This window comes from Prevotella sp. 20925_1_30 (genome assembly GCF_041433025.1).
In the GTDB taxonomy this organism is placed as follows: domain Bacteria; phylum Bacteroidota; class Bacteroidia; order Bacteroidales; family Bacteroidaceae; genus Prevotella; species Prevotella vespertina.
In genome coordinates this window covers 57,672-102,488 of the sequence record NZ_JAPWAR010000010.1, presented here as the reverse complement: position 1 = coordinate 102,488, position 44,817 = coordinate 57,672, and the positions used below count along the sequence as shown (strand labels likewise).

Sequence of the window (44,817 nt, the reverse complement as noted above, 5' to 3'; positions counted from 1 at the left end):
AATTGAGGGGAACAGGAGGATAATTTTGCAGGATTTGTCGAGGGTTGCTGAAAAAGGGAAAATGCCTTTTTCTTTCATCGTTCGCAAGCGTCTGATGATATGTTGATGAACTTGCAATCGCTTGATATTCAATCATATTATATCAATATTCATCAATTCATCAAAATAAAAGAAGTTGTGTTCGGTATGTTTTTCTTTTCTCGGCAGTCCTATACGACTCGTCCCTAACTGTTATCCCTGCCCTTCAACCACCCAAAAAGAAAAAGGTTTATTTCCCCCATCGACACAAGGGGATAAACCTCTATAAACCTCTGTCAAGGCGTTTCAGCAGGGACTGCCTGCCCGTGCAGGAAGGAGCATGACAAACCTTTCGTGCCGTTCGTTCAGCATTGCGATGACATGCTCCCAAAGCCTTTTTGCCCTTTGCGACCTGATACGGAACGCAAGGGCTATGACCATTTCAAGGCTGTACGCATCAAGCCAGCGACCCTCCGCCACCCTGATGTTCCTCTCTGCCGTGCAGGGGTGCAGCAGTCCATCCCTGTATATCTTCTTGACCAGCGTGTGGATGGTATGTCCGAACACGCCAAACAGGTCGGCAATCTCAAACTCGCCCATCCATATTTCGCCGTTGGGTATGACGATGTTCCCGTGCTCGTCTATCGTGATTATTCGACGGGCATTGCTGCTTATGTCTTTCCCTTTCATTGTCATGCCATCTTAATATTGCCAAATGAGGCGTTGAGCTTGCTGCCGAGCATGGAGAGGTCGGTGTCGAGTTTCTCGGTGGTTATCTTCGCATAGAGTTGTGTGGTTACGATGTTCGTGTGTCCGAGTACACGGCTCACGCTCTCAATCGGCATGCCCTTGCTCAGAGCCAATGTCGCAAAGCCGTGCCTTGCGCAATGGAAGGAGATGTCCTTTGTTATCCCGCACTCGCTGATGACTTTTTTGAGCTTCTTGCAGACCGTCCAGTAGTTGATGTCCCCGAATATGGAGTTGTCCTTCTGGAACGGTCGGTATCTGTCGATGATTTGCAAGGGTATATCGAGCAGTTTCACTTGGTACGGCACCTGTGTCTTGTGCCTTTTTGCAAGTATCCACTTCTCGCCGTTCACCTCCACAATCTCATCGGTGGTGAGTTCCTTCAAGTCCACGAAGGAAAGGGCGGTGAAGGAGGCGAAGACAAACAAATCACGCACGAAGGCGGAATGGCTGTCCTTGAACTCGTGCGAAACCAGTGTCTTCAACTCGTCCTCCGTGAGGAACGCACGCTCCTTCGTGTTCGGGCTGATATGAAACTGCGCGAACGGGTTTCTCGGTATCTTGCCGTTGAAGTGCGCACGCATCACCACGCCTTTGAGCCACATGCAGTTTATCCATATCGTGGCGTTCCTGTTTCCTTTCACCGTGCTGAGGTACACGGCGAAGTCCCTGATGAAGTCGGGGGTGAGTTCCAGCATCGACATGTCGCTGCGGTTGTACTTGTGGCGGATAAACCTCGCCGTGTTGTTCCTCGCCCTGAGCATCACCTTGTATGTTCCCATGCTCCTGTCCTTACCCACACGCTTGAACAGAGAGGCGCAGTCCCTGTCGAACGCTTTCATCAGGGTGTCGTACTCGCTGCCCAGCCCCTGATAGGCGTTGCGCACCATCTCCGCCGTGACGAACGCCTCACGGTCGGAAAGACGCTGATAGTGCTTGATGATTTGCGCCTTGATGTTGTCGAGCGAGAGGTTGGTGGCGATGGCTTCCCTGCTCTTGCCTTTCGCCCTGTTGCCTTTCACATCCCACAACTCCTTTGGGATGGTGCGCTTGCAGCTGAACTGAGCCACCGTGCCGTTGATTGTAACCCGTCCCATGATGGGGACGATGCCGTCTTTCTCCTTGCTGCCGTTCACATAGAACAGCACCTTGAATGTGCTTCTTGCCATTGTCTTTTCTTTTTGGTTGCAAAATTAAACATGAAAGAGCCTAACCCTGCTATGCAAAATATAGAGCAATAGAGCAACAGCAACGGATGCACGGAAAACCGCTGTTTTTCTCCTCTTTAGCGGAGGTAATTATCCTGCTTTCGGGTAACGATTTGAAAACATTTCTGTTTCAATAATCCGCATTTTCCTGCCTCGTGGCAGGTGGCGGATTTGCTGCGATTTACACCGTATAGCCCTAATAATCAAGCCGAATTGCGTTAAACTTCCGATTTCCTGCAAATATTACAGCGATTTTCTGTAAGTTTGCACTATCATTAAAACATATAACCTAATATGAAGAAACTCTTTATACTAGTTGTTGGACTGCTCTTAGCGGTTTCTACAAACGCACAAATTCAACGACCTAAATTGGTAGTAGGCCTTGTTGTCGATCAAATGAGGTGGGATTACCTTTACTATTACTATAATGAGTATGGCACAGGTGGTCTACGACGTCTACTCAATGAGGGCTTCTCTTTTGAGAATACTCACATCAATTACGCCCCTACAGTGACGGCAATTGGACATAGTTCTATATATACTGGTTCAGTCCCAGCTATCACTGGTATCGCTGGAAACTACTTCTATCAGAATGATAAGAGTGTCTATTGTTGTGCTGATCCATCGGTGAAGAGCGTTGGTTCCGATAGTAAAGAGGGGCAGATGAGTCCGCATCGTATGTTGGCATCTACCATCGGTGATGAGTTACAAATTGCTACTGACTTCCGCTCCAAGGTAATTGGTGTTGCATTGAAAGACCGTGCTTCAATCCTTCCAGCAGGTCATGCGGCTGACGGAGCATACTGGTGGGATACCTCTGCAGGGCACTTCGTCACATCTACATTCTATATGAATAGTTTGCCAAAGTGGGTGGAGGACTTCAATAAAGAGAACCATACTGCACCTAACTTCGACATTAAAAGCACCCCAGAAGGTGTAACGATGACCTTCAAGATGGCGGCTGCAGCAGTGAAAAATGAGCAGTTAGGTAAGGGGAAGGAGACCGATATGCTTGCAGTGAGTATATCGCCAACTGACATTATTGGACATAGATTTTCAACACGTGGAGAGGAGAATCATGCAGTCTATATGCAGCTTGACAAGGATCTAGCAGAGTTCCTTAACATGCTTGACAAGGAGGTTGGTAAGGGCAACTATTTGCTTTTCTTATCTGCTGACCATGGTGCTGCTCATAACTACAACTATATGCGGGAACATCGCATACCAGCTGGTGCTTGGGACTACAAGGAGACTGTTAAAGGTTTAAATGACCACTTGCAACAGAAGTTCGGCATAGCTCCTGTGATGGGAGAAGATAACTATCAACTGTTCTTAAATGACTCTACAATCAATGCAGCTGGTCTAAAGAAACAGGACGTGATAGACGCTTCTATCGATTTTCTAAAGCAAGATCCACAGTTCTTATACGTATTTGATGAAGAAAAGGTAACCAATGTCACCATGCCAGAATGGATAAAGGAACGCATGGAGAATGGCTACTTCCGTGGTCGTTCAGGTGAGATTGGAGTGGTGACAAGACCGCAGTTTTTTGGTGGCTCAGGCTCTCCTCAGTTCCGTGGAACACAACATGGTCAACCTTTCCCATACGATACACATATTCCTTTCCTACTCTATGGTTGGAACGTAAAGCATGGTTCTTCAAATGTAGAAGCGCATATCGTGGACATTGCACCGACGATTTGTGCTATGTTACATATACAAATGCCGAATGGTTGTGTGGGTACTGCTAGGTACTAACTGACCATCTTCTTTTAATGACAATATAAACATATTAATTACATCCGCATGCTTATCAGGCTTCTATATAATAAGGAGTAAGAATATAGCTGATGAGTATGTGGATAGCAAGTTATGCACATCGCAATTGCAGGAAACATCGGGAGTGGTAAGACAACACTAACGACAATGCTCGCCAAACGCTATGGTTGGAAGCCAAGATTCGAGTCCGTCGATTACAACCCGTACCTAGAAGATTACTACAAGAACATCAAACGGTGGTCATTCGCTATGGAGGTGTTCTTCTTGAAAGAGCGTTTTAGAGACTTATTAGAGATTAGTCGCAGTGAAGAGGCAGTCGTTCAAGACCGCTCGATATACGAGGGTGTATATGTATTCACGCAGAATAACTATGCAATGGGGAATCTTGACGACCGCGACTATGAGACTTATATGGAGTTATTCGAGGACATGACGGATGCAGTTAGGTTCCCCGACCTTATGATTTATCTGCGTTCTTCGGTCAGCCACTTGGTTTCGAATATCGAAAAGAGGGGTCGTGAGTATGAGCAGAAAATGCCTTTAGATTATTTGGAGAACCTTAATAAAAGGTATGAGGACTTCATTTCTAATAAGTATAAAGGGCGAGTTCTAACCATTGATGTCGATCATCTCGACTATCAACACAAGCCGAAAGACTTCGGACTGATTACTGATAAGATCGATAGAGAACTATTTGGTCTGTTCTGATAAAGCACTCTTATTATATAAGGTGGTAATCTTCTTCTTCCTCAAAGAGTATTATCTGTTTACGAGAAAGACGATTTTAAGTGGACAATTAATCAATTAACTGAAACAATAAAAACGCTCTTTAAAGCATGAAACTCCATGTATGTGGGGCCTTGCCAAGGGTTTATACATTCATTATGCACATCGCAATTGCTGGAAACATAGGTGCTGGTAAGACCACACTAACCAAGATGCTCGCTAAACGTTACGGCTGGAAAGCCCATTTCGAGCCTGTTGATAACAATCCATACTTGGAAGATTACTATGCAGATATGGCTCGTTGGTCATTCAATCTACAAGTGTATTTCCTCAACAAGAGGTTTCGCGACGTCGTAGATATATCCCGATCGAATGACACAATCATACAAGATCGAACCATATTCGAGGATGCTTGCATCTTTGCTCCTAATCTTTTCAACATGGGACTGATGTCTGAAAGGGACTTCAAGAACTATACTGACTTATTCGAGTTGATGTTATCTCTGGTCAAGTTACCCGATCTTCTTATATATATAAGGTGTTCAATTCCACGCTTGATTGACCATATTCAGCAACGCGGAAGAGACTATGAACAAACCATGCGAATTGATTACTTGCGTGGACTTAACCAACGTTACGAGGATTGGATAAAGACTTATAAGGGTCATCTAATGATTGTTGATGGTGACACAACGGACTTTCTTGGCAACCAACAGGACTTCAAACGTGTCACAGATATGATTGATGACCGACTTTTTGGCTTGTTTCCTATGGAATAAACAGGCGTTTGCTTTTGGCATACTATTTGATGTTGTAATTATTACAAAGTATTAACTTGAGTCTTCGTAAGCCTTTACTCCAATGCAGAAGACTCCTTTTATAATAATAAAGAGAATGGAAAAAGTAAAGACACTGATAATCGGTAGCGGTCCAGCTGGTTATACTGCTGCTATCTATGCAGGCCGTGCTAATCTACAACCAGTTCTATATTCTGGTATGCAACCAGGCGGTCAGTTGACTACAACAACTATCGTTGAGAACTTCCCGGGGTTCCATGATGGGATCGACGCAAACCAGTTGATGATGGAAATGCGCCAACAGGCAGAGACTTATGGGGCTGATGTTCGAGACGGATCTATCGTTAAAGCCGACCTTAGTAGTCGTCCTTTTCATATTGAGGATGAGCGTGGCAACGTGATAGAAGCTGACACTTTGATTATTGCAACAGGTGCTAGTGCGAAGTACTTAGGGCTACCTGATGAAGAAAAGTATCGTGGTCAAGGTGTAAGCGCATGTGCCACATGCGACGGTTTCTTCTATCGTAAGCGTGTAGTAGCCGTAGTTGGCGGTGGTGACACAGCTTGTGAGGAGGCTATGTATTTGTCTGGTCTGGCAAAGAAGGTCTATATGATCGTTCGCAAACCATACCTTCGTGCAGCGGAGATCATGCGTAAGCGTGTCACAGAAAAGGACAATATTGAGATCCTCTACAATACAAATACCCTTGGACTCTATGGTGAGAATGGTGTTGAGGGAGCACATCTTGTACGCTTCAAAGGCGAAGAGAACGAAGAGAAGTTTGATGTTGCTATCGATGGATTCTTCCTTGCTATCGGTCATACTCCTAATACAGAACTATTCAAGGGACAGCTTGACTTAGATGATCATGGCTTCATTCTCACTCAGCCGAAGTCTACTGCAACTAGCGTTGAAGGTGTCTATGCAGCTGGTGATGTGGCTGATCCTACCTACCGCCAGGGCGTTGTTGCCGCTGCAACAGGTGCAATGGCTGCTATTGAGGTAGACCGTTTCTTACAGAAACAATAAAGTATTCATAGATTAATAAGGGTGTATCAGATAGGCTAACTGATTGTTGGCAATCTAATACACCCAGCTTTTAATCAAGTTTCCATATACTCACTTAATTTTATCCCAACCATGTGTAAATTTCTTTCTACTCTATCTACTCTGTTATTTCCATTGCTTGTCAACGCCGCAACTTGTGGTTTTCTTGTGACAGGCTCATCATCATGTACGAATAAAACAAAGACTTCTATGGCACAATCTGACTCTACTCTCCTTCCCCAAAAGAAGTATGCTAAACCCGACGATGCCACCTTGCGCCGCACACTAACTGCCGAGCAATATGCCGTCACACAACATGCTGCCACCGAGCGACCCTTTACCAATGAGTATGACCACGAGTTCCGAGAGGGCATATACGTTGATGTAACAACGGGCGAACCGCTCTTCTCCTCTACAGATAAGTATGATTCAGGTTGTGGGTGGCCTGCTTTTTCAAAGCCAATAAGCGATAAGCTCATCACAAAACATACCGACCACTCACACGGGATGACCCGTATTGAGGTGAAAAGTAAGACTGGCAACGCTCATTTAGGGCATGTTTTTGATGATGGTCCAGCGTCAACTGGTGGTAAGAGATATTGTATAAATAGTGCTTCCCTGCGCTTTATTCCAATCGAAGAGATGAAGGCGAAAGGCTATGGGGAGTACATCAAACTATTAAGACCGATGAAAGAAATATACTTAGCAGGTGGTTGTTTCTGGGGAACAGAGCATTACCTCAAGCAGATAGAAGGTGTAGTTGCAACGGAAGTAGGCTATGCCAATGGACGAACAAAGAACCCCACGTATGAGGATGTATGCACTGATGCAACCCAATATGCCGAAGCTGTACATATAACTTACGACCCCAAGGTTATTAGTTTGCCGTTCCTATTAAACTTATACTTTAAGTCTATTGATCCAACAAGCATCAACAAGCAGGGCAACGACCGTGGTACTCAATACCGAACAGGCGTTTATTATGTTGATCCAAAGGACAAGGAAGTTATTAAAAAGGTGTTTGATGAACAGCAGAAGCACGTAAATGGCAAACTAGCTGTTGAGTTGGAACCCCTCAAGAACTTCTATAAAGCGGAGGAATATCACCAAGATTATCTTGATAAACACCCCACTGGCTATTGCCATCTACCGCAGGCTCTGTTCGAGTATGCCCGTAAAGCAAAGATGAAGAAGTGACAGTTTTAATCCTTAGTGGTCGTCATATCGCATAGTGACATTGCTTAAAAATAGGGACAGACGTACTCGCCTGTCCCTATTTCTTTGCTCTTTTTTCCTCCTCCTAACACATTATTACTAACCACTCCTCGCTTATCAGTGCAAGAGGAAGCAGTTGGATAAAAGCCATTAGTATCCTAACAGCTTACTTACTCGTAGCCAATCCACTACGCTTAGGGCGTTTATAAGAACGATAATCATCAAGTTCTATCTCCACCTCAGGCTCTTGCAATTCGCCTACTGATGGTAGTTGAAACTTCATATACTTAATGTTCAAGCCTCTTTCAATCCATTGATTCTCATAGTAAGTATGAATACCTAGAATCTCACGAGTCTTCTCATCCATCTCATTCTCAGCTGATTTCGAGTCTTCGCTCAACTCATTTCCATATAAATCTTCCGTTCGGAAGAGTACAGGAAGGCTATTCACGTTTACCATATAAGTAGTGTAAGTAAACAAGAAATTCGAGTCTGTCTTCAAGTGAACGATACCTCCATCTATCAAGAAGTGGCGATAACGATTCATAAAGAACGTCGATGTCAAACGCTTATGATAGTTCTTCATCTGTGGATCAGAGAAGGTTAACCATATTTCTTGCACCTCGTTCGTATCGAAAAAACGATCAATAATCTCGATACTTGTGCGTAGGAACGCCACATTCGATAGTCCCTCCTCTAGTGCCTGTTTAGCTCCTGTATAGATGCGAGCGCCTTTGATGTCAACACCAATGAAGTTGATATTAGGATAAACACGTGCTAGTCCGACAGTATATTCGCCCTTTCCGCATCCTAACTCAAGCACTATGGGGTTGTCATTATGGAAGTATTGCTCCCTCCAATGCCCCTTCATCTCAAAAGGAACCTCACTCATCACACTGAAGGGATACTGAAAGACGTTCTTAAACGTCTCCATCTCTGCAAATTTCTGTAGTTTACCTTTACTCATGCTGCAAAGTTACAACAAAAATAAAGAATGTCATCTCTGTTCCAATAAATTCTTCTTTCCATAGCTATCATTCTACTTTCTCTTATCTTCAACAGTCCCATTTCTTTCCGCTCTAACCCTTAGAACTTGTGGTGCCTATCCTTCTCAAGAGTGCAAGTTAGGCTCTCTCACTTTTGATAAAATTCACTTAGTGTAATCAAGGAAACGCCTTTCTTCAATGGAGAAGGGCGTTTCTTTGCCATGAAGAGAGCCTCCCGTCAACTGCAAAAGGGCGTCTCTTTGATTGAAGTAATTTTCTTTATCAATATAAGTGGGGCACATTCCTAATATTTTTTGTACCTTTGCTGTTCAAAAGATAATATGCGTATGGCAATCAAAGCAGCATTCTTCGATATTGATGGGACGTTGGTTTCATTTACAACTCACCAAATCCCTCCATCCACTATAAGGGCTATTGAACAGGCAAAGGAGCATGGCGTAAAGATATTCATATCAACAGGTCGCCCTGTCGCCATCATCAATAACATAGATGCAATACGTCATCTCGTCGATGGATACATCACTTTTAATGGTGCAAGAACCTTCATTGGCGACGAAGATATTACTTTGATGCCCATTCCAGAGGCTGAAGTTCGACTCATGATAGCCGATGCCAAGGAGCGTGACTATGCTGTTGTGGTGTGCGGGAGAGAAGAGATTGGAGTCTATAACCACTCTAAGATTTACGAAGATGTGTTTGTTAAAGGACTGAAAGTGACGAATATTGACGTACATAAATCGATAGAGCCAATGCTTGACAAACCTGTTTTGCAGTTGACCCCATTCTTCAGTACAGAAGACGAAGAACTGATTATGCCTGCAATGAAACATTGTATATCAGCGCGATGGAACCCTCTTTTCACTGATATCACCCTTCAGGGTGCTGATAAGGGGAGTGCCTTGTTGAAGATGGCAGCATATATAGGAATCGAACCGAGTGAGTGTATCGCCTTTGGAGACGGCGGAAACGATATGAGCATACTACGTGCTGCAGGTATAGGAGTGGCTATGGGCAATGCAAATGAGGATGTTCAGGCGGTTGCCGACTATGTCACAACGAGCGTTGATGAGGATGGTATTCGTAACGCCTTCATACACTTTAATATAATAGAAAAGTAATGTCAAATAAGATAGAACGTACTTCGCAGGAGAAGAGAACAGCCTTTGTTGTTGTCTTCACCTTCGTTATGATGTTAGTAGAAGTTGTCGTTGGACTACTCTCCCACTCGATGGCTCTCTTTGCAGATGGCGTTCACATGGGATCACATGTACTCGTCATCGGATTGAACTGGGCTGCATACGTATTGGTGAGACGCCTTGAGAGCAAGGGAACAACGCAATATGACTCGGATAAAATACTGAATTTATCGGCTTTTACAAGTGGTATATTCCTTATTCTCATGGCTGTCTTTATTATCGTAGAAGCCATTGAACGCCTAACATCCAACGAAGGATTTCTTAATTACGGGTTCGCTCTTAGCACTGCAATAGTGGGCTTGATCGCTAATACCATCAGTGCTTCTGTGCTTCACGGGCACCATGGAACGACCGATTACAATAGTCATGCTGCCTATCTGCATGTGCTTTCTGATGCTTTAACAGAGATTGGTGCAATCATTGGCTTACTATGTGCAATGTTCTGGAACATCACTTGGATTGATTCATTGGTAGCCGTTGTGAGTACGATAGTAGTGCTCCGTTGGGCAAAGCGATTGCTTTGGGACACGGGAAGAGCACTCACAAAGCGATAGGTGAAAGCGCTGAATAACCAAAGAGCTAAGCCTTACAAAGACTTAACGAGCATAATAAACAAGACGCCCCTCACTGGTTACTCCCTCTATAATAAGGTGGTAACCTGAATTTAAAAGAGCAGGAAGAGCAATCTTAAAAGAGGTTCCACGCATCACTGGTTGCCAATAAGCTGTAAGCTGATTAGGCGTGAATGGCTGTGGTATTTGATAACCAAGAGTGGTGAAAGACTTGGTATTTGTGAGTGGAACCGACGTCACATTATAGTTCCCTTTCTTAGTAGTTATAGAGATAACTCCCATCCCTCCGGCTGTTCCCCATAGCACAGTTGAACCCGTCTTGAATACATCTACGCGTTCAACATCAGCCATCTGGATATTGTCTAAATCATAGTCTTCATTGGCAAAGATACCATCGATGGCAATAGCCGCAGGATGTCTGCCCTCGATAGTCATTGCTCCACGAACGTAACACTTGCCAAATTCAACCGTTACACCAGGTATTCTCCGCAACAACTCATGCAGACATGTGGCTCCAACATCCTCTATGTCACGTAGACCAAACGAATAGTCGGCAGTACGCGCATAGGCATCTGAACGCGAAGCATAGCTTGGTCGGTGACTAAAGACGTGCACTTCATCCATTTTTATACTCCCATCTATTACATTCAAAGGCTCCTCCTCGACAAGAGAATCACTATTATGAAGCCATTTGAATGGCGGTAATGAAGCGGTAAAAGAGGGATAGCTGTCTTCGTCCAAATAGAGTTTTACCCATGCTTTATCCGCTTTTGTGAAAGCATTTAGGACGTATTGTGTACCATCAGGATAGTCCATTCCATCGAAGACGAATTGCCCTTTTTCGTCGGTTTTAACGGCTGCGCAAAATCCTCGATTAGGTGAGATGAGATTGACCATACCCCCTTTTATCGGTCTGTGACCTATGAGTGTCTCTACTTTCCCACGTATTTCTGCATTTGTTTCCACCTTTATTAAAGGTTGTTGGTATTGTTCCTTCAAGACATCCGATAGGTTATATCGTTGCCAGGAGTGATATTTTACGAAGTTATCTAGCCTTGGGTCTTGCAATAAAGAGGCTGGTTGCTCTAAGGCGTAACGCATATCTTCATCAATGAGGAGGTGAGAAAGGATGTTAGAATATCCATCTCTATTCTCCTCAGGCAGGCCTTTCACAAAGCGAATAGCAACATCCATCGTCTCATCGGGGTGGAGTTCTGGAGCAGTGATAGTGCATGGTAGGGTGCCATTTGAAGTCTGTGAAGTAGTGTCAAGACTTACACTAAGGTTGCAAAACTCCCTCTTCTGATTAATAAAACATTGTTGCTCATCTATTTTATTAAGGTCTGAATCCAATAGTAAAAACGAATGAATCCCATCTTGAATAAAGTCCTTTATTGGAAAGACAAGTACTTTCTGCGGACTTACTTTTGCAAAGTAAAAAGGAACAGAACGGCAATGTCCCAGCAACCAAAGTCCTCCTTTGGTTGCAAGAAGACTATCTTTGATGGTTACTTTAATATTATCTTTTTGTTTATTGATTGTTAGATAGTTATTAGATGTTGCTTTTATACTATCTTGAAGGTTATTATTAAATGCAGAAAGAAGTTCTCCCACTCCTCCAACGAAGATACTCTTCGTACTCTCATAGCCCTTTACATTCCTCATATTACGGGTGTAGGCGCGCAGGAGATAACGCCCTTTGGCAGCATTATCGGGTATATCAATATAACCAGTAAATGTTTGTTGATCTTGTAGAAGGCGGATACGTTTGATGACAACACGCTCTGGGTTGAGCAGTTCCACGTACACATATTGGCTCATGTCAGTAGGTTGATGCGAGATAGCATTCACTACGAAGACGCGTAAAGAGACCCGTTGCCCTGCTTGATAACAGCTAGCATCAGTGCAGACATAGGTTTTCTCTTGTGGAAACACATTCGCTTGATGAATGATATGGTCGTAGAAAGGATTGCCAGTCTGCGCTGACAAGGTAAGAGAAACTAGCAATATAAGGTATGAGAATATTATTCTTTTCATCATTCAAGTACTTTGTTTGTAGTTGACAGGACAAATATAAGAAATAAAAATGGATTCCTTTTGCTCTTCAAGAGATTTATGTCTTTGTTACAAGTAAATTTTAGTACTTTTGCAGATAGATATGTGTAGAAGGCAAAAAGAGAGCCTTCTCAGGTTGATAAGAAAGTAAAAAGAAACAATGATATACCCAAAGAACTTTGAACAAAAGATTGGTTTCAGTGAGGTGAGAGCTTTACTTCGTGCTCGTTGCTTGTCTCCTTTAGGCAAAGAACGTGTAGATGCAATGTCGTTCTCAACGGATGTTAAGGAGGTAAACAGGTGGTTGGAAGAGATAAGAGAGTTCCGTCGTGTACAGGAAGGACAGGATGATTTCCCATTAGATAACTTCTTTGATGTACGTGAGAGTGTGGCTCGTATTCGTTTGGAGGGTACCCACATGGAGGTAGAGGAGCTTTTCGACTTAAAGAGATCACTAGAAACAATCATTGCTATTGTTGCTTTCTTGAGTCGTGGTGAAGCGACGGAACAAGGAGAGATAAAGCATTTTTATCCTGCTCTCTATGACTTATCAGATGGTATTGCGACCTTCCCACTATTGGTACAACGCATTTCGCAGATTATTGATAAGTTCGGTAAGATGCGTGACAATGCGTCACCTGAATTGCTTCAAATACGTCGGGAGTTGGCAAGAACAGAGGGAAGTATATCTCGAACACTATACAGTATCTTGCGTTCAGCACAAGGAGAAGGACTCGTAGAAAAGGACGTTACACCTACAATTCGTGATGGTCGTCTGGTCATACCAGTTGCTCCTGGATTGAAACGGAGGATATCTGGTATTGTTCATGACGAGAGTGCAACAGGAAGAACGGTGTATATTGAACCGACAGAGGTGGTTGAAGCCAATAACAGAGTGCGTGAGTTGGAGAGCGAGGAACGACGTGAAATGATTCGTATTCTTACTGACTTCGCAAAGAAGGTGCGCCCTAATGTGCGTGAGATTATCGATTCCTATAGTCTCATGGCAGCGATTGACTTCATCAGAGCGAAAGCCGAGTTAGCACGTTACTTTAAAGCTTTTGAGCCAGAGGTAAAGGCAGAACCACATATAGACTGGATTCGTGCGATACATCCACTACTACAACTCTCATTGGAAAGAAAGTGTAAAGAGCGATTAAACACCTCATTATCAATAGAAGAAGAGGTATCCTCTAAAGATACAGATGATAGCCTGCCTGTACAAGAAATAGAACTAGTTTCTGAGGAAGACAATACATCTACAAGTGTACCTAAGAGCGTTGTTCCACTTGATATTCAGCTGACGAAAGACAAGTATCTATTGATTATCTCGGGACCAAACGCAGGTGGTAAGTCTGTGTGTTTGAAGACAGTTGGCTTGTTACAATATATGCTTCAATGTGGGCTATCTATACCTGTTGGAGATCGTTCCACTACTGGTCTCTTCTCCGATATAATGATAGATATAGGCGATGAACAGAGCATAGAGAATGATTTAAGTACGTATTCTTCGCACCTGATGAACATGAAGGTGATGATGAGACAAGCGTCTGATAGTACCTTAATACTCATTGATGAGTTCGGCACGGGGACGGAACCTCAGATTGGAGGAGCCATTGCGGAAGCAGTGTTAAAGCAGCTTTGGGAGAAGCACGCATGGGCAGTTATCACCACACACTATCAAAACCTAAAGCACTTCGCAGAGGCACATCCAGGTACAGCGAATGGTGCCATGCTGTATGATAGGCATGAGATGCGCCCTTTATTCCAGCTTGCCATCGGTAGACCTGGTAGTTCGTTTGCAATAGAGATAGCGCGTAAAACTGGTATTCCAGAGGCTGTTATCAAGGATGCCTCATCGATAGTTGGCAGTGATTATATCCAAAGTGATAAGTACTTACAAGACATAGTTAGGGACAAAAGATATTGGGAAGGTAAGAGGCAGACTATACATAGTCAGGAGAAAGAACTGTCGAAGAGTATTGCGCGATATGAGCGTGAGATCGATGCTTTGGAACAGAGTAGGAAGGATATTCTTAATCGTGCGAAACGACAGGCGGAAGAGCTTATCAAAGAGAGTAACAAGCGTATTGAGAATGCCATCAAAGAGATAAGAGAGAAGCAAGCAGAGAAGGAGGAAACAAAGAGAATACGACAGGAACTAGCCCAATATGAGGCTGGCTTGATGGATGAAGATAAGTTGAAACCATCTGACAAGTCGAATAAGAATAAACTGAAAAACGGCGGTTTGCTTTCTGATGAGGACTTCCAAAAGAAGGTAGATAAGATTAAGAATCGTAAAGAGAAGCATGAGCAACACCTCAAGACAAAGGCTGAAAAGCAGCAAGCAGCTGCTGAAGCCCTAAAGAATGCAGTACGGAAACAGCAAAGCGGAGGCGTTATCATGGTTGGTGATAACGTGCGCATCAAAGGCTTGACATCGGTAGGGAAAGTTGAATCAATCGATGGAAAACAGGCTACAGTCATCTTTGGTGGTATGCGAACAAAGATGTCTATCAGTCGATTGGAGCGTGCTGATGGCTCTACCCTACAACAGGAACAGAAGCAATTTCAGGCTTTTAACTATAGTAGGGAGACTCGTGAAACCATCGATAAGCACCGTAATCAATTCCATCAGGAGCTTGATGTGCGTGGTATGAGGGCTGATGAAGCATTGAATCAAGTGCAACATTTCATAGATGATGCTATCCTCGTCGGAGCAAGTCAAGTGCGTATCTTACATGGAAAAGGTAATGGAATCTTGCGTCAACTCATACGTCAATACCTCGGAACAGTGCCTAATGTGACGAATTATCGTGATGAACACGTACAATTTGGAGGTGCTGGTATCACCATGGTAGAGCTTTAACGCAGGATAGTCCACCTTATATAATAATACAACTCATCGGTATTCACAATGTCACCGAGTACCAAGCAATAATAAAAACAGATGTACGTTTATATGATAATATGGGTTATCTAGGGCTTTTACATATCTTTGGTACACGACGAAAAAGCGTTGTCATGGCAATCAGTATTCTATTGATTCTTAGCTCATGTGGCGCTGATCGCAATATAAAGAAAGGTGATAAGTACCTTTCCATGGGTGAGTATTATAATGCAGCAACGCAGTTCAAGACTGCTTACCAGCGTACCCCACCTAAGGAGAGACGGCAACGTGGACTCATCGCAACGAAGTTAGCAGAATGTTATGACCGCATTTCGTCATATCAAAGTGCAATAGCTGCCTACCGAAATATCATCCGTTATAAATTAGATAATGGTGAAACGCATAAGAAGCTGGCTGACAATCTAATGAAGAATGGTAGTTACAAGGATGCTATAAAGGAGTATCAAATAGCTTTGGATTCGTTACCTGGCAACCAACTCATCATTCAGAGCCTTGAAGCAGCTACTTTGGCAACACAAGCGAAGGAGTTGGGTTCAAAGTACATAGTCAAGCGGATGGATGTATTTAACTCTCGTCGACAGGATTACTCACCAATGCTTTATGGTGATAAATTCGATCAGCTCTATTTCACCTCGACCCGTAATGATGCGCAAGGAGACGATATTAGTGGTATTACTGGTGCCAAGGCGGGTGACATCTTCGTAAGTGAAAAGGACGACAAAGGCAAGTGGAGTGTGCCTCGAGATATAGCTTCTGGACTCAACACAGACGCTGATGAGGGTACACCAGCATTCTCCGCAGATGGTAGAGAGATGTATATTACGCAATGCTTAACGGATCCCACTTATCCTCGCTATGCCCAGATCGCTGTGAGCAACCGCACGGATGCAGTGTGGAGTAAGGCTACTAAGCTCGAAATAAGCCGTGACTCGCTGTCGAGTTTCGCACATCCTGCCCTTTCACCAGATGGTAATTGGCTTTATTTCACTAGTGATATGCCAGGCGGAAAAGGTGGTCTTGACATCTGGAGAGTGCGCCTTAGCGGTGGAACTACTGGTGGTGTTGAGAACCTCGGAGAGCCTATCAACACACCAGGAGACGAGGAGTTCCCAACCTTCCGCCCCAATGGTGACCTCTACTTCTCTAGTAATGGACATGGAGGAATGGGCGGTTTAGATATCTATATAGCAAAGGTTGGTAACGATCACCACTATCATCTAGAGCATCCGGGATATCCTCTTAATTCACAGGGAGACGACTTTGGTATGACATTCGAGGGTCGATACAACCGCGGATACTTCTCTTCTAATCGTAACGATGGGCGCGGTTGGGATCATATCTATAGTTTTGAACTTCCCGAAGTGATACAGACTATCAAGGGATGGGTGTATGAGATGGATGGTTACGAACTGCCCGCTGCACAAGTATTCATGGTTGGTGACGATGGTACTAACAAAAAGTTGGCTGTCAAGGGAGATGGTTCTTTTGAACAGGAGATACGTCCGGGCGTCAATTACGTGCTACTTGCGACCTGCAAAGGATACTTAAATCATAAGGAAGAGATACATGTTTCACCTGTTGGGGAGTCCAAGGAGTACACGCTCCAGTTCCCTCTTGCTGGCATTAATGTACCTGTCTTGATTGATAACATCTTCTATGACTTTGACAAAGCGACGCTTCGTCCAGAGTCCGAAAAGGCTTTGGACGATCTAGTTAAGCTCCTTAATGAGAATCCCAACGTAACGATTGAGCTCTCAGCACACACTGATTACATCGGATCTGCCGATTACAACAAACGCTTGTCACAGCGTCGTGCGGATGCAGTAGTGGCTTATCTCACCGCACATGGGATTGCGCAAGACCGCTTGACACCTGTTGGTTATGGTAAGGAGCGTCCTAAGAAGATTCGAAAGAAGCTCACGGAGAAGTACAACTGGCTGAAGGAAAACGATGTTCTAACCGAGGATTTCATCAAGAAACTACCAAAGGATAAACAAGAGATATGCAATCAGCTCAATCGTAGAACAGAGTTCATTGTTCTTCGAACGACCTATGGTATGTTTGATGACAAGGGTAATTTAAAACAGAAACCAAAGCCGAAAACAACGCAGAAGAGCGTTGATGAAGATGAAATTATCGTTGAGTAGACTATGTGTTATCCGATAGTCTCGAAGTGAAATGATATGATAAAAGATAAGAACCAGCAGCAAACAACGGAACAGGCAGGCGTTCGCTCTAATATAAATAAGGTGAACGAGGTACCCACATTGCCTCCTTCTTTTGTTGATTACACCTATAAACTTTTTGGAAAGGAATTATTTGAAGTATTCCTCAAAGGGCTTACCGAACCTGCACCAAGCAGTATTCGACTGAACAACTATAAGTTATCTGCCATGGAGATAGTAAACCCTAATCTTCATCCCGAGCCCATTCCATGGTGCAAAGAAGGCTTTTGGCTGGCAGAGAGACCGAACTTCACCTTCGATCCCAAGCTCCATGCAGGTGTTTACTATGTACAGGAAGCATCATCAATGTTCCTCTCTCACGTACTTCGTCATTATGTGAAACACCCCGTAATGGCACTTGATCTCTGCGCAGCACCTGGTGGGAAGACCACTTGTGCACGCTCTTCTCTACCACAAGGGGCGTTCCTCTTTAGTAATGAACCTATCCCCAAGCGTGCTCAAATACTTGCAGAAAACGTGCAGAAGTACGGTCATTTGGGTGTAGTAGTTACCAATAACTACCCAAGGGAATACCAGAAAACGAAGCTGACATTCGATGTTATCATTGCAGATGTACCTTGTTCGGGGGAAGGGATGTTCCGTAAAGACCCTCAAACAATTGCAGAATGGAGCCCAGCAAACGTTGAGAACTGTTGGAAACTACAGCGTAGTATTATCTCAGATATATGGGATAACCTCAAACCAGGTGGTCTCCTCATTTACTCTACATGTACTTTCAATGCCCATGAAGACGAAGAGAATGTAGCATGGATACTTGAGGAATATGGTGCGGAGTTGCTTCCTGTACCCACGGAAGAGGCTTGGAACATAACAGGGTCACTGATTGGTAATCCTTTAAAAACGGCTTCTGACTTCCCTGTTTATCGTTTTATACCTGGTAAAACACGTGGTGAAGGACTCTTCATGGCGGTCATTCGCAAACGAGGAGAGGATGAAAACTTGCAAAAAGAGATAGCTCTTGACCCCTCAAAAGCCGTTGCTGAAGCAAAAAAACGGCTTCGCATCCTTAGTTACGGAGTAAAAGAAGGAATGCAGAAGGGCAAGACCATCATCCCTGATCATACATTGGCTCTTTCGATAACAGGCGACACTTCTATTTATCCTAACATAGAGGTTGACTACCCCACTGCCATTAGCTATCTTCGACATGAAGCCATCACACTCAGCAGTGAAGCCCCTCGTGGCATTGTTCTCCTTACTTATAAGCACCACAAACTAGGCTTTGCAAAGAACTTAGGGAATCGTGCCAACAACCTTTACCCACAAGAGTGGAGGATTAAAAGTGGGTATATTCCAAACGAGGTAGTGGTTATAACAGAAACAGATAAACAATAACACATCCATAATTATGCAACAGTATTTAGACTTACTAAGCCGCATTCTCAATGAAGGAGTGCATAAAGGCGACCGCACAGGGACGGGTACTCTATCCGTATTTGGTAATCAGATGCGCTTCGATCTACGTGATGGTTTCCCATTACTAACCACTAAGAAGCTCCATTTGAAGAGTATTATTTATGAGTTACTATGGTTCCTTCGCGGTGATACTAATGTACATTATCTACAAGAGCATGGCGTTCGGATATGGAATGAATGGGCTGATGAAAATGGCGAGCTAGGTCCCGTTTATGGTCATCAGTGGCGCTCTTGGCCTGATTACAAAGGCGGAACTATCGACCAGATAACTAATGTTCTCGAACAGATAAAGCATAATCCTAACTCTCGCCGTATGCTTGTTACGGCATGGAACCCAGCTGAGGTTGATGAGATGGCATTACCCCCTTGCCATTGTCTCTTTCAGTTTTATGTGGCAGACGGACACCTTTCTTTGCATCTTTATCAGCGATCGGCAGATACCTTCCTCGGCGTTCCGTTTAATATTGCCTCTTATGCTCTTCTCTTGCAGATGATGGCTCAAGTAACAGGATTAGAGGCTGGGGAATTTATCCACACAACGGGTGATACGCATCTATACAGCAATCATCTTGAGCAGGCAAAACTACAACTCACACGTACACCTCGCCCTCTTCCGAAGATGAAGATCAACCCTGATGTGAAAGATCTGTTTGCCTTTAAGTACGAAGACTTCGAACTCGTAGATTATAACCCATACCCACATATATCAGCAGAAGTGGCTGTCTAACGCTTATGGAACTAAATATTATAGCAGCAGTAGCGGCTAATCGCGCTATTGGATATCGAAATGATGTGGTCTATTTCATACGTGAGGACCTCAAGAGATTCAAGCAGTTAACAACGGGACATGTCGTTATCATGGGGCGTAAAACATTCCATTCTCTACCCAAGGGAGCACTCCCCAACAGAAGAAACATTGTATTGAGTCGAACGGAGAAGGACTTTAAGGGTTGTGAGGTCTATCCTTCTTTAGATGAGGCAATGCGCCATATTCATGCTGACGAACAGGCCTTTATCATTGGTGGTGCTAGCTTATATAAGGAGGCATTAGGCATTGCCAACCGTCTATACCTTACTGAGATTGCAGACAGCCCAGCACAGGCTGATGTATTCTTCCCACCTTATAATGATGGTACTTGGCGTATTGAATCCCGTGAGGAACATCCAGCTGCGGATGGTAACCCACCCTATTCATTTGTAAACTACATTCGAAAGTGAGTTAAGAAAGCTCTTCCTTGATACGAAGAAGGTGCGAAGGTTTGGACTAATAGTAGTCCTAACCAACGCACCAACAAATCTATTATTATGGAAATGGGTATCTTTTAATGTCTTAGATACTTATCGTATTGAGCCTTAGTAAGAATCTTCTTCAACTCAGCGTTGTATGCTGTACGCTTCTCACAAGGCTGATTTCTCTTGCATTCCTTAGCCTCAGACTGACATTCTTTATTGTCTTTCTTGCATGTTGATGAGCTGTTCTTGCAATCAGACTTAGCCTCCTTATTGCACTCATTTGTACATTCCTTCTTGCAACCAGACGTACAATTTCCCTTTCCAGCAGCACTGCAACAAGTCTTATTCTCGGTTTTCTCACATTTTTGTTCAGCCTTGTTACATTCTTTCTTACAACTTCCCTTTGTCTCACAAGTCTGCTTCTCAGCCTTATGACAATCTTCGCTTTGTACAAAGAGATCAGCATATTTCTCATTAAGTTGCAATAGTTTCTTTGCCTGTTTGGCGTTAAGTCCCAACTTGCTAACCATCTTGTCTGTCACATGCTGTGGTGTTGCTGTGCGCTTATGACAGTCACCTTTTTGTTGAACCAATGCTATTTCGTTAGCATTGATAACGTTTACATCCTTTGCAGATAACGCCATTGATGACATTAAGCAAACTGCAATCAGTGATAATGTTATACGTTTCATATAAATCTTTTATTTGTTATTACTATATCGCTCAAGCCTCACCAACAACGTTATTAAGTTGTTTATGCGTTTGAACAAATGCAAAGATACAATACAAAAGGGGTTTGTACAAATTACAGATAAGTATTATTAGTCGTGAAAGAGGCTTTTTAATAATTATTAATGAAAGCCCTTTTCTTATGTATGATATATATGTTGTATCTTTGCGCTCACAATCAAGTATGATTGTACTTATTATCTTTTAATACAGAGAAGGGTAATTTTATGAAAGAAGAAAATAGATTGAAAGCGCAAGAGCGGATGAATGATAGCAGTGTTTATAAGGCTATGGAACAAACACAAAGGGTTATGGATGACTATTATCTAGATGGTATTCTCGGTCTTCTTCCCTATGGTATTGGCGACATTCTTTCGGCTCTCTTCGCTTTACTCTATGTATGGTTTGCTTTTGTAAAGATACGTAGTATTCCCCTTGCATTAGCCATTATCAATAATAGTTTGCGTGACGTTCTCTTTGGAATGATACCTTTTTATATAGGAGATGTCATCGACTTCTTCCATAAGGCGAACCGAGAAAATATGCAACTTGTGCGTGGCTTCGTTGAAGGAGACAAGGAGGTGATACGCGATGTGAACCGCAAAGCTGTTCAAAGTGCCATTCTCATTGTATTAATGATCGTCCTCATCATTGCGATGATAATCCTCCTTGTAAGCTTGACCACGTGGCTTATTCATCTTATCGGCTCTTTGTTTTAGCCGATAAGACGAATGATTGTAGCGGAATCAATCACGATGTATCACACTACCACTGCCTTGGTGTGTGGCAAGAACTAATACTTCTGCCACTTGCACATGTGCCGGAGCCGATGCAGCATAGTATGCCACATCAGCAATATCAGCCCCTGTTAGGGGTTGAATACCTCTATATACCCCCTCCGCACGAGCGTCATCTCCATGGAAACGAACATTTGAGAAGTGGGTCTCCACAAGCCCCGGTTTCACATTCGTAACACGTATGTTGGTTGAAGCAAGGTCTATCCTTAAACCATCAGTGAAGGTTTTCACAGCTGCTTTCGTTGCACAATAAACATTCCCATTGGCGTAGGCTGCATCACCAGCAACCGACCCTATATTAATAATGTGTCCACTGTTACGTTGCACCATACGTGGTGTAACGAGGCGAGTCATTGTTAGGAGTCCTTTAATATTCGTATCTATCATTGTCTCCCAATCGTCCCAATGACCTTCATAAGCTGGTTCTAAGCCAAGAGCTAAGCCTGCATTATTAATCAGGACATCTATATCTTGCCATTCAACCGTTAAACTCTCGATCGCTTTCGTGGCTGCTGCTCGGTTCCTAACATCAAATGCTAAGGCAAGAACCTTTGCTCCTTCAGCCTCAAGTTTCTTCCTTAGTTCTGCAAGAAGTTGCACTCTTCTACCTGTGATAATCACGTTATATCCACCTTGAGCAAATCGATGTGCACAAGCCTCACCGATACCACTTGTAGCTCCAGTTACTAGTACTGTTTTCTTCATATATTTGATTTTTAAGATGTTACTCTTCAGTTATTTGTTAGATACAATGACACCAATTAAAATCAAGGCACTGCCTATGTAGGCAATAGCTGTCATAGGTTCACTCAGCCAAATAGCACTTGCCACGACTGTTGTAATTGGGTTTAGATATTGATAGTTAGACGCTGTCATCACTCCAAGTCGTTCAATGACAACCGTCCACAAAGCGAAGCATAAGAAGGAAGCAACTAGTCCTAAGAGCAAGAGATTGAATGCTACTTTAGGTGTAAGGAGCGTTGCAAGGCTCACTGTCCATGGATCAATAAGGAACATCGGGAGCACTGTCAACAATCCATAAAAGAATAGCTTACGTGTGATAAACACGGCTGAATATCTCTCAGACACCCTCTTCATTAACAATGTATAGACCGCCCAGCAAACTGCAGTTAGTAATGCCAATAAGTCGCCCCAAGGGTTCAAATGCAGGATAAAGCTACCATTGAAGATGACTAGTCCTACACCCACAAGGGCTATCAAAGAGCCAACTATCAACGTCCATGTTGCCTTTATACTCTTCACAAAGACGATTCCGAGAATAACTGTCACTAGTGGAGATGTAGACGTGATAAAGCTCACGTTATTCACATAAGTTAGTGCGACGGCTGAGTTCTCAGCGACAAAGAAGAGGGAACCACCCGTTATCCCGAGCAATAGCATGGTACCTTCATCACGCCAACTATTGGCGAATAGCTTTCGAGGAGAGATAAACCAAATAGCGACATAAGCGATAAGGAATCGCAGAAAGAATATCTCCGAAGGGGTGAGACCACTATTATACAATATCTTTGTATTTACAAAGGTTGTCCCCCAAACAGCGACGACTCCCACTGCTAATAGGTGCCATAATAACTTTTGATTCATGATGATGTCTATTCTACGTAGTGAAGTATTTGCGCAAAGGATTAGCTATCTTGCGCCCTTTGGTGATAAGTATTAGCACAGAAGCTATGATTAACACCGACCCTATTAAGGCTGTCATTGTGAGTGGTTCACCCATTAATGTGATACCAATAGTCATGGCTGTCAGGGGTTCGAAGGCTCCAAGTATAGCAACACTAGCCGAATCAATCAGGGTTAACGAACGCACAAGTGTAACATTGCTAATGGTTGTAGGAACAAGTCCCAATAATACCAATGATATCAGCGAACGACTATCTCCTATCTTCTGCACGCCTCCCGTTGTGAAAGAAGAGTACAATATCAGGAAGAGCATAGCAATGAAAAAGATATAAAAATTCACCTTCAAAGCTGGTAACTTGCTTACTCGCATATGTGGGAAGATAACCATATAAATGGCATATAACAATCCTGACAACATTGCCAAGACCACTCCTAGCATAGACTTAATGCCTCCTGTTTGTCCAATACCACCCAAGAAGAACACGCCAATGATAGCACATACGATTGCAATGACGATTCTTAACGTTACTTTCTCATGGTAGAAGAGGATGAGAAGGACCTCTGTCCATACGGGATAAGAGAACAGTAAGGTTGTAGCAACGCCTCCCGGCATATACTCATAACTGCTAAACAATGCCACAGCAGATACCGAATACATAAGGGATAAGAAGGCTATCCGCAGTCCATCTCCCCACTTCAAATGTAAATTCTGACGCCTCCATAGAAGGAAACCCATCATAAACAAGCAACCGAAAGCAAAGCGATAAATGAGTACAGAAGGCAACTCCATTCCTGCTTCCATCACTGGAATAGAGAACAGAGGGATAGTTCCGAAGGTTATTGCAGACAAACTCGCATAGCCGTAACCTTTGACAGTTGATGATGTATTCACTACTTGTTATTTATGGATTGGATAATCATTTACATTTGCAAATATACTCAATTAATTGCAAAGTTGCCAACGAAAGGATAAGAAAAGATGTGCAGGAGTGGGAATGATTGTTGCTCCTTCTCTCCTTAAAAACGATGAAGTGCTTAACAGCTATTGCCATGAACTTAAAGAAGAGAGGCTCTCTTTACAGCAAGGAAAGGCTCTTCTTCATGCAACGGAACGCCCTCTTCAAATAGAGAAAGGCGTCTCTTCCCCTGCACTCTTTTGTTCCTTTAGAAACTCGGGAACTCTAAATAAATTCGTTCAATCCGTGTCTTCTATATTAAAAATGTATTTCCTAACGGGCTTCTGTTAAGTACATCCTTTCTAAAGTAACGTAGTTAGAATTACAGAAAAGTTTTTCTTTTATCTAAACCATTATATTATTTGATTACAAGATACTTATAATTAAAGGGTTAATTATTAAATTTATCCATTATAAAAGAGTAATTAAACGCAAGGAAACAAGATTTTTCTCGATTTTTTTTCGTTACTTTGTAGCCCAAATAAGTTGGTTAGGTGCAATGCTGATAGATTCTTATACTATCTTTCGTAAAGCCCTGTAATTGAAAAGAAAAGTAACAATTATGTGTAAGGTAACAAACAACAAGAAGAGAATATTATTCATTTGTCTAGGCAATATATGTCGTTCTCCGGCGGCTCATGCCGTTATGCAACACCTAGTTGACGAACGGGGCTGTAGCAATCAGTATGAGATTGACTCGGCAGGAATAGGTAATTGGCATGTTGGACAGCTCCCCGACAAGCGAATGAGAGAGCATGGAAGGAGACGCGGATACGATTTGAATCATCATGCAAGGCAGTTTGATGCACGTAAGGACTTCGCTTACTTCGATCTTATTGTGGTCATGGACGAAGATAACTATCGATATATTACGTCGCAAGCAGGCGATGCGACTGCTCGAGAAAAGGTCGTTCGCATGGCTGATTATTTCACTCGTCATAAGGATGCAACCTGTGTTCCTGACCCTTACTATGGTGGTTCGGAGGACTTCGAGTTGGCATTAGACTTAATAGAAGATGGTTGTGAGGGATTGATTTAATCATCTCTAGCACCCTCCAAAGGCAAAGATATAAGCTCATGGGAGTCATAGTAGTAAGGCTATTAAGGTTGAATTGGTGTGCAACTTGGGGTCGCCTTGTCTGCAAGAAACAAGAGGGGAAAGGGTAAGCAATGCAATCCTCTTTCCTCCCTAATTGGATAGAAGCATGGAGTGAAGCGTCTTATTTACGAATAATAATGCGTTTTTCGCTTACTATCCATCGTTAATTCGTTTTTTTTCTGTTACTTTGTAGACATAAACTAAATGGTAATAGCAAAAGATACTCTGTCCTTTTAAATCGCACGAAATGGAGAGTACGCTAGCAATACTAACGTGATGAATATGAAAAAGAGCATGAGATGGCTCATTGCTATTGTAGTAGCACCAGTCGTCCTATTCCTCCTCTTGGTAGTACTTCTTTATTGTCCTCCTGTACAAAACTGGGCAGTAAAGCAGGTTGCAACCTATGTGTCGAATCATACGGGGATGCAGGTTAGTATCGATCGGGTAAACCTCTCCTACCCTTTAGACCTCCAGTTGGATGGTTTAAAGATGATAAAAGCAAATGACTCCATACCTACTCAGAAGGATACTGTCGCTGATGTACATCGTTTAGTGGCTAGTATTGGCTTATTGCCATTGCTTGATAAGCGTGTAGAAGTAAACGAATTGACATTCACGGGACTAAAAGCTAATACCACAAACTTCATTGGTGACTTACGAATTAAGGGTAACTTGCAACGCTTACACATTGTGAGTCATGCCGTAAACCTCGTTGGTGACTCTGTAAGAGTGAATAAAGCGGAAGTCGAAGGAGGCTGGATTGATGTTGCATTGGGCGACACTGTACCTGAAGACCCGCACAAGCAGAAACCCTTGTGGCGCATAAATATAGACAAGCTAAACCTTGCTAAGACTGATTTCAGGCTCCACATGCCAGGCGACACGATGGTAGTTAGAGCGCAATTCGGCGATGCTAAGGCTCGAGGAGCAGAACTTCTATTGCATGACAACATATATAAAGTGGCTGACATAGACTGGCATGGCGGTGCACTTAACTATGACAAAACTTTCGTAAGACCTACTCCTGCAGGCTTCGATGCGGCTCACATCGCCATGACAGAGGTTAACTTGGGTATAGACTCGTTCCTTTATGCAGCTCCAAAGATATCTCTTCGTGTTCGTGCAGGCAACTTCAAGGAACGAAGTGGACTTGTGGTGCGTGACTTGCGATGTCCCTTTAGGATGGATGCAACGTCTATTCAATTACCATCTCTTTATCTTCTCATGCCGAATAGTGAGCTAACTGCAAGTTTACGAATGGATATGAATGCCTTTGATGACGCTCATCCTGGTACACTTAACGCCCACATGGATGGCTATGTGAGCAAGACTGACCTGCAACCATTGCTTACTTCCATTCCTCGAAACATCTATCAAGCTATGCCAGGAGGGCGATTGACCATACAGGGAACCCTTGCGGGCAACCTGCGCTCGGCTTCCTTCCGCCAGTTGAGACTTGCTATGCCGGGCTACTTCGACCTTACTGGAACAGGATGGGTTGCCGATATGATGGCAAAGAATAAGGCTTTACGCAGTGACTTACGCCTCAAAGGTGTGGCTCAAAACCTTGGTTTCGTTCAGAAGCTATTGCCAATAAGTATTAGAAAGACCATTGCCTTGCCTAAAGCGGTAGCTGTTGATGGTAATATCCATGTGCGGAAAAGCCTTTATACTGGTACAATGTCACTTGCACAAGGGGGTGGTAAGATTCGTGTCAAAGGTGCTTTTAATCCTTCCAATAGCCTGTATCGCCTCGAAGCTGATGCAACGAACTTCCCTATACAACGCTTTTTACCACACATGGGATTGTCACCTTTCACTGGAAGTGTGCGTATGCAAGGGCATGGAACGGACTTTATGAATCCACAATCGTCCACTAACTTGAGTCTTCGTATTCGTCGTTTCAGTTATGGGAAGTATGTACTTGATGGATTGAATGGAGATATTTCTAAACATGGTGAGCAACTTTCAGCCCATATAAAGAGTGTGAATAAGATGCTCGGGGGCGATTTCACTTATAAAGGAAAGGTTAGCCAAAAGTTAGTGGATGGTCATTTGCGAGGCTGGTTGAGCCGTGTTGACCTCCATGCGTTGGGTGGGATGCAGGAAAGATACGTCGTTTCTACCTGGACCGACATGGATGTTCGTTCTGATATGAAGGCTAATCATCACGTTCAAGGGGTCGTCCGTAAGTTCAAAGTATTGCAAGAAGGGCACAAGCGAAGTGCTCTCCTGGCTGCAGGTGACTTCAATGTGAAGGCTGACATACGTAATAATAATATGTTAGCACACCTTAATGGAAACCTTACAGAGGCTAACCTCAAAGCCTTAGGACTGATTGATAAACAATACATTGTGGCTGCAGGAGCCGATATAGAGCTTCGTTCAGATCTTAAGAAGTCCTTTGCTGTGAATGGTCACATAGGTGATTTGGCGGTAGATGACGTTAGAAAGAACGGACGAGTAGCCTTGGTACGTGGTAGCTTCAACCTTGATCTAACGAAGAAGGGCAATAAGATGGATGGTTCTATCAATGGGCTGTTCCCGCAAGTAGACTTCTATCAACTTGGAATCATAGATAAGCCGCTATCAAGCAAGTTTGCTGTTAATGCAGACTTCGGTATGGAAGGCAGTGATAATATGCGTCTTAATGGAAAGTTGGCAGACCTACAAGTGAATGACGGAAAGCGTAGTTATGCACCAGGTGATGTCAATTTGGATTTAACCAGTATGCGTGATTCAGTGCATGTAGCCCTTGATGGTGGGGATTTCCACCTCAATACCGCCTTCAATGGGAGCGTTGATCAGATGGCAAAGACGGGTAATAAACTCGTAAAAACACTACGGGAGCAAATTCACAATAGGCGTATTGACCAGCCAGCTATCATCCGCTTGTTGCCAATAGGGCATTTCACTTTACGCAGTGGACGTGGTAATCTGTTTAGCAACATACTTGAGAAAGATGGATACGCATTCAGTTTGGCAGATATCAATATATCTTCTTCTCCACATGAAGGCGTCAATGGTAAGGTTAGGATTGACTCCTTAGTATATAATGACATACACCTTGATAGCGTGAGGGTGAATCTTACGAGTGTAGATGGGCAGTTGAATTATGATGCTGCAGTACTGAATAAAGCGGATAATACCTACCCTTACCATGGACATTTGCGTGGCGTACTATACGAACACGGCTTACAAACGCATGCAACAATACTTGATAACAAAGGGAAAACAGGCTTCGACCTTGCATTACAGGCTGCAATGGTAGGTCGAGGAATACGTCTTTCTATCACTTCTCCACAAGCCATCTTAGGTTATAAGGCGTTTACTGCAAATGATTCGAACTATATTTACATAGCACGTGATCGCCGCTTATCAGCGAACTTGCGCCTTATGGCTTCAGACGGAGCGGGTATGACGATAACAACAGAGGATGAGGACACGACGTCACTACAGAATGTTACGATCTCAATGAACCAATTTGAACTGGGCAGTCTGTTTAAGGTTCTTCCCTTCTCACCCAATATGTCTGGTGTTCTTAATGGTGATTATCATATCATACAAACGCACTCTGACCTATCAATCTCTAGTGATATGACCATCAACAAACTGGTCTATGAGAACTGTCCAATGGGTAACGTCGGTACTCAATTCGTGTATATGCCGAAGGGAGATGGCTCTCATTACGTTGATGCTATTATAACGAAAGATGGTGAAGGTGTGGGTTCCTTGTCGGGTACTTATCGTGCAGAAGGACATGGAGAGTTGGATGCTACACTAGATATGAACCATTTCCCACTCAGTTACATCAATGGTTTTGTACCCGAGCAGATCGTTGGTCTTGAGGGCGTTGGGGAAGGTTCTCTAACATTGAAAGGGCCTTTGAAGAATCTAGATATCAATGGAGAGGTGTACTTAGACTCGACTTACTTGGTAAGTGCACCATATGGAATAAGGATGCGATTTGCCGATGATCCAGTCACAATACGTAATAGTCATATAGAGTTCGAGAACTTTGAAATGTTCGCAAGTAATGGTTCGCCACTTGACATTTCGGGCTCTCTTGACTTCTCATCGTTGGATAATATGCGTCTTGATGCACGTATGCAAGCAAAGAACTTCCAGGTTATCAATGCTCGAAAGAACCCACGTTCTGAGGTCTACGGAAACGCATTTGTAGACTTTGCTGGTCAAGTAAGTGGACCATTAAACAACCTTTATTTGGTTGGAAAACTTGATGTTCTCGGTACGACTGATATGACTTATATTGTACGAGATGGTACTTTGGCAACAGATACGGAACTGAATGATCTTGTTAAATTTACGAACTTCAAGGATTCAACAGTTGATGTGGTCAAGCGTCCAGACATAACAGGTTTCTCTATGTCAATGCTTGTTAATGTTGATGAACAAGCTCATCTCATGTGTTCTCTCAATGCTGATAACTCCAATTACCTAGCCTTTACGGGGGGAGGTGATCTACGATTAGAATACAATCCAACCAATGGTGTGCGCTTGAGAGGACGCTATACTCTGAATGACGGAAAGATGAAGTATTCTCTTCCTGTTATACCACTTCGCACGTTCGACATACAAGATGGGAGTTATGTAGAGTTCACTGGAGACCCAATGAAGCCAACTCTTGGTATCGTTGCAACCGAGGATGTGCGCACAACTGTATCGAATGGTAATGAGGGAAGAATCGTCGACTTTAAGTGTGGTGTGAGCCTTACTAAGCAATTCCCTAAGCCTGGAGTAGAGTTTATTATTAGTGCTCCAGAGGATCAAGAAATGCAGAATACGCTGAATACAAAGAGCGTTGAAGAGCGCTCAAAGCTTGCAGTAACAATGCTTGCATCGGGTATGTACCTCGGTGGAAGTAACTCCACAAGTGCTAATACTGCGATGGGTGGTGCCTTAGCTAGCTTCTTGCAGACTCAAGTTAACGCCATTACGGGCAAAGCACTCAACTCTATGGGACTCGACCTATCGGCTAATATGGAGAGTGCAGCAGATGTTAATGGAACGTTGCACACTGACTATACGTTCAAGTTCAGCAAGAGGTTGTGGGATAATAGGCTTCGCATCATTATCGGCGGACGTGTTTCTACAGGCTCGCAGTTCGCTGAAGAGAATGGAGCCTACTTCGATAACTTCTCTTTGGAGTACCGACTTAACCAGAAGGAAACCAAGTATCTCAAGCTTTACTATGAGCGAGAAGCATACGACTGGTTGGAAGGTAACCTTAGTGAATATGGTGCCGGATTCATGTGGAGACGCAAGTTAGGAAGCTTCAGGGATATTTTCCACTTCAAAAATGATAGTCCTATTGTGGCTCCAAAAGCTGAGACTCCACACAAGGACAGCCTAATTAATTTTGTTAATGAGAAGAGATAAGAACTATAATAGGCGTTTTGCCCTCATCTGTCTGTTGATGATGAGTGGTCTTGTACTGCTCCTTTCGGCATGTAGTACGACCTCTGCTATCCCCGATGGAGAGCAGTTGTATATTGGAATGGAGCCTACCATCTATCGCAACTATCAGTCTAATAAACATTTTACGGCTACGCAGGAAGAGCTTGATTTAGTACTTGCAACACCTCCAAATGCCGCTTTGTTAGGTAGTCCAAGTCATCGTTCTCCATTCCCAGTAGGCCTTTGGATATGGAATGCCTTTACACCAGATACAACAAAGTTCAGCCGTTGGCTTGTACGAACATTTGGGTCTACTCCAGTCTTAATGAGCAACACAACACCCGATCTTCGCGTCACTGTAGGACAGAACTTACTACGTAAAAGAGGTTATTTCAATGGTAAGATCAACTACGAGAAACTAACACAGAAGAATCCAAAGAAAGGTAAATTGCAATATACAGTGGACATGGGTCACCTGTGGACAATAGACTCTCTACGTTACACAAACTTCCCTGCTACGGCTGATAGTCTCATCATTAAGAATCAAGATAAGGCTCTCTTGCATAAGGGAGATGCGTTCGATGTGGCCACATTAGAGCACGAACGTAAGCGCATAACAGACCTATTTCGAGACAACGGATACTATTATTACCAGAACAATTACGCAAGTTATCTAGCTGACACAACGAATGTTCATGGTGTAGCAAACGTACGTTTACAGATGGTTGATTCGATTAGTTCGAATGCATTAAAGCCTTGGTACATAGGTAAAGTGACAATTAATTTGCAGCAACAGTTTATGGAGCAGTTGCACAATAAAGAGTCTTTTCGAGATGTTACTGTCAATTACAATGGTAAACGAACGCCTCTCCGCCTACGCACAATAGCTAATGATCTGAAGGTATGGCCAGGTTCCTTATATAATAATGAGCTTGTGGAACGTAGTCAGCAGCAGTTAAATGGAAGTGGACTATTCGCTGCTACCAACTTTACCTTTACTCCTCGTGATAGCACGGACAGCTGTAATGTATTAGACATGACAGTCGATTGCACCTTTGATAAGCGTTATGACTTTTATATTGAGGCGTATGCTAAGGGCAAGACAAGTGGGCTCTTTGGTCCAGAAGGGAATATCGGACTCATTAAACGCAATACTTTTCGAGGTGGAGAAAAGCTTGATTTGCGTGCTCATGGCTCTTATGAATGGTCGTATAACAATGATGATAATGGGCAAGATAAGCTTGGTGTGACCAATTATAACTATGGTCTGGAGGGGAGTCTACAAATTCCTCGCCTCATAAACCCCTTTGTCTTACCACCAAGAAAGAAGTGGGAACGCATTCAGAAGAAGATTGCTGAGGCCGAAGCAAGGGGTATTGAATATACACCAAAGCCTCCCCGCACTTACTATACCACTCCAACAACAACCTTAAAGGCGTCTGTTGATGTGCTAAACCGTGCCAAGTACTTTAAGAGACATGTAGTTTCAGGAGAGCTAACATACCAGTGGCAACCCAATGAATGCAATAGTTTCTCTTATTCCCCACTCTCTTTAACTTACGAATACATGCACAAGGTGACGAATCGTTATCGTGCTCTTATTGATAGTATACCCTATCTTGAAGTATCAATGGCCGATCAGTTCATTCCGAAGATGATGTTCCAATATACTCACATGAGCCCTTCTAATTATAGAAACCCCATCAAGTTCTGGGCAACTGTTAGTGAGGCTTCGAACATACTAGCTGCTACTTATGCTGCAACAGGGCACCGCTGGAGTGAAAAGAACAAACAACTCTTTAAGAATCCATTTGCTCAATTCTTCAAAGTAGAGCTTAATTTCACTAAGATTTGGGCTCTTGCCGAAAAGAGCAGTATTGCTTTTCATGCCAACACAGGTGCAGCTTGGGCTTATGGAAATAGTAAGGTAACCCCTTACACAGAGCAGTTTTTCGTTGGAGGAGCCAATAGTATTCGTGCTTTCAACGCCCGTCAGATAGGTCCGGGACGCTATCGTTCCTCTTACCGAAACCGCTCTTACGTTGAACAAACAGGTGATTTGAAGTTCCAAATGAACCTTGAATACCGTCCCCACCTGCTTGGTTCACTCTATGGAGCTGTCTTCTTGGATGCAGGTAACGTCTGGACACTACATCATGACACGGGTCGTGAAGGTGGACAGTTCGTTTTCAAGGATGCTTTTAAGCAAATGGCATTAGGAACGGGAGTTGGTCTTCGATATGACCTTGGCTTCTTTATGCTTCGTATCGATTGGGGAATTGCCCTGCATGTACCCTATGATACAGGTAAGAGAGGGTTCTATAATATAAGTAAGTTAAGTGATGCCAATACCTTCCATCTGGCTATTGGTCTCCCCTTCTAAACTATTTCTAAGAACATATGAAAAAGCTATTATTATTACTGCTAATGGCTACCTCTATGATGACTAGCCACGCTCAAGAGAGAACAAGTGCGCCTCTTCACGAGGTATTGTTAGAGACTGACAGTGGGAACATCCGCATTCAACTCTATAACGAGACGCCCTTGCACCGTGATAACTTCCTCAAGTTGGTACGGAGCGGAGCCTATGATGGGGTGTTATTCCATCGTGTTATCAAGGATTTCATGGTACAGACTGGCGACATGGGATCGAAGAGTGCAAAGCCAGGACAAGCTCTTGGCGATACTCCCGAACGCTATTCTCTACCTGCAGAGATACATTATCCCGAGTTGTTGCACCGCCGAGGTGCAGTCGCAGCAGCGCGTGAAAGCGATGATGTAAACCCACAACGTAAGTCGTCATCTACGCAGTTCTACATTGTTTGGGGTATACGTTTTACGGATAAACAACTCGATTGGGCACAAGAGAGACTAGATGCTCATACAGATGGAATAGTGAAGATGTCGCCTGAAGTTCGTCAGTTATATAAGACTGAGGGAGGCTCTCCTCACCTCGATGGACAATACACTGTTTTCGGGCAGGTAATCGATGGTTTAGATGTTGTTGAACGCATACAACGGCAGCCAGTAGACGATAATGACCGTCCCAAAGTAGACCTTCGTATTCGCAAGGCTATTGTTTTGAAGTAAAGTGATGATGTAATGGAAAGGTTGTTATTCACACCTTTCTATTACCTATATATATAATAAGGTGTAAACGAGAAAATCATGATTAATAAGAAACTTACAGGTTGCCTGGTTGCTTTAATGCTAGGTTCTGGTACAGGCTTAGCCAATAGCAGGTACATATTCTATGCTGTTAATGACTCTACTAACGAGCAGTCTACAACGGCAAAAACCAATGATAAGGAGAGTCAGAAAGCTACCAATGATAAGGAGAAGCCCTCTTCTTACGAACAACTAATAAAGAAAGGCGGTAGTGTTAACGATGGTCTCTTCACGATAAGGCATATTGAAGACAAGTGGTACTACGAACTTCCAGACTCCATTCTAGGTCGTTATCTATTGGCAGTAACGCGTTTCACTGCCGTACCACAGAACTTCGGTAAGTTCTCGGGAGAGGCTATTAACCAGAAGACACTCTATTTCGAGCAACGCAACAACAACACGATTAACCTTCGTGCGTACGTTCTTTCACAAGAAGCAGACCCTGAGAGTCGCATCTCCCGTACGCTTAAAGCCTCCACAGCTGACCCTATCATTGCGTCGTTCAAAGTGCTTGGTCGCAATAAGAAAAACAATGCGCAACTCATTGAGGTAACCCCTCTCTTCCTCAAAGATAATGGTGTTGTGAGTATTCCACAGGACGCTGCTAAACAACTGAAAATCGGTTCGTTGCAGTCTGATAGGACCTTTATTGATACAATGAAAGTCTATCCTATCAATGTCGAAATAGCTACAACACGCACCTATAGCAGTACTCCTTCTTCTGCTCCTGCATCATCTACTGGAGCCTTGACTGTTGGTCTGAACACTAGTATTGTACTACTTCCTCAAACTCCAATGCGCAAGCGTATATGGGATGAAAGGGTTGGTTACTTCACCAATCGATATACTATCTTCAGTGATGAACAGACTCGCGCCGACCGCGAACAATTCATTTCTCGCTTCCGTCTAGAGCCTAAAGACAAGAAAGCCTACGCCAAAGGCAAACTCACGGAACCTATTAAGCCCATTGTATTCTATATAGATCCTGCAACGCCAAAGAAGTGGGTTTCTTACCTAAAACAGGGTATTGAGGATTGGAATGTAGCCTTTGAAGCAGCTGGTTTCAAGCATGCTATCCAAGCAAAGGATTGGCCAGAAGATGATTCAACTATGAGTGTTGACGATGCACGTTACAATGTCTTACGATACTTACCAGCTGAGATTGAGAACGCATACGGCCCTCGCATAGTCGATCCACGTAGTGGGGAGATCATCGAAAGTCACATTTGTTGGTATCACAATGTGATGAATCTCTTGACAAAGTGGTACATGACGCAATGCGGACCACTTGATAAACGAGCACAGACAATGCACATGGATGATCAACTCATGGGCGAGTTAATACGCTTCGTATCGAGTCATGAGGTTGGACACACGCTGGGTTTGCGTCATAACATGGGTGCTAGTCATGCTACACCAGTAGAGAAGTTGCGTGATAAGAAGTGGGTGGAAGAGCACGGACACACTGCAAGTATCATGGACTATGCCCGTTTCAATTATGTAGCTCAGCCCGAGGACAATATCTCCGAACGTGGACTTTTCCCACGAATAAACGACTATGACAAGTGGGCAATACGCTGGGGCTATCAGTACAGACCTGAGTTTAAGGATGAGATAGCCGAGAAGGAAGGGTTGTTAACAGAGACTTCTAAGGTCTTAGCAACCAATCCACGCCTATGGTTCGGAGGCGAGGGTAAGAACGAAGACCCACGTGCGCAGACGGAAGACTTGGGTGATGACAATGTGAAAGCGAGCGATTATGGAATCAAGAATCTCAAACGAATCATTGTCGCCTTACCGACATGGACACATCAAACTAACGATAGATACGAGGACAGAATAGAGATGTGGAAGAGTGTTATCAGTCAGTTTAATCGATACACAAACCACGTTCTTAAGAATGTTGGAGGGCGATACATCAATAACATGCCAGGGCAGAAACCTTACGAGGTGGCGCCTGCACAGAAGGGAAGAGACGCTGTTGACTATCTCTCCCGACAGCTCTTCGACGCCCCAGTCTGGCTCTATCCGTCAACGATGACAGATGTGTCAGGTGTAAATGCTGTCGATGAAATCTCTGCACAACAAGGGCGAGTTTTGAAGGTATTGTTGAATGGTTCGTTGATAGATAAGATTTACAAGGATCAATTTGCGGCTGGTGCTTATCAGGTCAAGGACTATTTGAACGATGTATTCAAGGCTGTTTGGCAACCCTTGACATCGACTAATGACGTGAAAGTTCGTACACGTCGTCTGTTGGAGCGTACCTATATCAAGCAGCTCGATGCATTCCTAAATCAAGTGGAGAAAGACAAGTCTGTCGAATTAGACCGCGCCCGGCCGTCAGATATCTCATTGTATCTTGGACAGCAGCTTGATACTATTGAGAAGTATTGCAAGGCACAGGCTGCTAGCAGTACAGACCTTAACCTCCTGCATTACAACGATATTCTGCGCCAGATAAAACTAATTCGTGAACGGCAGAATAGCGTGAAGTAAGAAAGTCCCTTCACTCCCCTCCCCTGGAGGGGATGTTCCGAACGAAATAAAGAAGGCGTCTCTTTGCATTAAAGAGAGCCTCTTCTCACATCAAGGAAACGCCCTCTTCTATATGAAGGAGGCGTTTCTTTGTTTGCAGTCTTTTGTTCGTCACTAACGAGACACAGCCTCTTTATACACCAACCCATCTGCTACTCCCCTATAGAATATCGAACTTTAAAATTTAATTTAACGATTCTATAGCTGTCACAGATTTGTTCCCCGTGGTTTGTAAAAGCCTTCGGCGACTTCTCATCTGCCAACAGCTCGGGTCATCCCAATCTATATAATGTAGGCCTCAGTATCGGTTTATTCAATTAAAGAAGACGTAGTTTTATAAGATAGTAAACTATTAATAGCAATGAAGCTGTTACTTGATTGCCGACTTCCATATCCATAGTTCGCCCACTTGAAAACTGATGAGTGCTTTCGTATCAGTCTCTGTCTCCTTGATACCTTGCTCTCCTGTTTGTAAGAGAAAGACTTCTCCTGCATTGAGCTTAGCAATCAGTGAAGAGTCTTTACGCGACACTTCATCAGGATGAGGGAGCATATCTAGGTCGTTAACATTGCGTACACCGAAGCAAGGAGTAGTGATTCTCACTTTCACCTCACCAACTTCTCTAAAGCCAGCGTTGCTTACATTCGTTGCTTGAATGGCTTTACTACCTTTATCATTCCCCTCTTTTAATGTGTCAATGGACTGCTTTACCTCTGCAGGTTTAGCCTCTTTCTGTTCATGTACACAAGCACTAAAGAGCAAAGAAACTATTATTGAGGTTACTGTTAATGTCTTTATCATCGAGTATATACGCTTATTAACAAACACAAAAGTACACTTTTTCAGTCATAACAAGCAATATTAGTAATGGAAAAAGCTAATTATTGCGTATTTTTCAGTAAGTTTGTAGACGTAAAAGGATATCCTTTTTAATTACATCTCACTAATCAATAGTAATCAATGAAACGTAAGACTTGGCACAAGTACCATAAGTGGTTAGGATTAATCATTTGCTTTTTTGTGATAATGTTCAGCCTCTCTGGCATTATTCTCAACCATCGCAGCACCTTTGCAAGTATGTCTATTAGTAGGAAATTCCTACCTTCTTCTTATACTTTCAAGCGTTGGAACAATGGCTTATTACGTGGTACAATACGTTATAAAGACCAACCATCAAAGACTGAGAAAGTGCTCATTTATGGAGCTGCTGGCATTTTCTTAACCGACAGTACAGCCTCTTCTATTAACGAATTTAACAATGGTTTACCCGCAGGAGCCGACTATCGACAGATAAGGGGAGTAGTGCAAACTCCACAAGGAGAACTCTTTGCCGCTGGTATCATGGGCTTATACCGATTAAAGGAACACAATACTTGGCAGCAAGTGAGCCTTCCTAAGGAAGATGATGACGAACTCTTATCAGATATAAGTATGCGTGGTGACACCTTGGTAGTGCTTAGTAGATCGTATCTATACATCTCCTCTGCTCCATATAACCATTTCCAACGCCTTCAACTACATGCTCCTGCAGGTTACGATGGCAAGGTTAGCCTCTTTAAACAGCTTTGGCTCTTGCATTGCGGAGGCTTATTTGGTACTTGGGGGAAGCTGTTTATGGATGCAATAGCCCTTGTTCTCATCCTTCTAAGCGTCACTGGCATTTGGTTGTGGGCACGTCCTCGAAGTGTGAAGATGTTTAAGTGGCATAAGCAAGTGGGTATCTACACCTTCTTCCTTACCCTCTTTATTGCAATAACAGGCTGGGCATTGCGTCCACCGCTGCTTATTTTCCTAGCTAGCAACAGCACTCGTCCACTGCCAGGAACCGTCTTGAATAATGATAACGCATGGTATGACAAGTTAAGGATGATACGTTATGACGAACAGGAACACGATTGGATGATTTCAACCTCCGATGGTTTCTACTCTTTGACATCGTTAACTAGTCAACCGAAAACCCTCACCACTGCTCCACCTGTTAGTGTGATGGGGCAAAATGTATGGCAACATGAGTCGATTGGAACGTGGCTTGTAGGTTCGTTTGATGGTCTCTACCGATGGAATAGACAAACAAATTATATTGAACCATGCGATGCCTCCTTGTATGCAGGAGTCCTCGTACCAGGTACGGCACCAACAGGACAAACCATCTCGGGCTATAGCTCTGATTTTAAAGGGCATCTCTGCTGGGCTGATTACTTCACTGGTACACCTTTCCCAGCCCAACCTTCCCGTCTAGAAGACCGCCCCATGTCACTTTGGAATGCGGCATTAGAAGTACATACAGGGCGTATTTATATGGGGAGTATAGGCTCTTTTGCCTTCATCTTTGTAATGGGTATTCTTCTAGTAATTGTCTTGGTATCAGGAAAGAAACTATAAAGACTATTCGAGCAAACTATCTGCTCGAATGGTCTAAGCCATTAAATACAAAACAAACGAGGCTATTGCAATATAAGTGAAGATACCTAATCCCACCCAAACTGGTATGAGTGTACCTTTGAGTTGACGGCGATGATAAGGTCCTTCTACATATAATAAGGTGCGATAAACGAGTGCAGAACCAATCAAAGCAAAGGTTATTCCACCTAGAATATCACCTGGGTAATGCACTCCAAGGTACATTCTTGAATAGCAAACTACCGCTGCCCACCCTATCATAAACACCGACAACCATCGTTTCCGGAGCAAGAAACAGATGAAGAAAGCCAATCCGAAACAATTACCAGCGTGATTGGAAGGGAAGCCATAGGCTCCACCTCGATAGTTATTAACGATGTGCACTAGGTGACCAATGGGACTATCGAGGTTGCTGGGGCGCATTCGTCCAATCATCGGACGTATCCATTGCGCCGTTAACGTGTCCGTTATCAACATCATCACACCAATAGTCAACAAGCTAAACAGCACCGCCTTGTAACTGAAGTTACGTAAGAGAAGGAGGAGAATACTAGCGTATAATGGTATCCAAATGAGCTTACCACTTACCGAAAACATAAACAAGTCCCAATAAGGATTGTGTAAGCTATTCACAGCCAACAGTGCATGTTGATCGTAATTAAGGATGTTTTCAATTAAAACTTCTATCATTTTGATTGTAGAAAAGTGATTTACTTGCAGTTTCAAGATACTTGGCACTGCATGAAGTAAAGGTTTTTAGGTTTCTTATTCAGCTGCAAAAGTAATAAAAAATATTGATTTTCTATCATGGTAAAAACCTACATTTTCCTTCTTCGTAAGTACTTCTTCGATTATTAACAATCAACTTCCGTAAGTTCACCAGTACGTGAGTCGATGATGAAACCACGCACAACAATGTTCTTCGGAACGAGTGGATGGTGCTGAATACCCGCCACCGTACGACGCACACTAGCCTCTGTATCATGAAAACCATCAAGATATTGATGTAGATCCACTTGCTTAGAAGCCTCTTGAAGGGCGTCTTCTGTAATGCCATGTTGGCGCATTAAGTGCAAAAAGTGGTCTGCCTCCATGTGACAGGCACCACATCCTGAATGATGAATAACCATGATTTCCTCGCAATCAAGCTCATAGATTGCCACGAGCAAAGAGCGCATAACGGAGTCATAAGGCGTCAGCAGGGTTCCACCAGCTACTTTGATAATCTTAGCATCACCATTCTTTAGCCCCAACGCCTTAGGCAATAGCTCCGTAAGACGGGTGTCCATACAACTGAGAATAGCTAGTTTTAAGTCGGGTTTACCGCTTGTTACGAATGGTTCATAGCCTTTGTTGGCTACAAACTCCTTGTTATATGCGAGGATGGATGTTATCATTTTATATTTGTATAAGTTAATTCTTATATACTTCTTAGCTGCAACCTATCTACCTTCAAACGCTGCTCTCGTTCGTTGATGAGCGTTTCCAGTTCGCTAAACGACTTCATATTCAAGAGATGAGGGTGCTCGTATTCATCTACAACCTCGTGTTGCCAGATAGTATGAAAGGGTATATGGACAGCCCAACCACCAAGTTTTAACACTGGTTCTACGTCAGATTTAAACGAATTACCTACCATCAAGAGTTCTTCAATACCAATTCCAAATTGATCACATAGCCTTTCGTAAGCCTTTGGAGTCTTATCCGACACAACGATAAAGTCGTCAAAGTAGGTTCTTAACCCCGACCGATTGAACTTGCTCTCTTGGTCTAGTAGCTCGCCTTTAGTGAATACTACGAGTCGATATAAGCCTGATCTGCGTAACTTCTCCATAGTTGTCACAACCCCTTCTAGCGGTTTGCCTGGTAGTTGCAAGAGCGATTTTCCCATCTTGATAATAGCTGTCACCTCTGCAGAAGTCAGTTTCCCATGACTCACCTGAGTAGCATTTTCGAGCAAGGAGAGGATGAATGCCTTACTTCCATAGCCCAACAACTCCATGTTGGCAGTCTCGGTTGCAAATAAAGCCTGCGATACTTCTTCCACAGGAGCATAGTGTTTCAATAGGTCGCAATACTCCTTCTCCACTGAAGCAAAGTAAGTTTGACACTCCCACAGGGTGTCATCTGCATCGAAAGCAATCAGTGATATATCCTTCATTTTCTACTCAATTACGAACAAAATATTGCGAAACTGCTCCTTAGGAGCTGCCTCATTCGTTAATACTTCGGGGACTTTTACAAGGTTGCGAGCCTGTAGTAAGTCGACAGTATCCCACATTATTTCATGAAAAAGGACGATTGAAGTACGCTTATCATCTATCTTTGTAATCTCTTGAGCACGTGTAATATTATCCTTAACAGCTGAAGTTAAGCTATCAGATAATCGGTGACAAAGAATATTAACAGAGTCTTGCTTCTCTCTATCAATTACTGGTATCTGCAACTTCCCAGTCTCATCAACAATGCCATAAGGCTTTAAATGGTCAATAATAGTTGCATCCTTCAACCCTTCGTTGTCAAGTAGGCATTGTGCTAAAGGCATTAAATCGGCATGTTGCGGAGCGTTTTTTAGACTTGTTCTTGTCCATGTCTCTTGGATAGGTCCATAGCTATTGGTGCCGAATTGAGTTTTCTTTCGTGGCTCACAAAGCACCCACACCATTCCTTTCCAGTCTGCTTTATTATCTAGTTTATATCTATCTGGGGCTATCGCATCCCATGTCAAGCCATCAAGCACATAAGAGAAAGCAATACTAAAAGCGTTATCAGCAAAGTTGCTCTTGCTTAATTCTGTGACAAGTTGTCGATAGTCAGCTTCCGACTTATCCATTACGTTCGTAGCAATTAATCGACTTAGTTGGCGCAATGCAGCGGTTTGTTCCACATCAAAGATGGGCAAGATTGTCTGCCATTTGTCGCCTTCCACCTGCTTAATCATCCCTGCTTTTTGCAAGTACGAGAGCTGCTCATCATTAAAGGATAGCCCTGCCTTGCGCAGACCCTTTGCTGTGTTAGGAGTACGGAGCATATAAAGTAATTGCCAATTATTATCCTTCTTGATATATTCGAAGGGGTGGACAGACTTGAAATCACTGAATGCAACACGTTCACACTGGCTCAGACTGCGCATTGCGTTTTGCCCATAAATAGTCGTTACAGCCACGCTCAACGCAGCTATTAATATCATTTTCAGTTTCATAATCAAATAGTTTGAGTTGCAAAAGTACGTTTTTTATTGTAGACTTCAAAACATATTCATAACTTATTCGCCCTTGTAAGCCCATGAAGAGGGCGTCTCCTTGTGGCGAAGAAAGCCTCTCTTCATGGCAAGGAAACGCCCTCTTTAAATGGAAGAAAGCCTCTCTTCTTTTGTAGATGTGACTATTACGGAAAGCAAACGATAGTTCTATCACTCGTATATGTTAGCTATTCCTCCGCTTTTGGAGAACTTTGATGGGACTTTCAGAGCCTTTGCTCTCATGCTTTCAACCTCATATTTATAACATTTTCACCATTATAAAGATAGGAATCAGAAGTTTTTTACTACCTTTGCAAGAACTTATTGCATCCCTTCTAACGGGGGTATAACAACAAATTCCACATTAATAAACCACAAGGAATAATCATGTTAATAGACTACAAGAAGGCAAACATATACCAAGATGAGCGTCTGATTCTAAAGGATGTGGACTTCCAAGCAGAAGCAGGAGAGTTTATTTACCTTATTGGACGTGTTGGTTCGGGTAAGAGCTCACTGCTAAAAACAATGTACGGAGAGCTTGACATCGATACTTCTGATGCTGAGAAAGCTCACGTATTGGGCGAGTCTGTACTCGACATAAAGCGCAGTCGCATCCCAGCTTTGCGTAGACAGATGGGTATCATATTCCAGGATTTCCAATTACTACACGATCGTACGGTTGCAAAGAACCTAGGATTTGTATTGCAGGCAACGGGTTGGACTGACAAAAAGAAGATTGCTCGACGCATTGAGGAGGTGTTGGCTCAGGTGAACATGATGGACAAGAAGGATAATATGCCTAGTGAGTTATCAGGTGGCGAACAGCAACGTATTGCTATAGCACGCGCCTTACTCAATGAGCCAAAGATTATTATTGCAGACGAGCCGACGGGTAATTTAGACCCAGAAACAGCCGCTAACATTGTTAGCATACTGAAGGCTACATGCCAGGCAGGTACGACGGTCATCATGTCAACGCATAACATCAACCTCTTGAGTCAGTTCCCTGGCAAGGTATATTGCTGTAAGAACGGCGAACTAAGCCTACTTGAAGACAATAACCAAGTACAGGTACTTAATGAAGAGGCGGCTCCGATAGAAGCTATTGGCGAGCCCATAGAAAACGACTAGGCTCTGGAAGGGGCACAACCATACAATAGAAAGATAAGACGAAACATGAAAGTAATGAAATTCGGAGGTACATCTGTTGGCTCACCAGAGCGCATGAAGGGTGTTGCCTCATTAGTAACAAAGTCAGGGGAACCTACTTTTATAGTCCTCTCAGCCATGAGTGGAACCACAAACTCGCTGATTGAGATCTCCGATTACTTATATCGTAAGAACCCAGAGGGGGCTAATGAGGTGATTAATAACCTTGAGCAAAAGTACTTCGGACATATTGATGAACTCTACTCTACCGACGAATACAAACAGAAAACACGCCTGTTCGTAACGGAGATATTCGATTATCTACGCTCTTTCACGAAGGGTCTTTTCACCTCATTTGAGGAGAAGAACATCGTAGCACAGGGTGAGGTATTGTCGACAAACATGGTGGTCAACTACCTACAAGAGCAAGGAGTGAAAGCGACATTACTTTCCGCACTCAACTTCATGCGCACTGATAAGAATGCAGAACCTGACCTCCTTTACATTAAGGAGAAGTTATCTGCTATCATGGAAGAGCATGAAGGCTATCAAATCTACATCACACAAGGATTCATCTGTCGCAATGCTTATGGTGAAGTAGATAATCTCCAGCGTGGCGGTTCGGACTATACAGCATCGCTGATAGGTGCTGCCATCAATGCAGAAGAGATACAAATTTGGACAGACATAGATGGTATGCACAATAATGACCCACGTGTGGTAGATAAGACGGAGGCTGTTCGACAACTCAACTTCGAGGAGGCTTCGGAGCTAGCTTACTTCGGTGCGAAGATCTTACACCCGACATGTGTGCAGCCAGCAAAGTACTCCGGCATACCTGTTCGACTGAAGAATACGATGGAACCAGACGCTGAAGGCACCATAATTAACAACACTCTTGTTAGGAGTAAGATAAAGGCCGTGGCTGCTAAAGATAATATAACTGCCATCAAGATAAAGTCTAGTAGAATGCTAGGAGCATCTGGTTTCCTACGCAAAGTGTTTGAGATCTTTGAGAGTTATCAGACCTCCATTGACATGATAACGACCAGTGAAGTGGGCTTATCTATGACTATTGAGAACTGTAGTCACCTATCAGAAATAGTTGACGAGTTGAAGAAGTATGGTACAGTAAGCGTCGATTCTGATATGTGCATAGTATGTGTAGTGGGTGATCTTGATTGGAGTAATGTAGGCTTCGAGACGCTTGCGACAGATGCAATGAAGGATATTCCGGTACGCATGATCAGCTATGGAGGAAGTAATTATAACATCTCCTTCCTTATAAAAGAGGCTGACAAGAAGCGCGCCCTACAATCCTTATCAAACGTTCTCTTCAATTAACTTTATCCAATAGAGGGCTTATCAAGGATATGAATAATCGCTGATTTGCCCCCTATATAGACTTTATAACGACATAGACACAACCTTGCTTACAGCAAGAAACACATTCTCAATATAACACAAAAGCAATGAAAGAAACATTCCCAACAGATA

Annotated in this window: 35 protein-coding genes (1 of these 35 cut by a window edge); 22 read left to right on the top strand and 13 right to left on the bottom strand. The window is 43.3% G+C overall.

The annotated features are described in order from the left end of the window. Positions 1-324: 324 nt before the first annotated feature. Entirely contained in the window at positions 325-714 is a 390-nt protein-coding gene (locus O3603_RS06370; RefSeq protein WP_004341058.1) for a hypothetical protein, read from the bottom strand. Then, a complete protein-coding gene (locus tag O3603_RS06365) occupies positions 711-1,934 on the bottom strand; it encodes a site-specific integrase (RefSeq protein WP_004341056.1) in 1,224 nt (407 codons plus the stop codon). Before O3603_RS06365 ends, O3603_RS06370 begins: the two co-directional genes overlap by 4 nt. Before the next feature lie 333 nt (positions 1,935-2,267). On the opposite strand from O3603_RS06365, the gene O3603_RS06360 reads away from it, so the two are divergent. The 5 genes from O3603_RS06360 to O3603_RS06340 all read left to right on the top strand — a co-directional run bounded on the left by O3603_RS06360 (position 2,268) and on the right by O3603_RS06340 (position 7,520). Continuing rightward, positions 2,268-3,731: an alkaline phosphatase family protein gene (locus O3603_RS06360; protein WP_009435021.1), complete on the top strand. Its 1,464-nt coding sequence runs from the start codon at positions 2,268-2,270 to the stop codon at positions 3,729-3,731. 114 nt (positions 3,732-3,845) lie between these two features. Beyond that, a complete protein-coding gene (locus O3603_RS06355; protein WP_155715124.1) occupies positions 3,846-4,460 on the top strand; it encodes a deoxynucleoside kinase in 615 nt (204 codons plus the stop codon). A 176-nt stretch (positions 4,461-4,636) separates the two neighbouring features. After that, complete coding sequence (locus O3603_RS06350; RefSeq protein ID WP_371521577.1) at positions 4,637-5,257, top strand: deoxynucleoside kinase; 621 nt, start codon at positions 4,637-4,639, stop codon at positions 5,255-5,257. A gap of 115 nt (positions 5,258-5,372) precedes the next feature. Then, positions 5,373-6,305, top strand: coding sequence for a thioredoxin-disulfide reductase (gene trxB, locus O3603_RS06345; RefSeq protein WP_036895307.1), 933 nt, complete (start codon positions 5,373-5,375; stop codon positions 6,303-6,305). Positions 6,306-6,533: 228 nt separating this feature from the next. After that, entirely contained in the window at positions 6,534-7,520 is a 987-nt protein-coding gene (locus tag O3603_RS06340) for a bifunctional methionine sulfoxide reductase B/A protein (protein WP_371521572.1), read from the top strand. A 184-nt stretch (positions 7,521-7,704) separates the two neighbouring features. On the opposite strand, the gene trmB is transcribed toward O3603_RS06340, so the two are convergent. Beyond that, the gene (trmB, locus tag O3603_RS06335; RefSeq protein ID WP_371521570.1) at positions 7,705-8,505 is read right to left on the bottom strand and encodes a tRNA (guanosine(46)-N7)-methyltransferase TrmB; all 801 of its coding nucleotides are present in this window, start codon (positions 8,503-8,505) and stop codon (positions 7,705-7,707) included. Positions 8,506-8,871: 366 nt separating this feature from the next. On the opposite strand from trmB, the gene O3603_RS06330 reads away from it, so the two are divergent. Further along, a complete protein-coding gene (locus O3603_RS06330) occupies positions 8,872-9,663 on the top strand; it encodes a Cof-type HAD-IIB family hydrolase (RefSeq protein ID WP_371521568.1) in 792 nt (263 codons plus the stop codon). Further along, positions 9,663-10,295 carry a cation diffusion facilitator family transporter gene (locus O3603_RS06325; RefSeq protein WP_371521566.1) on the top strand — a complete coding sequence of 211 codons (633 nt, stop codon included), beginning with the start codon at positions 9,663-9,665 and terminating at the stop codon, positions 10,293-10,295. Before O3603_RS06330 ends, O3603_RS06325 begins: the two co-directional genes overlap by 1 nt. Positions 10,296-10,337: 42 nt before the next feature. Here the strand turns inward: O3603_RS06325 and O3603_RS06320 are convergent, their stop codons facing one another. Continuing rightward, complete coding sequence (locus O3603_RS06320) at positions 10,338-12,353, bottom strand: TonB-dependent receptor plug domain-containing protein (protein ID WP_371521564.1); 2,016 nt, start codon at positions 12,351-12,353, stop codon at positions 10,338-10,340. Between the two features lie 175 nt (positions 12,354-12,528). Here O3603_RS06320 and O3603_RS06315 point away from each other — a divergent pair, with 175 nt between their 5' ends. From O3603_RS06315 to O3603_RS06295, 5 genes are all read left to right on the top strand, one after another. Beyond that, complete coding sequence (locus O3603_RS06315; RefSeq protein ID WP_371521562.1) at positions 12,529-15,237, top strand: endonuclease MutS2; 2,709 nt, start codon at positions 12,529-12,531, stop codon at positions 15,235-15,237. A 155-nt stretch (positions 15,238-15,392) separates the two neighbouring features. Further along, entirely contained in the window at positions 15,393-17,426 is a 2,034-nt protein-coding gene (locus O3603_RS06310; protein WP_371521561.1) for an OmpA family protein, read from the top strand. Between the two features lie 36 nt (positions 17,427-17,462). After that, complete coding sequence (locus O3603_RS06305; RefSeq protein ID WP_371521559.1) at positions 17,463-18,860, top strand: hypothetical protein; 1,398 nt, start codon at positions 17,463-17,465, stop codon at positions 18,858-18,860. 13 nt (positions 18,861-18,873) lie between these two features. Beyond that, a complete protein-coding gene (locus tag O3603_RS06300) occupies positions 18,874-19,668 on the top strand; it encodes a thymidylate synthase (protein ID WP_371521557.1) in 795 nt (264 codons plus the stop codon). Positions 19,669-19,673: 5 nt separating this feature from the next. Continuing rightward, positions 19,674-20,159 carry a dihydrofolate reductase gene (locus O3603_RS06295; protein ID WP_371521555.1) on the top strand — a complete coding sequence of 162 codons (486 nt, stop codon included), beginning with the start codon at positions 19,674-19,676 and terminating at the stop codon, positions 20,157-20,159. A gap of 104 nt (positions 20,160-20,263) precedes the next feature. Here O3603_RS06295 and O3603_RS06290 read toward each other — a convergent pair whose 3' ends face one another. After that, positions 20,264-20,866 (bottom strand): hypothetical protein, encoded by a 603-nt coding sequence (locus O3603_RS06290; protein WP_371521553.1) that lies wholly within the window; start codon positions 20,864-20,866, stop codon positions 20,264-20,266. A gap of 264 nt (positions 20,867-21,130) precedes the next feature. Here O3603_RS06290 and O3603_RS06285 point away from each other — a divergent pair, with 264 nt between their 5' ends. After that, on the top strand, positions 21,131-21,622 hold the full coding sequence (locus O3603_RS06285; protein ID WP_371521551.1) for a DUF4112 domain-containing protein: 492 nt from the start codon (positions 21,131-21,133) through the stop codon (positions 21,620-21,622). Between the two features lie 27 nt (positions 21,623-21,649). Here the strand turns inward: O3603_RS06285 and O3603_RS06280 are convergent, their stop codons facing one another. The 3 genes from O3603_RS06280 to O3603_RS06270 are packed head-to-tail and all read right to left on the bottom strand — an operon-like array spanning position 21,650 to position 24,236. Next, the gene (locus O3603_RS06280; protein ID WP_273539702.1) at positions 21,650-22,405 is read right to left on the bottom strand and encodes an SDR family oxidoreductase; all 756 of its coding nucleotides are present in this window, start codon (positions 22,403-22,405) and stop codon (positions 21,650-21,652) included. 30 nt (positions 22,406-22,435) lie between these two features. Then, a complete protein-coding gene (locus O3603_RS06275) occupies positions 22,436-23,305 on the bottom strand; it encodes a DMT family transporter (protein ID WP_155715136.1) in 870 nt (289 codons plus the stop codon). 13 nt (positions 23,306-23,318) lie between these two features. Further along, positions 23,319-24,236 (bottom strand): DMT family transporter, encoded by a 918-nt coding sequence (locus O3603_RS06270; protein WP_273539699.1) that lies wholly within the window; start codon positions 24,234-24,236, stop codon positions 23,319-23,321. Positions 24,237-24,862: 626 nt separating this feature from the next. On the opposite strand from O3603_RS06270, the gene O3603_RS06265 reads away from it, so the two are divergent. The 5 genes from O3603_RS06265 (at position 24,863) to O3603_RS06245 (ending at position 36,487) form a co-directional block, all read left to right on the top strand. Further along, entirely contained in the window at positions 24,863-25,339 is a 477-nt protein-coding gene (locus O3603_RS06265) for a low molecular weight protein-tyrosine-phosphatase (protein ID WP_371521549.1), read from the top strand. A 336-nt stretch (positions 25,340-25,675) separates the two neighbouring features. After that, positions 25,676-30,802 (top strand): translocation/assembly module TamB domain-containing protein, encoded by a 5,127-nt coding sequence (locus tag O3603_RS06260; protein WP_371521547.1) that lies wholly within the window; start codon positions 25,676-25,678, stop codon positions 30,800-30,802. After that, a complete protein-coding gene (locus O3603_RS06255; protein WP_371521545.1) occupies positions 30,789-33,203 on the top strand; it encodes a BamA/TamA family outer membrane protein in 2,415 nt (804 codons plus the stop codon). Before O3603_RS06260 ends, O3603_RS06255 begins: the two co-directional genes overlap by 14 nt. Positions 33,204-33,220: 17 nt before the next feature. Next, the gene (locus O3603_RS06250; protein WP_371521543.1) at positions 33,221-33,910 is read left to right on the top strand and encodes a peptidylprolyl isomerase; all 690 of its coding nucleotides are present in this window, start codon (positions 33,221-33,223) and stop codon (positions 33,908-33,910) included. Between the two features lie 75 nt (positions 33,911-33,985). Beyond that, complete coding sequence (locus tag O3603_RS06245; protein WP_036895299.1) at positions 33,986-36,487, top strand: zinc-dependent metalloprotease; 2,502 nt, start codon at positions 33,986-33,988, stop codon at positions 36,485-36,487. A 409-nt stretch (positions 36,488-36,896) separates the two neighbouring features. Here O3603_RS06245 and O3603_RS06240 read toward each other — a convergent pair whose 3' ends face one another. Next, the gene (locus O3603_RS06240; protein ID WP_371521541.1) at positions 36,897-37,328 is read right to left on the bottom strand and encodes a hypothetical protein; all 432 of its coding nucleotides are present in this window, start codon (positions 37,326-37,328) and stop codon (positions 36,897-36,899) included. A gap of 159 nt (positions 37,329-37,487) precedes the next feature. On the opposite strand from O3603_RS06240, the gene O3603_RS06235 reads away from it, so the two are divergent. Further along, on the top strand, positions 37,488-38,909 hold the full coding sequence (locus O3603_RS06235) for a PepSY domain-containing protein (protein WP_371521539.1): 1,422 nt from the start codon (positions 37,488-37,490) through the stop codon (positions 38,907-38,909). Positions 38,910-38,942: 33 nt separating this feature from the next. Here the strand turns inward: O3603_RS06235 and O3603_RS06230 are convergent, their stop codons facing one another. From O3603_RS06230 to O3603_RS06215, 4 genes are all read right to left on the bottom strand, one after another. After that, a complete protein-coding gene (locus tag O3603_RS06230; protein ID WP_371521537.1) occupies positions 38,943-39,617 on the bottom strand; it encodes a phosphatase PAP2 family protein in 675 nt (224 codons plus the stop codon). A gap of 164 nt (positions 39,618-39,781) precedes the next feature. Further along, positions 39,782-40,324, bottom strand: coding sequence for a beta-class carbonic anhydrase (locus O3603_RS06225; RefSeq protein ID WP_371521535.1), 543 nt, complete (start codon positions 40,322-40,324; stop codon positions 39,782-39,784). Positions 40,325-40,347: 23 nt separating this feature from the next. Beyond that, positions 40,348-41,088, bottom strand: a complete 741-nt coding sequence (locus O3603_RS06220; RefSeq protein ID WP_371521533.1) for an HAD family hydrolase — start codon at positions 41,086-41,088, stop codon at positions 40,348-40,350. A 3-nt stretch (positions 41,089-41,091) separates the two neighbouring features. Further along, complete coding sequence (locus O3603_RS06215; RefSeq protein ID WP_371521531.1) at positions 41,092-42,129, bottom strand: hypothetical protein; 1,038 nt, start codon at positions 42,127-42,129, stop codon at positions 41,092-41,094. Positions 42,130-42,555: 426 nt separating this feature from the next. On the opposite strand from O3603_RS06215, the gene O3603_RS06210 reads away from it, so the two are divergent. The 3 genes from O3603_RS06210 to lysA form a co-directional block, all read left to right on the top strand. Next, positions 42,556-43,302, top strand: coding sequence for a cell division ATP-binding protein FtsE (locus tag O3603_RS06210; protein ID WP_009434993.1), 747 nt, complete (start codon positions 42,556-42,558; stop codon positions 43,300-43,302). A 45-nt stretch (positions 43,303-43,347) separates the two neighbouring features. Then, the gene (locus O3603_RS06205) at positions 43,348-44,664 is read left to right on the top strand and encodes an aspartate kinase (protein ID WP_371521529.1); all 1,317 of its coding nucleotides are present in this window, start codon (positions 43,348-43,350) and stop codon (positions 44,662-44,664) included. A gap of 128 nt (positions 44,665-44,792) precedes the next feature. Beyond that, positions 44,793-44,817: the 5' end (the start) of a diaminopimelate decarboxylase gene (lysA, locus tag O3603_RS06200; RefSeq protein ID WP_371521527.1), read on the top strand. 1,133 nt of this gene lie beyond the right edge of the window; 25 of the gene's 1,158 nt are visible here — the first part of the coding sequence; its start codon is at positions 44,793-44,795; the stop codon falls past the right edge of the window.

What these genes read in the sequence shown, in the direction of transcription:
- O3603_RS06370 (WP_004341058.1), bottom strand. Translation starts at nt 714, where the DNA reads ATGACAATGAAAGGGAAAGACATAAGCAGCAATGCCCGTCGAATAATC.
- O3603_RS06365 (WP_004341056.1), bottom strand. Translation starts at nt 1,934, where the DNA reads ATGGCAAGAAGCACATTCAAGGTGCTGTTCTATGTGAACGGCAGCAAG.
- O3603_RS06360 (WP_009435021.1), top strand. Translation starts at nt 2,268, where the DNA reads ATGAAGAAACTCTTTATACTAGTTGTTGGACTGCTCTTAGCGGTTTCT.
- O3603_RS06355 (WP_155715124.1), top strand. Translation starts at nt 3,846, where the DNA reads ATGCACATCGCAATTGCAGGAAACATCGGGAGTGGTAAGACAACACTA.
- O3603_RS06350 (WP_371521577.1), top strand. Translation starts at nt 4,637, where the DNA reads ATGCACATCGCAATTGCTGGAAACATAGGTGCTGGTAAGACCACACTA.
- trxB (WP_036895307.1), top strand. Translation starts at nt 5,373, where the DNA reads ATGGAAAAAGTAAAGACACTGATAATCGGTAGCGGTCCAGCTGGTTAT.
- O3603_RS06340 (WP_371521572.1), top strand. Translation starts at nt 6,534, where the DNA reads ATGGCACAATCTGACTCTACTCTCCTTCCCCAAAAGAAGTATGCTAAA.
- trmB (WP_371521570.1), bottom strand. Translation starts at nt 8,505, where the DNA reads ATGAGTAAAGGTAAACTACAGAAATTTGCAGAGATGGAGACGTTTAAG.
- O3603_RS06330 (WP_371521568.1), top strand. Translation starts at nt 8,872, where the DNA reads ATGGCAATCAAAGCAGCATTCTTCGATATTGATGGGACGTTGGTTTCA.
- O3603_RS06325 (WP_371521566.1), top strand. Translation starts at nt 9,663, where the DNA reads ATGTCAAATAAGATAGAACGTACTTCGCAGGAGAAGAGAACAGCCTTT.
- O3603_RS06320 (WP_371521564.1), bottom strand. Translation starts at nt 12,353, where the DNA reads ATGATGAAAAGAATAATATTCTCATACCTTATATTGCTAGTTTCTCTT.
- O3603_RS06315 (WP_371521562.1), top strand. Translation starts at nt 12,529, where the DNA reads ATGATATACCCAAAGAACTTTGAACAAAAGATTGGTTTCAGTGAGGTG.
- O3603_RS06310 (WP_371521561.1), top strand. Translation starts at nt 15,393, where the DNA reads ATGGCAATCAGTATTCTATTGATTCTTAGCTCATGTGGCGCTGATCGC.
- O3603_RS06305 (WP_371521559.1), top strand. Translation starts at nt 17,463, where the DNA reads ATGATAAAAGATAAGAACCAGCAGCAAACAACGGAACAGGCAGGCGTT.
- O3603_RS06300 (WP_371521557.1), top strand. Translation starts at nt 18,874, where the DNA reads ATGCAACAGTATTTAGACTTACTAAGCCGCATTCTCAATGAAGGAGTG.
- O3603_RS06295 (WP_371521555.1), top strand. Translation starts at nt 19,674, where the DNA reads ATGGAACTAAATATTATAGCAGCAGTAGCGGCTAATCGCGCTATTGGA.
- O3603_RS06290 (WP_371521553.1), bottom strand. Translation starts at nt 20,866, where the DNA reads ATGAAACGTATAACATTATCACTGATTGCAGTTTGCTTAATGTCATCA.
- O3603_RS06285 (WP_371521551.1), top strand. Translation starts at nt 21,131, where the DNA reads ATGAAAGAAGAAAATAGATTGAAAGCGCAAGAGCGGATGAATGATAGC.
- O3603_RS06280 (WP_273539702.1), bottom strand. Translation starts at nt 22,405, where the DNA reads ATGAAGAAAACAGTACTAGTAACTGGAGCTACAAGTGGTATCGGTGAG.
- O3603_RS06275 (WP_155715136.1), bottom strand. Translation starts at nt 23,305, where the DNA reads ATGAATCAAAAGTTATTATGGCACCTATTAGCAGTGGGAGTCGTCGCT.
- O3603_RS06265 (WP_371521549.1), top strand. Translation starts at nt 24,863, where the DNA reads ATGTGTAAGGTAACAAACAACAAGAAGAGAATATTATTCATTTGTCTA.
- O3603_RS06260 (WP_371521547.1), top strand. Translation starts at nt 25,676, where the DNA reads ATGAATATGAAAAAGAGCATGAGATGGCTCATTGCTATTGTAGTAGCA.
- O3603_RS06255 (WP_371521545.1), top strand. Translation starts at nt 30,789, where the DNA reads ATGAGAAGAGATAAGAACTATAATAGGCGTTTTGCCCTCATCTGTCTG.
- O3603_RS06250 (WP_371521543.1), top strand. Translation starts at nt 33,221, where the DNA reads ATGAAAAAGCTATTATTATTACTGCTAATGGCTACCTCTATGATGACT.
- O3603_RS06240 (WP_371521541.1), bottom strand. Translation starts at nt 37,328, where the DNA reads ATGATAAAGACATTAACAGTAACCTCAATAATAGTTTCTTTGCTCTTT.
- O3603_RS06235 (WP_371521539.1), top strand. Translation starts at nt 37,488, where the DNA reads ATGAAACGTAAGACTTGGCACAAGTACCATAAGTGGTTAGGATTAATC.
- O3603_RS06230 (WP_371521537.1), bottom strand. Translation starts at nt 39,617, where the DNA reads ATGATAGAAGTTTTAATTGAAAACATCCTTAATTACGATCAACATGCA.
- O3603_RS06225 (WP_371521535.1), bottom strand. Translation starts at nt 40,324, where the DNA reads ATGATAACATCCATCCTCGCATATAACAAGGAGTTTGTAGCCAACAAA.
- O3603_RS06220 (WP_371521533.1), bottom strand. Translation starts at nt 41,088, where the DNA reads ATGAAGGATATATCACTGATTGCTTTCGATGCAGATGACACCCTGTGG.
- O3603_RS06215 (WP_371521531.1), bottom strand. Translation starts at nt 42,129, where the DNA reads ATGAAACTGAAAATGATATTAATAGCTGCGTTGAGCGTGGCTGTAACG.
- O3603_RS06210 (WP_009434993.1), top strand. Translation starts at nt 42,556, where the DNA reads ATGTTAATAGACTACAAGAAGGCAAACATATACCAAGATGAGCGTCTG.
- O3603_RS06205 (WP_371521529.1), top strand. Translation starts at nt 43,348, where the DNA reads ATGAAAGTAATGAAATTCGGAGGTACATCTGTTGGCTCACCAGAGCGC.